We start from the raw sequence: 56,090 nt of genomic DNA on the forward strand, positions 1-56,090 counted from the left end.
CGGCCACACTGGGACTGAGACACGGCCCAGACTCCTACGGGAGGCAGCAGTGGGGAATATTGCACAATGGGCGCAAGCCTGATGCAGCGACGCCGCGTGAGGGATGACGGCCTTCGGGTTGTAAACCTCTTTCAGCAGGGAAGAAGCGCAAGTGACGGTACCTGCAGAAGAAGCGCCGGCTAACTACGTGCCAGCAGCCGCGGTAATACGTAGGGCGCAAGCGTTGTCCGGAATTATTGGGCGTAAAGAGCTCGTAGGCGGCTTGTCGCGTCGGATGTGAAAGCCCGGGGCTTAACTCCGGGTCTGCATTCGATACGGGCAGGCTAGAGTTCGGTAGGGGAGATCGGAATTCCTGGTGTAGCGGTGAAATGCGCAGATATCAGGAGGAACACCGGTGGCGAAGGCGGATCTCTGGGCCGATACTGACGCTGAGGAGCGAAAGCGTGGGGAGCGAACAGGATTAGATACCCTGGTAGTCCACGCCGTAAACGTTGGGAACTAGGTGTGGGCGACATTCCACGTCGTCCGTGCCGCAGCTAACGCATTAAGTTCCCCGCCTGGGGAGTACGGCCGCAAGGCTAAAACTCAAAGGAATTGACGGGGGCCCGCACAAGCAGCGGAGCATGTGGCTTAATTCGACGCAACGCGAAGAACCTTACCAAGGCTTGACATACACCGGAAAACCCTGGAGACAGGGTCCCCCTTGTGGTCGGTGTACAGGTGGTGCATGGCTGTCGTCAGCTCGTGTCGTGAGATGTTGGGTTAAGTCCCGCAACGAGCGCAACCCTTGTTCTGTGTTGCCAGCATGCCTTTCGGGGTGATGGGGACTCACAGGAGACTGCCGGGGTCAACTCGGAGGAAGGTGGGGACGACGTCAAGTCATCATGCCCCTTATGTCTTGGGCTGCACACGTGCTACAATGGCCGGTACAATGAGCTGCGATGCCGTGAGGTGGAGCGAATCTCAAAAAGCCGGTCTCAGTTCGGATTGGGGTCTGCAACTCGACCCCATGAAGTCGGAGTTGCTAGTAATCGCAGATCAGCATTGCTGCGGTGAATACGTTCCCGGGCCTTGTACACACCGCCCGTCACGTCACGAAAGTCGGTAACACCCGAAGCCGGTGGCCCAACCCCTTGTGGGAGGGAATCGTCGAAGGTGGGACTGGCGATTGGGACGAAGTCGTAACAAGGTAGCCGTACCGGAAGGTGCGGCTGGATCACCTCCTTTCTAAGGAGCATCTAGGCAGCCGGAAGGTTGTCCAGGGCCATAACGCAGGCGAGTGTTCTGCGGTGGTTGCTCATGGGTGGAACGTTGACTATTCGGCGCACTTGGTTGGTTGTCACTAGTACTGCTTCGGCGTGGAACGTGGGGATTGATGAGGTGGGTCGGGCACGCTGTTGGGTGTCTGAGGGTGCGGACTTGATGTCTGGCCTTCGGGATGCCGGCCCCAGTGAACTCGTCTTGTGTGGCGGGGTGGTGGGTGGCTGGTCGTTGCTTGAGAACTGCACAGTGGACGCGAGCATCTGTGGCCAAGTTTTTAAGGGCGCACGGTGGATGCCTTGGTACCAGGAACCGATGAAGGACGTGGGAGGCCGCGATAGGCCCCGGGGAGCTGTCAACCGAGCTGTGATCCGGGGGTGTCCGAATGGGGAAACCCGGCAGTCGTCATGGGCTGTCACCCGCTGCTGAACACATAGGCAGTGTGGAGGGAACGCGGGGAAGTGAAACATCTCAGTACCCGCAGGAAGAGAAAACAATTGTGATTCCGGGAGTAGTGGCGAGCGAAACCGGATGAGGCCAAACCATGTGCGTGTGATACCCGGCAGGGGTTGCGCATGTGGGGTTGTGGGAGTTTTCTTGATCGGTCTGCCGGCCGGTCGGCGAGTCAGAAACCGTATGGGTAGGCGAAGGACATGCGAAAGGTCCGGCGTAGAGGGTAAGACCCCCGTAGCTGAAATCTGTACGGCTCGTTTGAGAATCACCCAAGTAGCACGGGGCCCGTGAAATCCCGTGTGAATCTGGCGGGACCACCCGTTAAGCCTAAATATTCCCTGGTGACCGATAGCGGATAGTACCGTGAGGGAATGGTGAAAAGTACCGCGGGAGCGGAGTGAAATAGTACCTGAAACCGTGTGCCTACAAGCCGTGGGAGCGTCGCACAGGGACTTGTTCCTTGTGTCGTGACTGCGTGCCTTTTGAAGAATGAGCCTGCGAGTTTGCGGTATGTTGCGAGGTTAACCCGTGTGGGGGAGCCGTAGCGAAAGCGAGTCCTAAGAGGGCGTTGAGTAGCGTGCCCAAGACCCGAAGCGGAGTGATCTAGCCATGGGCAGGCTGAAGCGCGGGTAAGACCGTGTGGAGGGCCGAACCCACCAGGGTTGAAAACCTGGGGGATGACCTGTGGTTAGGGGTGAAAGGCCAATCAAACTCCGTGATAGCTGGTTCTCCCCGAAATGCATTTAGGTGCAGCGTCGTGTGTTTCTTGCCGGAGGTAGAGCACTGGATAGGCGATGGGCCCTACCGGGTTACTGACCTTAGCCAAACTCCGAATGCCGGTAAGTGAGAGCGCGGCAGTGAGACTGTGGGGGATAAGCTCCATGGTCGAGAGGGAAACAGCCCAGAGCATCGACTAAGGCCCCTAAGCGTGTGCTAAGTGGGAAAGGATGTGGAGTCGCAGAGACAACCAGGAGGTTGGCTTAGAAGCAGCCATCCTTGAAAGAGTGCGTAATAGCTCACTGGTCAAGTGATTCCGCGCCGACAATGTAGCGGGGCTCAAGTACACCGCCGAAGTCGTGTCATTCATACAGGAGCCCTAACGGGTGTGTGGATGGGTAGGGGAGCGTCGTGTGCCGGGTGAAGCAGCCGTGGAAGCGAGTTGTGGACGGTTCGCGAGTGAGAATGCAGGCATGAGTAGCGATACAAGAGTGGGAAACTCTTGCGCCGATTGACTAAGGGTTCCTGGGTCAAGCTGATCTGCCCAGGGTAAGTCGGGACCTAAGGCGAGGCCGACAGGCGTAGTCGATGGATAACCGGTTGATATTCCGGTACCCGCTATGAAGCGTCAGCGCTGAGGCTGGTGATGCTAAGCCCGTGAAGCCGCCGTGGATCCTTCGGGTGAAGCGGAGTGGTGGAGCCGGTGAACCGAGCCAGTAGTAGGTGAGTGATGGGGTGACGCAGGAAGGTAGTCCATCCCGGGCGGTGGTTGTCCCGGGGTAAGGGTGTAGGTCGTGTGGTAGGTAAATCCGCTGCACATTTATGGCTGAGACCTGATGCCGAGCCGATTGTGGTGAAGTGGATGATCCTATGCTGTCGAGAAAAGCCTCTAGCGAGTTTTGTGGCGGCCCGTACCCTAAACCGACTCAGGTGGTCAGGTAGAGAATACCGAGGCGTTCGGGTGAACTATGGTTAAGGAACTCGGCAAAATGCCCCCGTAACTTCGGGAGAAGGGGGGCCATTTCTGGTGATGAGTTTTGCGCTCTGAGCTGGGGGTGGCCGCAGAGACCAGCGAGAAGCGACTGTTTACTAAAAACACAGGTCCGTGCGAAGCCGTAAGGCGATGTATACGGACTGACGCCTGCCCGGTGCTGGAACGTTAAGGGGACCGGTTAGTCAATCTTCGGGTTGGCGAAGCTGAGAACTTAAGCGCCAGTAAACGGCGGTGGTAACTATAACCATCCTAAGGTAGCGAAATTCCTTGTCGGGTAAGTTCCGACCTGCACGAATGGCGTAACGACTTCTCGACTGTCTCAACCATAGGCCCGGTGAAATTGCATTACGAGTAAAGATGCTCGTTTCGCGCAGCAGGACGGAAAGACCCCGGGACCTTTACTATAGCTTGATATTGGTGTTCGGTTCGGCTTGTGTAGGATAGGTGGGAGACTGTGATCTCTGGACGCCAGTTCAGGGGGAGTCATTGTTGAAATACCACTCTGGTCGTGCTGGATGTCTAACCTGGGTCCGTGATCCGGATCAGGGACAGTGTCTGGTGGGTAGTTTAACTGGGGCGGTTGCCTCCTAAAGGGTAACGGAGGCGCCCAAAGGTTCCCTCAGCCTGGTTGGTAATCAGGTGTTGAGTGTAAGTGCACAAGGGAGCTTGACTGTGAGACTGACGGGTCGAGCAGGTACGAAAGTAGGGACTAGTGATCCGGCGGTGGCTTGTGGAAGCGCCGTCGCTCAACGGATAAAAGGTACCCCGGGGATAACAGGCTGATCTTCCCCAAGAGTCCATATCGACGGGATGGTTTGGCACCTCGATGTCGGCTCGTCGCATCCTGGGGCTGGAGTCGGTCCCAAGGGTTGGGCTGTTCGCCCATTAAAGCGGTACGCGAGCTGGGTTTAGAACGTCGTGAGACAGTTCGGTCCCTATCCGCTGTGCGCGTAGGAGTCTTGAGAAGGGCTGTCCCTAGTACGAGAGGACCGGGACGGACGAACCTCTGGTGTGCCAGTTGTTCTGCCAAGGGCATGGCTGGTTGGCTACGTTCGGGAGGGATAACCGCTGAAAGCATCTAAGCGGGAAGCCTGCTTCGAGATGAGGGCTCCCACCCACTTGATGGGTTAAGGCTCCCAGTAGATGACTGGGTTGATAGGCCAGATATGGAAGCATCGTAAGGTGTGGAGTTGACTGGTACTAATAGGCCGAGGGCTTGTCCTCAGTTGCTCGCGTCCACTGTGTTGGTTCTGAAGTAATGAACTCGCCGTTGCCGGCTGGAGTTGTTATTTTCATAGTGTTTCGGTGGTTATTGCGTTAGGGAAACGCCCGGTTACATTTCGAACCCGGAAGCTAAGCCTTTCAGCGCCGATGGTACTGCAGGGGGGACCCTGTGGGAGAGTAGGACGCCGCCGAACTATTTTTGGGCTCCGGTTCCTGAATCCTTTGTGGTTCAGGAACCGGAGCTTTTTTGCGTTCGCGGACAGAAGCGGCTCGGTACGCTCGGTGGCATGCGCTATGATCTGATCATTTTCGATAACGATGGTGTCCTGGTGGACAGCGAACCGATCTCCAATCGGATCCTCGCGGACTACCTCACTGAGTTGGGCCACCCGACCACGTACGAGGATTCGATCCGTGACTACATGGGCTCCGCGATGCACCGGATCCACGAAATCGTCATGGAGCGGTCGGGCCAGCGGTTGCCGGACGACTTTGACGACGGCTTCCATGCCCGGGTTTTCGAGGCGTTCCACCGGCAACTGGAGCCGGTGCCGGGTGTGGTCGGGGTGCTGGAGAAGCTGGCCGGGGACGCAGTGCCGTATTGCGTCGCTTCGTCGGGGACCCATGAGCGGATCCGGGTGGCGCTGAGTAAGACCGGGCTGTTGGAGAAGTTCGGGTTGGAGAAATTCGGGGCGGAAGGCGTCCATGGCGGAGGGGATAATCGCATCTTCTCGTCGCAGGATGTGGGGCGTGGGAAGCCGGCGCCGGATCTGTTTCTGCATGCGGCGGAACAGATGGGGGTGTCGCCCGAGCGGTGTGCTGTTGTTGAGGACAGCCCGCTTGGTGTGCAGGGTGCACTGGACGCGGGGATGGATGTCTATGGGTTCACGGCGATGACACCGGCGGCGAAGCTGGCCGGGGCCGTCGCGCACTTCTCCGACATGACGGAACTGCCGCAGCTGCTGGCGTGATTGGTGGGTGGGCGTCGTGGGTACCTCGCCGGTCCGGGCGGGTCCGGGCTGGCATCTGTCGTTGGCGGTCTCCGGCGGTACGCATGGTCCATCGCGGGGCAATGCTCGTCCCGATGGCCCTGGTGCTGGTGATGCTCCTGTATGCCCGTTCGTTCGGCCGCCGTAGGCCGGATACGGTGACGACCATGAGCGGCCGCGCACAACTGATGTGGGACGAGGCAGTAACGGGCTATGACTTCGGGCCCGGTCATCCGATGGATCCGGTCCGCCTCGCGCTGACCATGCGTCTGGTGGAGGCGTACGGGCTCGACCGCGGGCCCCTGGAAGTGGTCGCGGCCAAGCCGGCCGGCGATTCCACGCTGCGGTTGGTGCACCGCGAGGACTACATCGGGGCGGTCCGTGCCGCTTCGGCGGACCCGGACTCGGCGGACACCTCGTACGGTCTGGGCACAGCGGATGATCCGGCGTTTTCGGGTATGCATGAGGCATCGGCGCTGATCGCCGGGCAGTCGGTCGGGGCGGCCGAGGCTGTCTGGCGCGGGGACGCGCAGCATGCGGTGAACTTCACCGGCGGGCTGCATCACGCGATGCCGGGCGGCGCGTCCGGATTCTGCATCTACAACGACGCTTCGCTGGCGATCGCCCGGCTGCTGGAGCTGGGCGCCGAGCGGGTCGCGTATGTGGATGTGGATGTGCACCACGGCGATGGGGTGCAGGCGGCGTTCTGGGAGGACCCACGGGTCCTGACGATCTCGCTGCACGAGCATCCGCGTACGCTCTTCCCGCAGACCGGATGGCCGGAGGAGAGCGGCGGCGACGGCGCGGAGGGCAGCGTGGCGAATGTGGCGCTGCCGGCCGGGACCGCTGACGAGGGGTGGCTGCGGGCGTTCCACGCGGTGGTGCCGGAGCTGCTCGGGGCGTTCCGGCCGCAGGTGGTCGTGACGCAGCACGGTGCGGACACCCACTTCGAGGACCCGCTCGCGCATCTGGCGGTGAGCGTCGACGCGCAGCGGATGGTGGCCGAGTCCTGTCACGATCTGGCGCATGAGCACGCGGACGGGCGGTGGGTGGCGCTCGGTGGCGGCGGCTATGCGGTGGTGGATGTGGTGCCGCGCAGCTGGACGCATCTGACGGCGATCGCGGCGGGTCGGCCCATCGATCCGACGACGATGGTGCCGGAGGCGTGGCGGCACGAAGTGTTCCGCAGGACCCGGCAGTTGGGGCCGCAGCGGATGACCGATGGGCGTACCCCGACCTGGCGGGATTTCGCCGATGGCGGCTACGACCCGGCCGACCGGCTGGACCAGGCGGTACTGGCCACCCGCCGGGCGGTGTTTCCGGCGCATGGGCTGTTGCCGTAGGGGACGCGGTTGGGGCGAGGGGTATTTCCCGCCTGTCGCCACGTCAGCGAAAGGACGCTGCTCAGTGTGACGTGCTCAGTGTGGACACCCCCCCAGGATGGCGATGACCACCTACGGAGCTGCTCCTACGGCACCGCCCGCATGGCACAGGCAGCACGACACCGCCCCGCATGGCACAGCCAACACGGCGCGGGCTCAGCAGGCACCGCCCGGTACGACGTAGCTCATACGGCACCGCCTGCACGGGCCATGGACCACGCACCTTTGCGCCTTTCAGCACAGCATCCCTCAGCACACCACTCCCCAGCTCACCCCCACCCCAGATATCCCACCCCAGACGCCCCACCTCAGAAACGCACCGCCCGGGCATGCTCACCCCCACACCCCCTGCCCCAGATGTGTGACTACCCATCGGTTAGGGCATCCGGTACCCGGCCAACGGGTCAGCATGATCAGCGTGTTGAGCACCAGGGCGCTGCGGGCGCACCTGATCGAGGCGCGGCTCGCGGGGACTATCGCGACCATGCGGGAGAAGAGCCTGGGGCGGTACCGGCTCTTCGCGGCGCGGGATCCCCGGGTGTTGCTGGGGCTGGATCCCGAACGGGACTGGCCGGTCGGGGAAGTTCTGCGACTGATGGGACAGGAGTGTGGGGTTTCGGCCGATCCGGCGCACACCTTCGGCCCTGATGTGATCGATCCTGACCGTACAATCGCGGCGTTGGACCGGTTTGCCGACCGGGTCGGTGAGGCGGCGGGCCGGCGCGTGCCGGTGCTGCTGGGGACCGGTCATCCGCACCGGCTGCTGGACTTCTACGCCACGCTCGCAGACGTGCTCACGTCGGCGGGCTGCTCCGTGCTCACCCCCGCGTATGGCGACCGTATCGACATAGCGACCCGGTTCGGGGTACGTACGTACGGCCTTGACTACGTACGGGGAGTCGCGCTGATGCGCGAAACCGGCGTGCGGGGCGCGTCCGGCCTGGGGGGCGTGCACACCCATTCGCCGCTCCCGGTGCGGACGGCTCTGGCCGCCGCGGCGGACTCCGCGGGGCCGCTGCCGGAGCTGGTGATCGGGGACCACGGTTGGGTCTGCGGAGCAGGTCAGCTCGGCATCGAGGCGATCGGGCTGGCGGATACGGACGACCCCGCGCTGTTCGTCGGGCAGGCGGAGGGGCGGGTGTCCGTGGTGGTGCCGCTCGACGACGCCGTCCAGGCCGTTTACTACCGGCCGCTGACACGCTATGTACTCAATCGGGCGAGTCTGTCATGGTAGGCGGCCTTCGCTGCTCCTCTTCCCCACTCGCATCACCCGCCCCTAAATTGGGGAGTGAGCGCATAGCGACGAAGAGTCACCGGAGGGGAAGCCGGTGCCCGTCTTATGCGGAAGGTGCAGGTGTGTCCATGGCTGGAGAACAGCGGCCTCTGAACGAGGTTGTGTTTCTGACGGTGGCGGAAGTTGCCACGGTGATGCGAGTGTCGAAGATGACCGTGTACCGCCTGGTGCACAGTGGTCATCTGCCCGCGATCCGCGTGGGGAGGTCCTTCCGGGTTCCGGAGCAGGCGGTTCACGACTATCTCCGTGAGTCCTATGTGGGGGTGGAATCGGCCTGAAGGTCCCGTACGGACCCTCGGATTACGCCATACGCCCGGCGACGGGTAGGCTGGCCCGATGTAGGTAGTGTGGGCTCGGACGCCCCGCACCGAGTGAATCGAAGTGAGCGAGGGTAGTCGTGGGCTCTGTTATCAAGAAGCGGCGTAAGCGGATGGCCAAGAAGAAGCACCGCAAGCTGCTCAAGCGCACCCGTGTTCAGCGTCGTAACAAGAAGTAGTGAGAAGTAAGCGACGCTGATCGCGAATTCGCGGCCTCCCATCACCTTGGTGTGGTGGGGGGCCGCGGTGCGTTGTGGGCCGTATGGACGGTGCTGAGGCGGAAATGCGGCTCAGTGCATCGTGCGGTCATCACAGTGCAACACCGACCCGATAGCGTGAACCGCACAGCTCGGCTCAGGCGATGGCCGAAGGCGGGAAGGAAGGGCTGATCTTGGGCAAGGTCGTGCTCGTCACGGGAGCCGCGCGGCAACTGGGGGGCCGGTTCGTACGTCGGATCCAGCGCGATCCCGACGTCGACCGGGTGATCGGGGTCGACGCCGTGCCACCGGAGCACCATCTGGGCGGCGCCGAATTCCTCAAGGCCGATATCCGGCATCCGGCGATCGCCAGGGTCCTGGCCGAGACGGGCGTCGACACCGTCGTCCATATGGACATCAACGGCACGCCCCTGGGCAGCCGTGGCGGGCGGGCTGCGGTGAAGGAAACCAATGTCATCGGGACCATGCAGCTCCTCGGCGCCTGCCAGAAGGCCCCGCGGGTGCAGCGCCTGGTCGTCAAGTCCAGTGCCAGCGTCTACGGCTCCGCGCCGCGTGACCCGGCCGTCTTCACCGAGACCACCCCGCCGAAGTCGCTGCCCAGCGGCGGCTTCGCCAAGGACGTCGTCGAGGTCGAGGGGTATGTCCGGGGCTTCGCCCGCCGGCGGCCCGATGTGGCCGTGTGCGTACTGCGCTTCGCCAACATCCTCGGGCCGTGCGCGGATTCGCCGCTCGCCGAGTACTTCTCGCTGCCCGTGCTGCCGACGGTTTTCGGCTACGACCCGCGGCTGCAGTTCGTGCACGAGGACGACGCCATCGAGGTGCTGCGGATCGCCGCTTCCGCGCCGCGCCGGGGCACGCTCAACAGCGGCACGTTCAATATCGCCGGGGACGGCGTCCTGCTGCTGTCGCAGACCTCCCGGCGGCTGGGGCGGCCCACGCTGCCGCTGTTCCTGCCGACGGTCACCTGGGCCGGCTCGGCGCTGCGGTCCGTCGGCATCACGGACTTCTCGCCGGAACAGATCCGGATGCTCACGCACGGCCGGGTCGTCCAGACGACACAGATGCGCGAGACGCTGGGGTTCCATCCGCAGTACACGACGGCGGAGACCTTCGCGGAATTCGCCCGCAGCCGTGGACCGGGGCTGTTGCCGCCCGAGTCCCTCGCCCGCACCGTCGACCGGCTCGCCGGCGTGCTGTCCGCACGTTCCGGCCAGACCCAGTGAGGAGTTCACCCACGATGGCGGACGCCAAGGTCATTCCCTTCGGTGAGGAGCCGCGGGCCCGCAGAAAGGCCAGACGGGACGGGCGCGCGGGGCGTGGTCCGGCGCTGGCGCCCGTACCGGAGGCGCGGAGCGGGGCCATGGAGGCGTCGCCGGCCGGGCGGCCGGACGCCGGACGGTCCCTGGAGGAGCGGATCGCGGGCGGACTGAGCTTTCTGCGGCGGCGGATCACCGGCGAGTACGAGGTCGATGACTTCGGCTACGACGAGGAGCTCACCGACCAGGTCCTGATGTCGCTGCTGCGGCCGTTCTACGACAAATACTTCCGGGTCGAGGTCAAGGGCGTCGAGAACATCCCCGCCAAAGGCGGCGCGCTGATCGTCGCCAACCATTCGGGGACGCTGCCGCTCGACGGGTTGATGCTGCAGGTCGCGGTGCACGACAACCATCCGGCCGAGCGCCATCTGCGGCTGCTGGCGGCTGATTTGGTGTTCGTGCTGCCGGTGATAAACGAACTGGCGCGCAAGGCGGGGCACACCCTCGCCTGTGCTGAGGACGCCCAGCGGCTGCTGGAGCGCGGTGAGGTCGTCGGGGTGATGCCGGAGGGCTTCAAGGGCATCGGCAAGCCCTTCGCGGACCGCTACAAGCTGCAGCGGTTCGGGCGGGGCGGGTTCGTCTCGACGGCTCTGCGGGCCGGTGTGCCGATCGTGCCGTGTTCGATCGTGGGCGCGGAGGAGATCTACCCGATGATCGGGAACGCCAAGACCCTGGCGCGGGTGCTGGGGCTGCCGTACTTCCCGATCACGCCGACCTTTCCGTGGCTCGGTCCGCTGGGGGCGCTGCCGCTGCCGACGAAGTGGACGATCCAGTTCGGCGAGCCGATCTCCACGGACGGCTATCCGCCGGAGGCCGCCGACGATCCGATGCTGATGTTCAACTTGACGGACCAGGTGCGGGAAACGATTCAGCACACCCTCTACAAGCTGCTCGTACAGCGACGCTCGGTGTTCTTCTGAGGGAAGGACCGGAAGAACACCGAGCGCGCCGTCATGGGGACTGCTGGATATCGCGTACGTCTGCTTCGAATAGCACCTTCGATACGGATGGTTCGCTGTGGCTACTTCGGTCTGGCGATTTTCGTCTGACCGTTTCGTATGGCCACGTCGGAACGGCTGTTTCCCTATGGCGTTTCGGTAGGACTATCTCGCGGAATCCTGGCCGTCGTCGATGCCCAGGTCGGGCAGGAGCCCGGGGAGCAGCGGCGGGAGGGTGACCTCCGTGTCCCCGGGCGCGTCGTGGCCGCCCTGGCCGCCGTCGTGCGGCAGCGGGCTGCCGTCCCTGGGCGGATCCAGCAGGCCGCCTGTATTGCCGCCGAGGAGGCCGTCCTCCTGCGCCGGTGAGGGCGACGGGCGGGGGCCCTGCGAGCCACGGCGGTGTTTGCCGGAGGGCTTGTCCTCGCCGGACGGGGCCGGACGCTCGCGGTCACCGGACCCGGACGCGGCGGGTGGGCCCTGCTGCTGCTTCTTGCCGCCCGCGGCCGGCGGCAGCAGCGGGCGGAGCGGATCGACCTCGTCGTCTATGGCCTGGAAGACCGACGTCACGTCCTCCTGGACGTCTTTGAGCTGTACCGGGAGGCGTTCGCGCAGCTTCTTCCAGGTGCGGTGATGTGACGTGGTGAAGGAGTGCAGCGCTTGGATGTGGCCGAGCGAACCGTCGCGTGCGTAGGCGGCGGACAGCAGACGGTGTCCCTCCCCGGCGTCGTGCCGGACGCCGGAGAGCGCCTTGCGGACCTCGCCGAGAGACTCGTGGTCGAGGTCGGCGACCCGCCCGCGCTCCATCAGGCGCCGTGCCTCCGCCATGCGGGTGGCGGCCTGGTCGAGATAGAGCTGCCCGCGGTCGGAGTCGTCGCCGGCCAGGCCGAGCCAGAGGTCCTCCATGCTGCGTTTGAGGCCGTACAGGGAGTCGCCGGGGAGTGCGTCGGAGCTGGCCGCCGCGACGCCGCTGAACGCGCCGGCGGCGACGCCGACCGTCAGCCCGCCCGCGGCCAGTCCCTTGGAGAGGCGGGAGCGCGGACGCAGTCGGCCGAGCGACTTCGCCGCGCGGTGCGCGCCCTTCGATGTGCGTTGCTCGGGCACCCTGGCACCGTCCGACGGGGCGCCTTCGGCGAAGGCGGCCTCCATCGCGGCGATGAGCTGGGCACGCTGGACCGTCTTGACCTCGGTGGTCATCTCCGGCTTCGGGAGCTCCCCGAGACCGTCGGCGACCGCCAACAGCCGTGCCTCTTCCGGCGCTTGCGCCGGACTGTCGACCCTGTCCTCGGCCGCCGCGCCCTTGAGGACCTGCTCCTCCAGGGCCTGGGCGAAGGCGTTGGCCCGCCGGTGCACCGAGACATTCGCGATCACGGGCGGCACCTCCTCTCGTCATCCCGCTCGACTCCCCGGACTGGCTTTGACCATCCGGACGGAACCGGACGGCTGCACGCCGTTGTTCGTGACCACCCGATCGAGTGAGGGGCGACCGGCACGGCGTGACCGCATGGAGCCTGCATCCCGCACAACGAGCGGCGCGGCACTCGGGTTACGCACTCACGATGATCTGACCGACCGGGCATGGGTGATCACCAAGCGTAAGCGGAGCGGGCGGAAAAGAGGTGCATGGGCGGTGGGGGCGGGTGGGCGGGGTCAGCGGGCGTCGTCCGGCAAGAGCCGTGCGAGGGTGCGGACGGCCCGGTACTGGAGGGTCTTGATGGCGCCCTCGTTCTTGCCCATGACGCGAGCGGTCTCGGCGACCGAGAGGCCCTGCAGGAAGCGCAGGGTCACGCACTCCTGCTGCTGGGGGTTGAGCTTGCGTACCGCCTCCAACAGGGCGGCGTTGGAGAGCGATTCGAGGACCGAGTCCTCGGGGCTGCGCTCGACCTCGTTGGCGTCGAGCATTTCGCCGGTGGTGACTTCGAGGCGGAAGCGCGAGGACTTGAAGTGGTCGGCGACGAGGTTGCGGGCGATGGTTACCAGCCAGGCGCCGAAGTCACGGCCCTGCCAGGTGAAGGTGCCGATACGGCGCAGGGCGCGCAGGAAGGTCTCGCTGGTGAGGTCTTCGGCCGTGGCCCGGCCGCCCACGCGGTAGTAGATATAGCGGTAGACGGTGTCGGCGTACTGGTCGTAGAGACGGCCGAAGGCTTCGGCCTCGCCGGCCTGGGCCCGTTCGACCAGGTCCATCATGCGGCGGCTGTCGCTGTCGGCGGGGCGACGGGCGGTGGTCGTGCCGGCGCCGGAACGGCGGGTGCGGCCGGCGGCCTTGCTGACCGCGGTCCCCCCGTCGGCCAGGGCGTAGCAGGGGCCGGCGGGGACGGCAGAGGCGAATGCGGGGACGGCGTACGCGGTGGGGACGAAACTGCGCAGGTGGTCGACGAGTGTCGTACGCAGCGTAGCCAGGCCCGAGGCGTCAACCCCGACGTGTGGGTACACGGGACTCCCAGAGGCAGAGCTTCCATCACGTGCATTGCGGGACCATTCACTCGTCGTAGGGACGTGTGGGTTCCGGATTGCGTCTGAGGAGAATAACGCTTCGTATAGGCAGCGCTACACCCAGTTGCTCAAATCATCGATTACTTACGGTCTGTGCCGGGTTGATGGCAGATCAAGTATCGAACATTGAGCAACTTTTGATCGGAAGGAAGCGCAATCTGCCTGGTTGGAGGGCGTGTTGTGGTTGAGCGCAAGCAATGGGACTGACGGGAGAGCGGTGGGGGTAGATAGCGCAGTTGGCTTGCCGCGACGCCGGATGATCAGTCCTGGTCAGCGGCGGCGGCGCTGGAGCGCGACGGCGGCCGCCGCGCCGCCCGCGACGGCACCCACACCGGCGGCCGCCGGGATGCCGATCTTGACGGCCTTCCGGCCCGTTCGGTAATCGCGCAGCCGCCAGCCGTGCTCCCGGGCGTGCTTGCGCAGCCGGCTGTCGGGGTTGATCGCGTACGGATGCCCGACGAGCGAGAGCATCGGGATGTCGTTGGCGGAGTCGCTGTAGGCGGCGCAGCGCGACAGCACCAGGCCCTCGGCGGCGGCGAGGGCGCGCACCGCCTCGGCCTTGGCCGGGCCGTGCAGCGGTTCGCCCACCAACCTGCCGGTGTAGATGCCGCCCACGGATTCCGCGACGGTGCCCAGCGCGCCGGTCAGGCCGAGCCGGCGGGCGATGATCGTCGCGGTTTCGACGGGGGCGGCGGTCACCAGCCAGACCTTTTGGCCGGCGTCGAGATGGGCCTGGGCGAGGGCGCGGGTGCCGGGCCAGACGCGTTCGGCCATGTACTCGTCGTAGATCTCCTCGCCGATGGACATCAACTCGGAGACGCGGTGGCCCTGGACGATGGAGAGCGCGCTGTTGCGGACGTCGGCCATGTGCTCGGGGTTCTCCGAGCCGGCGAGCCGGAAGTAGATCTGCTGCCAGGCGAAGCGGGCCAGATCGCGCTTGTGGAAGAAGTGTCTTTTGTAGAGGCCGCGGCCGAAGTGGAAGAGGGCGGCGCCCTGCATGACGGTGTTGTCGAGGTCGAAGAAGGCGGCGGCCGACGCGTCCCCGACGACCGGGAACTCGGGCTCCTCCGCGGCCTCCTCGGCCTCCGGCGGCAGCTCCTGGGAGGTCTTGCGGGCGGCCTCGGCCGCGGCCTCGCCGGCCAGCACACTCCGTGCGGTGGCGGGGCGTCGGTGGCGGGTGAACCATCCCGTGGGGAAGTGCATCCCGGAGGGGCGCCTGCCGGGGCGCGGGTCGGGCGGCGCGGGGAGAGGTGCGTCGGACTGACCATCGCTCGGGTGGTGGTCGGGCGACGCGGGCGTCCCGGAGGTGGTCTTGCCGGGGCGGGAGTGGGGCGGCGCGAAGGGGTGCGTCCCGAAGGGACTCCTGCCGGGGCGGCGGTCGGGCGACGGGAGGGGCATATGGCCAGCGTAGCCAGTTTGTTCGGTGGTTCCGGTTACGGGCGCGTGTCAGGCAGGCCGAGGGTGCCCGACGGTTGCGTTACAGCCATCCCGGCGGCCCGTCCGTGGCGCTCAGGCGCCCAGTGCCGTACGCAGCCGCTTGGGGTCCACCCGCCAGAAGTCGTGCTGGGCGCCGTCCACGAGGACGACCGGAATCTGCTCCCAGTACTTGCGGTGCAGCTCGGGGTCCTCGGTGATGTCCTTCTTCTCCCAGGACGCGCCGGTCTCGGCACACACCTTCTCGATCACGGCCTGGGCGTCGTCGCACAGATGGCAGCCCGGCTTCCCGATGAGGGTGACCATGCGCTCGGCGGGGTTCTTGCGGGCGGTGCGGCGGAACAAGGGGGCCATGGGGGCCATTGTGCCTGGGCCGCGACGGTGCTGCGAAGACGCCGGTTCGATTACCATCGGTGGGCGATTTGCAGGTTTCCGGGGGTATAGCGGTGAGGAGTGAGACGCGTGCTCCCGTCGGCGCTACCGCGATACCGGCGTGGCGCGTGTGAACGGTGTGACGTGGGAGTTGGTTCCGCGAACGCCGCCGAAAGCCGCGTGACCCCGGTCACTTTGGCCCGACAAAACGGACACCATCTTTGTGCACGCGTTCACAAAGACATAGCCTGCAGAAGACAGGGCGGTCGGGTTACGTATGGTCGCCCGCAGCCCCGCTCTACCCGCAGGAGCACCGTGGCAACTGGCCGAACTCACCGACCGGCGACCCGAAGCCGAGGGATTCCCGAGGCCACCGTCGCCCGGCTTCCGTTGTATCTGCGTGCACTGACCGCGCTCTCCGAGCGCTCGGTCCCCACGGTCTCCTCCGAGGAGCTCGCGGCCGCGGCGGGGGTCAACTCCGCGAAACTGCGCAAGGACTTCTCCTACCTCGGCTCCTACGGGACCCGGGGCGTCGGCTACGACGTGGAGTACCTCGTCTACCAGATCTCGCGTGAGCTCGGCCTGACGCAGGACTGGCCCGTCGTCATCGTCGGTATCGGTAATCTCGGCGCCGCGCTCGCCAACTACGGCGGCTTCGCCTCCCGCGGCTTCCGGGTCGCCGCGCTGATCGACGCCGACCCGGCCATGGCGGGCAAGCCCGTCGCCGGTATCGCGGTGCAGCACACCGACCAGCTGGAGGCGATCATCCGGGACAACGGCGTCTCGATCGGTGTCATCGCGACGCCGGCGGGCGCGGCGCAGCAGGTCTGTGACCGGCTGGTCGCCGCCGGTGTCACCTCGATCCTCAACTTCGCGCCGACCGTACTGACCGTCCCGGACGGCGTGGACGTACGGAAGGTCGACCTGTCGATAGAGCTGCAGATCCTCGCCTTCCACGAACAGCGCAAGGCGGGCGAGGAGACGGGACCGGAAACCGGCCCGTCGGCCCCGGTGGCCCCCACCACCGCCGCTGCCGCTGCTGCCGCCGCCGCTGCCGACCGCAAGGGACCTGACGGGGATGTGCCCGCCGTGATGCCGGCATGACCCTTCTCGTCGTCGGACTGAGCCATCGCACCGCGCCGGTGAGCGTGCTGGAGCGGGCTGCCCTGGTCCCCGAAGCGCGCGGCAAGCTGCTGCAGGACGCGGTGTCGGCCGAACCGGTCACCGAGTCCGCGGTGCTCTCCACCTGCAACCGCATCGAGATCTACGCCGATGTGGACAAGTTCCACGCCGGTGTGGCCGAGCTGTCCACGCTCCTGGCCCGCCACAGCGGCGCCGGGCTGGAGGAGCTCACCCCCTATCTCTACGTCCACTACGAGGACCGCGCCGTCCACCACCTCTTCTCGGTGGCCTGCGGCCTGGACTCGATGGTCGTCGGCGAGGGCCAGATCCTCGGCCAGATCAAGGACGCGCTGGCCGTCGCCCAGGAGCAGCACACCGCCGGGAGGCTGCTGAACGACCTGTTCCAGCAGGCCCTGCGGGTCGGCAAGCGCGCCCACAGCGAGACCGGCATCGACAAGGCCGGCCAGTCGCTGGTCACCTTCGGCCTGGAGCAGCTCGCCGGCGGCGGGGCCGGCGGCACGGACATCGCCGCATGGGCCCGGGACAAGCGGGCGCTGGTCATCGGCGCCGGCTCGATGTCGTCGCTGGCCGCCACCACCCTCGTACGCAACGGCATCGGCGAGCTGGCGGTCGCCAACCGCACCGTCGAGCGCGCCGAGCGGCTGGTGCAGATCCTGACCGAGCCCGGCGGCCCCGGTGCCGCCAACGGGCTGCGCGCCCGCGCGGCGGCCATGACCTGTGTCGAGCACGAGCTGGCGGTCGCCGACATCGTCATCTCCTGTACCGGCGCGACCGGCCTGGTCCTCGGCGGCGACATGATCGCGGCCGCGGTCACCGGACGCGACGCGCCCCTGGCACTGCTCGACCTGGCGATGCCGCGCGACATCGACGCCGCGGCGCACCGTGTCGAGGGCACCCGCCTCGTCGACATCGAGACGCTGGCCGACGCCGCCGCCGACGCACCCATGGCGGCAGATCTGGACGCCGTGCGCACCCTCGTCTCCGAGGAGGTCGCCGCCTTCGGCGCCGCCCAGCGGGCCGCGCACATCACCCCCACAGTGGTCGCCCTGCGCACCATGGCCGCGGACGTCGTCACCAGCGAGATCGCCCGGCTCGACGGCCGCCTCCCCGACCTGGACGACAAGCAGCGCGCCGAGATCACCCAGACCGTGCGCCGGGTCGTCGACAAGCTCCTGCACGCGCCGACCGTGCGGGTCAAGCAGCTCGCGAGCGAGCCCGGCGGCGCCGGGTACGCGGAAGCATTGCGGGAACTCTTCGACCTCGACCCCCAGACGGTCGCCGCCGTCAGTCGGGCGGACGTACGGTCCACACAGCACGGGAGCGGGCAATGAACGACACCACTACAAAGGACCCGCGGGCCCTGAGACTGGGCACCCGGCGCAGCAAGCTCGCCGTGTCCCAGTCCGGACAGGTCGCCGAGGCGGTGCGCGGGCTGACCGGCCGCCCCGTCGAGCTGGTGGAGATCACCACCTACGGCGACACCTCCCGCGAGCACCTGGCGCAGATCGGCGGCAGCGGCGTCTTCGTGTCGGCGCTGCGCGACGCGCTGCTCGCCGGGGAGATCGACTTCGCCGTCCACTCGCTCAAGGACCTGCCGACCACGCAGCCCGGGAACCTGACGCTGGCCGCCGTGCCGAAGCGGGAGGACCCCCGGGACGCGCTGATCGCCCGGGACGGGCTGACATTCGAGCAGCTCCCCGACGGCGCCCGAGTGGGGACAGGGTCCCCCCGTCGGATGTGCCAGCTCAACGCCTGGGCCAGGTCGCTGGGCCGGCGCGTGGAGCCCGTACCGATCCGCGGCAACATCGGCACCCGGATCGGCTACGTCGAGAAGGGCGAGCTGGACGCGGTCGTGCTGGCCGCCGCCGGACTCATCCGTATCGGCCGGATCGACGAGGCGACGCAGCTGCTGTCGCCCGAAATGGTTTTGCCCGCCCCCGGCCAGGGGGCACTGGCGATCGAGTGCGCTGCCGCCAACGCAGACCTCGCCGCCACGCTCGCCGCGCTCGACGACCCGTTCACCCGGGCCGCCGTGACCGCCGAGCGTTCCCTGCTCGCCGCCCTGGAGGCCGGCTGCTCCGCACCCGTTGGGGCACTGGCCGACCTGCAGGTTGACGAGCAGGCTGTCACCGAACTGCATCTGCGGGGAGTCGTCGGCTCGACCGACGGCCGCACGCTGGTGCAGATGTCCACCACCGGGCACGTACCCGCCTCTCCCGACGATGTCTCGACCCCGCTGAACATGGGTCGGGAACTCGCCGCCGAGATGCTCGCCAAGGGTGCGGCCGGTCTTATGGGGGAGCGAGCACTTTGAACCCCACCGCCCCAAACCACCCCACCTCCGGCCAGGTCACCTTCCTCGGTGCCGGCCCGGGAGACCCGGGTCTGCTGACGCTGCGTGCCGTGGAGGCGCTGGCGCAGGCGGACGTGTTGATCGCCGACCCGCAGGTGCTGGACGTCGTCCGTGTGCACGCGCGGGCACAGGTGGACACACCACTGCAGGCGTCAGCTGACGAGGCGTCAATCCCCGCCGACATCCCAACCCTTCGGGACACCGCCAATCTTGTCATGGCGGCCGCCCGCACGGGCAAGCGGGTCGTCCGTGCGGTGACCGGCGACCCCGGCTTGGACGGGTATGTCGCCGAGGAGATGCTGGCGTGCGCCGCCGAGGGCATCGTCTTCGAGGTCGTGCCCGGCATCGCCGCCGCGGTCGGTGTGCCCGCCTACGCCGGTGTGCCGCTGCGCGACGCGCAGGGCACGGACGTCCGCTTCATCGACGCCCGCACCGCCGACAACCGCTGCTGGACCGAGGCCGGCGCCAGCGACGCGACCGCCGTCGTGTCGGCCACCCTCGACTCGGTGGCCGCGGCCGCCGGCGAGCTGGTCGCCGCGGGCCGCAAGCCGGACACCCCGATGACCGTCACGGTCGCCGGCACCACCACCCGGCAACGCACCTGGGCCGCCACCCTCGGCTCCGTGGCCCAGGTCCTCAAGGCCGCCAAGGTGCTGCCGTCGCCGGACGGCGGCCAGCCGGTCATAGCCGTGGTCGGTGAGCGGAGCGCCGCGGCGCAGCGCGACCAGCTGTCGTGGTTCGAGTCCAAGCCGCTGTTCGGCTGGCGGGTGCTCGTACCGCGTACGAAGGAGCAGGCCGCGTCGCTCTCCGACCAACTCGTCTCGTACGGCGCGGTGGCGCACGAGGTCCCGACGATCGCCGTCGAACCGCCGCGCACCCCGCAGCAGATGGAGCGCGCGGTCAAGGGCCTGGTCACCGGCCGCTACGAATGGATCGCCTTCACCTCGGTCAACGCCGTCAAGGCGGTCCGGGAGAAGTTCGAGGAGTACGGCCTGGACGCCCGCGCGTTCGCCGGGATCAAGGTCGCGGCCGTCGGCGAGCAGACCGCGAAGGCCCTGATCGCCTTCGGCGTGAAGCCCGACCTGGTGCCGAGCGGCGAGCAGTCCGCCGCCGGCCTGCTGGAGGACTGGCCGCCCTACGACCCGGTCTTCGACCCGATCGACCGGGTGTTCCTGCCGCGCGCCGACATCGCCACCGAGACCCTGGTGGCCGGGCTGATCGAGCTCGGCTGGGAGGTCGACGACGTCACGGCCTACCGGACCGTGCGCGCCTCGCCGCCGCCGGCCGAGACGCGTGAGGCGATCAAGGGCGGCGGCTTCGACGCGGTCCTGTTCACCTCCTCCTCGACCGTCCGGAACCTCGTCGGCATCGCCGGCAAGCCGCACAATGTGACCGTGATCGCCTGTATCGGCCCGGCCACCGCCAAGACCGCCGAGGAGCACGGGCTGCGCGTGGACGTCATGTCGCCCGAGCCCTCGGTGCACAAGCTGGCCGAAGCGCTCGCGGAGTTCGGGGCGAGGCGGCGCGACGCCGCGATGGAGGCCGGGGACCCGGTCACCCGCCCCAGCGAGCGGCGGCCGGGGGCGCGCCGGAGGCGGGCCAACTCGTAGGCCGGTGGGCGCCCCTTCGGGGGCGCCCAGAGCCGACGTGCCGTCGGCAAAGAGGGGCGTGAGGCGGGCGTAGCGTGGGTGGCATGACGAAGTACGGAAGCTTCCCGGGTGCGCGGCCGCGCCGGCTGCGCACCACCCCCGCCATGCGGCGGATGGTCGCCGAACACCGGCTGCACCCGGCCGACCTGATCCTCCCGGCGTTCGTCCGGGAAGGGATCACGTCGCCGGTGCCGATCTCCGCCATGCCGGGCGTCGTCCAGCACACCCACGACACGCTGCGCAAGGCGGCCGTCGAGGCGGTGGAGGCGGGCGTCGCCGGGATCATGCTGTTCGGTGTGCCGGAGGACGCGAAGAAGGACGCGGCCGGTACGGCGGGCACGGACCCCGACGGAATCCTGCAGCGCGCCATCAGGGGCGTGAAGGCCGAGGTCGGCGATGACCTCGTCGTCATGTCCGACCTGTGCCTGGACGAGTACACCGACCACGGGCACTGCGGTGTCCTGGACGCCGACGGCCGGGTCGACAACGAGGCCACGCTGGAGCGCTACGCCGAGATGGCGCAGGCCCAGGCCGACGCGGGCGTCCATGTGGTGGGCCCCAGCGGCATGATGGACGGTCAGGTCGGTGTCATCCGGGACGCGCTGGACCAGACGGGCCACGAGGACGTCTCGATCCTGGCGTACACGGCGAAGTACTCGTCGGCGTTCTACGGCCCGTTCAGGGAGGCCGTGGGGTCGTCCTTGAAAGGTGACCGCAAGACCTATCAGCAGGACCCTGCCAACCTCCGTGAGTCGCTGCGCGAGCTGGCGCTCGATCTGGAGGAGGGCGCCGACATGGTCATGGTCAAGCCGGCGCTGCCGTATCTGGACGTGCTGGCGAAGATCGCGGACGCGGTGGACGTGCCGGTGGCGGCGTACCAGATCTCCGGTGAGTACGCGATGATCGAGGCGGCCGCGGAGAAGGGCTGGATCGACCGCGACAAGGCGATCCTGGAGGCACTGACCGGCATCAAGCGGGCCGGGGCGCACATGATCCTGACGTACTGGGCGACGGAGGTCGCGCGGGGCCTGTGATCCGTCGGCTGTGATGCGGCGACTGATTCATCGACTGTGATCCATCTGGCTCGCCGGCGCTGTTTGGGGGAGCCGAGGGGTGCGCATTCATGAGCCTACGCAGCCATGATCGTGCACGGGCAGGCTCGTGAGCAGCCGTCTCGTACGCGGCGGAGCTGCGCCCCAACTCCCCTGAAGAGAAGAGCGTTTCGGACGTGTTACGTTCCCGCTTTCTGCGCTGCGCGGTGGCTTCGGCCGCCGCGCTTGCCATATCCCTGACCGTATCCCCGGCCACTCCCGCCGTCGCCCAGGCCCGCCCGTCGGCGCCGGCATCGTTCCCGGGCTTCGCCTCCTTCCACCACGTGAAGATCCCCGGCGCCAACGGCATCAAGCTGGACGCCGCCACCTGGATCCACCGGGACGGCACGCCCCGCCCCGCCATCGTCATGCCGGGCCCCTGGACGCAGTTCGGGTGGCGCACCTACACGGTGATGGCGTCCAAGTACGCGCTGGCCGGCTACAACGTCCTCGCGTACTCCGCCCGCGGCTTCGGCTCCTCGGAGGGCGGGGCCGAGGGGGGCGGCCCGCTGGACGTCCAGGACGGCTCCAAAGCGCTGGACCATCTCATCGCGCAGGCCCCGGGCCGTACCACCAAGGTCGGCTTCACCGGTCTGTCGTACGGCTCCGGCCTCAGCCAGCTGATCGCCGCCCAGGATCCACGGGTGGACGCGGTCGCCGCGCTGAGCACCTGGGGTGACCTGGGCGAGGCGTTCTACGAGAACCGCACCCGTCATCTCGCCTCCGTACGAGCCCTGCAGACGGTCAAGGGCAACGCGCGGCTCAGCGCGCGCACCCAGCGGATGTTCTCGGACCTCCTCGCCAACCGCAACATTCCGCAAGCGCTTGAATGGGCGAAGCAGCGCTCCCCGAAGACGTACCTCAAGCAGCTCAACAAGCGCCGGGTGCCGGTCTTTTACGGCCAGGCATGGCACGAGACGCTCTTCCCCTCCAACCAATCACTGAAGACGTTCAACCGCCTCACCGGCCCCAAACGCATCGACGTGTCCATCGGCGACCACGCCGGCCCGGAGATGACCGGCATGGCCGGCCTGCCCAACCATGTCGCCAAGGACGCCAAGCGCTGGTTCGACCGCTTCCTCAAGGGCGAGCGCAACGGCATCGACACCGAGGGCCAGGTCAACAGCCAGGTCATGTGGAAGTACTGGCCGTGGGTGCGGGAAACGCGTCCCAACTGGGGCGCGTTCACGGAGCGCACGGAGCGGCTGAATCTGACCGGTCCGGGTGGTGGCCGGGCCGACGGCGCCCTGAGCTCCGCCGCCCTGCGCCCGGCCGCCCCGTCGACGGGCTGGCGGATGCCCTTCACGTCCGGCACGGACACCACGGCGAGCGTCGGGGGCAACATCGTCTTCGTCGCCGGCTACAAGGAGATGGTGGGCCTCCCGAAGACGTACCGGACCGACACCATCTCCCGTAAGCACGCGGCCGTTTGGACCAGCGCCCCCATGGAGGCGACGACCCGGCTGCGCGGCACCCCGAAGCTGCGCCTGACCTACACGGCGACCACGGCGCAGTCGACGATCATCGCCCACCTCTTCGACGTCGACGCGCACGGCAAGGCGCACATCATCACGCACGCGCCGTTCACGTCGCCGGGGGGCAGGGCTGGTCGCCCCGTAACCGCTGACATCAGTTTGCAGGCCGCCGCGTACGACGTACCGACCGGTCACCGACTGATGCTGGTGGTGGACACGAAGGACGCGTTCTACGGGGACGCGAACGGGGCCGGTGGCCAGATCACGGTGACGTCGCCCAAGGGGCGGCCGTCCTACCTGGACGTGCCGACCGGCTGATCGGCGGTGTGCACGGCGCGTATGAAGGCGCCCAGGGGGCCGGGTGTGGTGGAGAGCACGGCCTCGGGGTGTTCGCTCTCCCGGAGGAGGATGGATTCTCCTCCGGGAGAGGGGGTTAGGGCGAGGCAGCTTCCGCCCTCGGCGCAGTAGGAGGACTGCTGCCAGTTGAGCGACGACATGGATCCGGTCCTTTCACAGGTCCCGGGCGATGGCGCGGATGACATCGCGCGACGCTTCGGGCTTGAGTGCGATTGCCTCCAGTCTGCCCAACAGATCCCTGTACTTCGCTAGCTGGGCCTCGGCGTCGAGGAACGTCACGCCGTGCGATTGGTCCAAGTGGACTGTGTCGAGCTGGCATACGGCACCATTCGCGTAGCTGACGATCTGGCCGGAGCCAGGGAACGCGCCCGCCGAGAACGGGATAACCGCGACTGTGATGCCGTCGCGCTCGCTCATGTCGAGGATGTGCTGGAGCTGTGCCAGTACGGCGAGCGCGAACTCGTCGAAACTGCCGAGCTGTTGGCGTCCGAGCTGGTCGCCAACGCGCGGAACTCGGCCGGGCCCGCCCACGTACGCGTCAAACGCTGCGGCACGCGGCTGCGCGTCAGCGTGTGGGACACCAATCCGGCGCTGCCGGTTCTCGAAGGCGCCCATGGGCGCGAGGGCGACGCCGGGGACGGGCTCGGGCTCATCCGGCTCTGTGCCGACAGTTACGGCGGCTTTTCGCTGGGGGAGTCGGGTGCGCTGGGCGCGGGCGGGAAGCTGATCTGGTTCGAGCTGACGGAGGGGCCGGGCTGGAGAGCGCGCACGCGGCGGTCGGCGCTGGGCTGACCGCCGCGTGCAGCTCGGTACTCGGCTGTCAGCGCCGGGCGCGCCTCACAGCCGCTCGGGCGTACGGATGCCCAGCAGCGCCATCCCCTGGTGCAGCGTGCGGGCCGTGAGGCTGACGAGGAACAGCCGGTTCTCGACCAGCTCCGGCGGGTTGTCGGCGCTCACGACCTGGCACTGGTCGTAGAACGTGGTCAGGTACGACGCCAGCTGGTACAGATACGCGGCCAGCTTGTGCGGCTCGTACGTCGCCGCGACCTCCGACACGACCTCCCCGAACTGGTCCAGGTGCAGGCCCAACGCCCGCTCCGCCGGGGCCAGTTCGAGCTCAGGGTGGGCCAGAGGGCGGGCGTCGCCCGCCTTGCGCAGGATCGACTGGATCCGGGCGTAGGCGTACTGGAGATAGACCGAGGTGTCGCCGTTCAGGGACACCATCTGGTCCAGGTCGAACTTGTAGTCGCGGGCCGCCGATGTCGACAGGTCCGCGTACTTGACCGCGCCGATCCCGACGTGGGCGCCGTTCTCGACGATCTCCTGCTCGGTCAGGCCGACCTTCCCGGCCTTCTCCCGGACGACGCCCGTGGCCCGCTCCACCGCCTCGTCCAGCAGGTCGACCAGCCGCACCGTTTCGCCCTCGCGGGTCTTGAACGGCTTGCCGTCCTTGCCGAGCACGGTGCCGAACGCGAGCTGGACGGCGTGCGTCTTCTCGTTCAGCCAGCCGGCCCGGCGGGCGGTCTCGAAGACCATCTTGAAGTGCAGGGACTGGCGGGCGTCCACCACGTAGAGCAGGGTGTTCGCGCCGAGGGTCTGCACCCGGTCGCGGATCGCGGAGAGGTCGGTGGCGGCATAGCCGTAGCCGCCGTTGGACTTCTTGACGATCAGCGGGACCGGCTTGCCGTCCGGGCCCTTGACGTCGTCGAAGAACACACAGAGGGCGCCTTCGGAGCGCACCGCGACGCCGGACTCCTCCAGCAGCCGGCAGGTCTCCTCCAGCATGGCGTTGTAGCCGGACTCGCCGACGACATCCGGGTCGCGGATCTCCATGTCGAGCTTGTCGAAGACCGAGTAGAAGTAGATCTTCGACTCGTCGACGAAGCGCTGCCACAGGGCGAGGGTCTCCTGCTCCCCGGCCTGGAGGGCGACCACCCGGTCACGGGCCCGCTCCTTGAACTCCGGGTCGGAGTCGAAGACGGCACGCGACGCCTTGTAGAGCCGGTTGAGGTTGGACATGGCCTCCTCGCCGGAGACCTCGCCGCCCTTGTGGTCCAGCTCGTGCGGGTGCTCGATCAGATACTGGATGAGCATGCCGAACTGGGTGCCCCAGTCGCCGATGTGGTGCCGGCGGATGACCTTCTCGCCCACGAATTCCAGGATCTGGACCATCGCGTCACCGATCACCGCGGAGCGGAGATGGCCCACATGCATTTCCTTGGCGACGTTCGGCTGCGCGTAGTCGATCACTGTCGTGCCGGCGTCCTCGGCGTACGGCACGCCCAGCCGGTCGTCGGCGGCGCGCCCGGCGAGGGTCTTGATGATCGCCTCGTCGGCGACGGTGATGTTGAGGAACCCGGGCCCGGAGACCTCGATCTCCTTGATCACCGCGCCGCTCTCGCCGGCCGGGAGGGCCGCGACGACCTGGGCGGCCAGCTCACGCGGATTGCCCTTCAGCTTCTTCGCCAGCGCGAGCATGCCGTTCGCCTGGAAATCGGCCCGGTCGCTGCGTCGCAGCAGCGGGTCGACGGCGCCGGCCTCCGGCAGGGCTGCCGAGAGGGCGTCCGCAACGCGCTGATTGACGGAAGCTGCGAGGGAGGGGACCGAGGCCATGGAGAGAAGCTCGCTTCCAGAAGAAGGTGCAGATGAAGGTGCAGATGAAGTGGTGTCGTCGGAGTGGAAAGGGTTTGCCAAGGAGTATCCCACGCCGCTACCACTGAATTTCCGACCGGGAGTCGTCTGGGAGAATGGGGCCGTCAGGCTTCTGTCAGGCCCGGGGTCCGGCCCGGGGGCTCGAAGCCAAGAGGAAGCATCAGGAAGAGGAAGGGCCGATCGTGGCTCAGCAGAGCACCGAGACCGACTGGGTCTCCAGGTTCGCGGACGAGGTCATTGCCGAGGCGGAGCGCCGCGCCCCCGGCAAACCGATCGTCTGCGCCTCGGGCCTGAGCCCCTCCGGCCCGATCCACCTCGGCAACCTCCGCGAGGTCATGACCCCGCACCTGGTCGCCGACGAGATCCGCCGCCGCGGACACGCCTGCGTACACATCCTGAGCTGGGACGACTACGACCGGTACCGCAAGGTCCCGGCCGGTGTCGACCCGTCCTGGGCGGAGCACATCGGCAAGCCGCTGACCTCCGTGCCGGCCCCGCCCGGCAGCACGTACCGCAACTGGGCCGAGCACTACAAGGCGGCCATGGAGGAGTCGCTGGCCGAGCTGGGCATCGAGTACCACGGCATCAGCCAGACGGAGATGTACACCTCCGGTGCCTACCGCGAGCAGGTGCTGCACGCGATGAAGCACCGCGCGGAGATCGACGCCGTCCTGGGCCGCTACCGGACCAAGGACAAGGCGACCGGCGCGCCCAAGAAGCAGGGCCAGAAGCAGCAGAAGCCGGTCGACGCCGCCGAGCTGGAGGCCGCCGAGGGCTCCGGCGCGGCCACCGAGGACGACGGCAGCGCGGGCGGCGCGGGCTACTACCCGTACAAGCCGTACTGCACGGTCTGCCAGAAGGACCTGACCACCGTCACCTCCTACGACGACGAGACGACGGAGCTCGCCTACAGCTGCGCGTGCGGCCACTTTGAGACCGTCGAGCTGCGGGAATTCGACCACGGCAAGCTGGTCTGGAAGGTCGACTGGCCGATGCGCTGGGCCTACGAAGGCGTGATCTTCGAGCCGTCCGGTGTCGACCACTCCTCGCCCGGCTCGTCGTACGTCGTCGGCGGCCAGATCGTGCGCGAGGTCTTCGGCGGCGAACAGCCCATCGGGCCCATGTACGCCTTCGTCGGCATCAGCGGCATGGCCAAGATGTCGTCCTCCAAGGGCGGCGTGCCCACGCCGGGCGACGCGCTGAAGATCATGGAGGCGCCACTGCTGCGCTGGCTGTACGCCCGCCGCAAGCCCAACCAGTCCTTCAAGATCGCCTTCGATCAGGAGATCCAGCGGCTCTACGACGAGTGGGACGCCCTGGAGCGCAAGGTCAAGGACGGCACGGCACAGCCCGCCGACGCCGCCGCGTACACCCGCGCCGTCGGCACCGCCGCCGGCTGGCTGCCCCGGACGCCGCGCCCGCTGCCGTACCGCACGCTGGCCTCCGTCACGGACGTCACCGCCGGCCACGACGAGCAGACGCTGCGCATCCTCGGCGAACTCGACCCCGACGACCCGGTCACCTCGCTCGACGAGACCCGGCCGCGGCTCGACAAGGCCGAGTACTGGATCACCACCCAGGTCCCCGACGAGCAGCGCACGATCGTGCGCGACGAGCCCGACAAGGAGCTGCTCGGCTCGCTGGACGAGCAGGCGCGCGAGTCGCTGCGACTGCTGCTGGACGGCCTGGACGAGCACTGGTCGCTGGACGGCCTGACCACGCTGGTCTACGGCGTACCGAAGATCCAGGCCGGACTCGAACCGGACGCCAAGCCGACCCCGGAGCTGAAGGTCGCGCAGCGCGCGTTCTTCGCGCTGCTGTACCGGCTGCTGGTGAGCCGGGAGACGGGGCCGCGGCTGCCTACGTTGCTGCTGGCGGTGGGGGCGGAGCGGGTGCGGCGGTTGCTGGGGGAGTAGTTGGTGCTGGGGGCGCTTCGCTGAGGTGCTGGGCGGTGCGGGGCTGAGTAAGCCCCACACCGTTCTGCGCCGGTAAGTCCCGCGCCGTTCTGCGCCGGTAAGCCTCCCGTGCCGGTAAGTCCCGCTTCGGCGAGTCCCGTGCCGTTCTGCCGCCGGTAAGACCCGCGCCGCTGGGTCGTGTTGCGGGCGGGGGCTGCCCTCCCGCCGGTGAACTCTGCCGCCGGGCCCTGCCGTTCAGTCGTAGGGCTCGGCGGTGGTCTCCCACCCAGGGGTGAGGAGGGGTTCGACCCGGGGTATGACGACCGCCGGTGCCGAATCCGTCACGCTGGAGCCATGAGAGGAATCATCGGCTTCATCATCATGATTCAGGGGGCCATGGGCTTCATCGGCCAGGTGTTCTTCGACGGCGCCTGGGGGATCCTGCCTCATTGGTTCGAGCTGCCGTCGATCGCCTACATCGGCATCTTCGCGCTCGGCGCCGCGCTCTGCTTCTGGGTCGACGCAGACAAGAAGCGGAAGCAGAAGGAGATAGGCGGGGAGGCGGCGTAGGGGGCTGCTTGGGGCTTGGCCGTGGGTGCGCCGCCTCCCTGGTGCGCTGTCACCGGCCGCGCCGTCGAAGTCGTCGACGTCGCATCGTCCTCATCCGGACGAAGGTGATGGCCAGGAGATGCAGCAGGAGGCTTGACAGCACAAGGCCACCTGCGACAGCCAACAGCATTCGCACAGTCACTCATCCCCGGGACGGCCGTCGTGTCGCCACGGGAAGCACGTAGGCGAGCGCGGCGGCAATGAAGAGTGCTCCGGTCACCGCCCATTGGGTTGGGGTGACCTCCGGATCCATAATGACGGCCCACCAGTAATAGCCCGCTTCACCGGTCCGGTACCCGAACAGCATGCTGCACAGGGTCAGCGCCCGGGAAGGAAGCCACACGACGTGCGGGTGCGCATAGTGCACCGCCAGCAGGCCGAGGGTGGTGTGCACCAACACGTTGCGGGTGATCGGCTGCCAGTCGGCTTCCGGTCCCGCTATTTGGCCGAGGTTGGCGGCAAGCGCGGCGAGCAGCACCCATGCCACGCCCCAGGCTCCCCGCGCCAGTGTGGAATGTCGAGGACTTGTCCACGGTGGATATGCGAGGGCGAGGCGGTCTTGCGCGACCTGACGGACACCGAGGTGTTGCTCAAGTTGGTGGATGGGGACGGACGGTAGCAACGGGTTGGCTTCCAACGCAGCCTGATGGTGTGCGGCTGTTGCGGGCCGGAAGCCTGTCACTGAGGCGCTGTCGTGCACCGAACGCCACGTTTCCGTACGGGACTCGGTGTGCGTGTTACGCGATGTGCTCGTCCATCAGTTCCGCGTTGAGGCGGTCGCTGAACCGGTCCATGTAGCGGTTCAGTTCCCGCGTCCGCAGGCGGATTCCGTACTGCGCTTCCAGGTTCGCGGCGAATGCGCCCGGTGTCGGCATGCCTTCGCCCTCTATCGAGCGCCGGAAGACCTGGTACAGGTCCTCGTCGGTCGGGGCCGCGGCGGGTGCCTGAGCGGGCTGCGGCTCGGCCTCCGGGTTGCCCTTGCCGAGTGGACGCGTCCCACCGGCACCGGTCGGTACCGGGAACTGTGGCTCGGGGTCCGGCATGCGCGGCGCCGGTACCGGGACCTGCTCGTGCGTCGGGGCCTGTTGGTGCTCGTCGTACTTGGGCTGATGCTGCTGCTCGTGGCTGGGCTGATGCGCCTGCTCCGGGACGTAGGTCGGGTCGTAGTCCCCCTGATACGTCACCTGCCGCGGCGCCGCGAACCACTGGCTCGGCACCTCCTCGGCCGGCTGCTGGGCCTTCGGCTCCAGAGCGGGCGTCACGGACTGCTGTGGCGCGGGCAGCAACTGTGGTTCGATGCCCGCCGCGGCGAGCCCCGCGGGAGCGGTCTCTGCCAGCGGCACCCCGTACCGGGCGAGCCGCAGGGGCATCAGGGACTCGACGGGAGCCTTACGACGCCAGCCCCGCCCGAAGCGCGAACGCAGGCGTGCCTGGTACACGAGCCGTTCCTGTTCCAGTTTGATCACCGCGTCGTACGAGCGCAGTTCCCACAGTTTCATCCGGCGCCACAGCAGGAACGTCGGGAGGGGCGACAGCAGCCAGCGCGTGATGCGTACACCCTCCATGTGTTTGTCCGCCGTGATGTCGGCGATCCGCCCGACGGCGTGCCGGGCGGCCTCGACGGTGACGACGAACAGGACCGGGATGACGGCGTGCATGCCCATGCCCAAGGGATCGGTCGCCACCGCGGCGTTGAACGCCACAGTCGCGACGGTCAGCAGCCACGCCGTCTGTCGCAACAGCGGGAAGGGCATGCGGATCCAGGTCAGCAGCAGATCGAGTGCGAGCAGTACGACGATGCCCGCGTCGATGCCGATGGGGAAGAAGGAGGCGAAGTCGCCGAAGCCCTTCTTGATGGCCAGTTCGCGCACGGCCGCGTAGGAGCCCGCGAAGCCGATGCCGGCGATGACTACCGCGCCGGTGATGACAACTCCGATGAGTATCCGGTGTGTGCGTGTCAGCTTCAGCGGCGCGGCCACCCGAGAACCCTCCTGGTCGGTCTGTTGCGAGCGACAGCCTGGCACACGCGTACGGGCGATCGTGTGCCGGTACGGAGGGAGCCGGGTCACGATTGGGCTCCGGTAAGAGGTGGGTTGGGCGTTCCTCGTCCGCACTGAAGGGCAACGCGGGGCACCGGGGAAGAGAGCGGGGCGCCAGGGGGAGAGCGGGGCGCCAGGGGACTGGCCGCCCTGGGAGCCCCGGACGGCCTTGGGCATCCAGGAGCCCCGGACGCCCCGGGCGCCGAGCGCGCCCCGGGCACCAAGCGCACCCCGGACATCCGTGCGGTCAGGGCACCCCGATCACCCCACGGCACCGCGCTCCCTCAAGGGCACCCCCACCCCCATGGAGAAACGATCAGCCGTTCGCCTTGACGGCGGCAGCGGTCGCCTCCTTGGCGGCCGCCTGGGCGTCCTTCAGCAGCTTGTCCGCCTTCGGAGTGTCCCCACCGGCCAGGCCCGCGCCGTTGTAGTTGATCGTCACGACGATATTGGCCGTACGGACCACCACCGTCGTGTTCTTGAAGTCGTTGTCGTCCTTCTTCACGTCATATGTGATCGTGGTCGCCGCGTCGCCGGCACCGGAGGTCTTGACCGTCCTGAGCTTCTTCGCACCCTTGGCGCCCTTCGCGACGGCGATCTGCTTGCCGTAGAACTCCGTGGCGCGCTCCTCGCCGGAGCCGATGCCCGGCTCGGAGTCGTACCGCTGGTAGCCGACGTCCAGCCAGCGGAATTGCGACCCGTCGACACCCTTGTCGTCCAGGCTGCTCCAGGAGCAGCTGCCGTGGGCGGCGTTGTCGTTGGACGTGCCCTGATCGCCGGAGGCGTCCTTCACCTTGGGCAGCAGCTTCTTGATGGTGTCCTTGGTGAACGCCTCACACGGGACCGGCAGCTTCTTGTACTTCGCGGCCGCTATGGTCGGCGACGCGCTGGCCGTCTTGCCGGGCGTCGCGGAGGGGGAGTCGGAGTCGCCGGAGCTGTCGGAGTCCGAGCCGGAGCAGCCGGCGACGAGCATCACCGGGACTGCGGCGCAGGCGAGAAGGCTGGCGAGTCGCTTGGCTGAACGGTGCATGGTTCCTTCGCTGTTCGTCGACGGGGTGACCGTGCCCCGCGCATGGGGGACGTACGAGGCAGGGCTAGAGGGCACGGTACGCGGCGGGGCAGGGGGTGGTGGCCGATTCGTACGCTTTGGCAACCGAATAGAACCGGCGAAAATCCACACAATCCGGCAATCCAGTCCATCTTCCCAATCCGGACTATTCGCTGAACCGCTCCGCCAGTTCGCTCGCCAGCGAACGGGCCTTGTCCTGCAGTTCCTGGCTGCCCGGCAACATCCTCTTGTCCGTCGACCACTGGTCGTAGGTGATCGTCACGATCACATTCGACGTGCGGAAGACCACAGTGATGTCACGGTGCACACCGGAGTCCGTGGTGATCAGACGGTCGTTCAGGAAGGCCGCGTCACCGAGATCGTCCAGGACGCGCGGAGCGGTGGAGGCGCCGGCACTCGCACCGGCACTCGCACCGTCGGACGTGCCCGACGGGTCCCCCGGCATCGCGCCGTCACTCTCCGGCGCGTCGTCGCCCTCGCCCTTCCCGTTGTCCCCGTCCTTGTCGTCCCCGTCCTTGCCGGTCTCCTTGCCCTTGGAGGCGGACGGAGACGACGAAGCGGACGAGGAAGCGGACGAGGAAGAGCCGTCGGACGGGATCTTCGCGGCCAGCTCCTTGTTCGCGTAGATCTCCTGCGCCTTGTCGTCGTCGCTGACAGCGGAGTCGTACGAGACCACACGCTGGATGTCGAGCGACAGATGGCGGGTGCCGGCCGTGGTCTCGCGCTTCCAGTGGCAGCCGACGCGACGGTCCGTGTCATACGTGACATCGGCCTGGCCCGCGTAGATCTTCTCCGCCTCGGCGCCCGACGGCTGTGCACCGTCACCGGGCAGCATGCCGCGCACGGTGCCGGGCGCGGGCAGCCCGCAGGCTTCCGGCAGTGTCTGGTACCGGCCCGGCTGGGCGGCCGCGCTCGACGAGGCGGCGTTGCCGCCCTTGGCGTCGGCGGCGTCACCGTCGGCGCCGGAGCCGGCGGTGCAGCCGGTGAGGCCGACGGCCAGCGCCACGGCGGCCACCAGCGCGGCACCGGATACGAACGACTTCCGCTGCATCGTTCGCGGCTCCTTCCCCAGGAAATGTGGTTGCCGCCGGGCAGCGGCCGATGGACACAATGTCTACCGCACGTCTCGCCGCAAACGCCGGTTCACCTTCCAAGATCGGGTGAGTTGTCCAGCTTTTGCGTTTTATGGTTTTTCGGGGGAATGAGGAAGCTATGTCGTACACCGAAGTGCCCGGTGCCCAGGTGCCGATCCGGATGTGGACGGACCCGTCCACGGTCGAGGGCGTCGCGATGCAGCAGCTGCGCAATGTCGCCACGCTGCCGTGGATCAAGGGCCTGGCCGTGATGCCGGATGTGCACTACGGCAAGGGGGCCACCGTCGGCTCGGTGATCGCGATGCACGGCGCGGTCTGCCCGGCGGCGGTCGGTGTCGACATCGGCTGCGGAATGAGCGCGGTGAAGACGTCACTGACCGCTAATGATCTCCCGGGCGATCTGTCCCGGCTGCGCTCGAAGATCGAGCAGGCGATCCCGGTCGGCCGTGGGATGCACGACGATCCGGTCGACCCGGGGCGGATGCACGGCTTCCCGACCGCCGGGTGGGACGACTTCTGGGCGCGGTTCGACGGGGTGGCCGATGCGGTCAAGTTCCGTCTGGAACGGGCTACGAAGCAGATGGGTTCGCTCGGATCCGGAAATCATTTTTGGGAATTTTGTATCGATTCTGATCAATCTGTATGGATTATGTTGCACTCCGGATCGCGCAACATCGGCAAGGAGCTGGCCGAGTACCACATGGGCGTGGCCCAGAAGCTGCCGCAGAACCAGGGGTTGGTCGACCGGGACCTCGCCGTCTTCATCGCGGACACCCCGCAGATGGCGGCGTACCGAAACGATCTGTTCTGGGCGCAGGAGTACGCGAAGCACAACCGCGCGATCATGATGGCGCTTTCACAGGACGTGATTCGCAAGGAGTTCAAGAAGGCGAGGGTGACCTTCGGAGAGGTCATCTCCTGCCACCACAACTATGTGGCGGAGGAGCGGTACGACGGCATGGACCTGCTGGTGACCCGTAAGGGCGCGATCCGGGTGGGCAGTGGCGAGTACGGCATCATTCCGGGCTCGATGGGCACCGGTTCGTACATCGTCCGTGGTCTGGGGAATGCCGCGAGTTTCCACTCGGCCTCGCACGGCGCGGGTCGGAAAATGAGCAGGAACGCCGCAAAGAAGCGTTTCTCCACGCGGGATCTGGAGGAGCAGACGCGGGGAGTGGAGTGCCGTAAGGACTCCGGAGTGATTGATGAGATCCCGGGCGCGTACAAGCCGATCGAGAAGGTCATCGATCAGCAGCGGGACCTGGTGGAGGTCGTCGCCCATCTCAAGCAGGTTGTCTGCGTGAAGGGTTGATGCGGCGCGGAGCCGCGCATCCCGTTCGGTTCGCCCTCGCACTGAAGACAGCGCTCGGGACGCGGGGCCCGGGTGCACCCGGCGGAGGGTGTTGCCTGGCCCCGTACCCGGGTGTCGTCGTCCGGAGGGTGTGGTGTCCCTCGTCGTCTCAAGTGGTGCGGTGGACCTTGGTGTTGGATGCCTGGGCGCGCGGGCGGACCACCAGGAGGTCGATGTTGACGTGTGAGGGGCGGCTGATGGCCCAGGTGATCGTGTCGGCGATGTCGTCTGCGGTGAGTGGTTCGGCGACGCCTTCGTAGACCTTGGCGGCCTTGGTCTTGTCGCCGCGGAAGCGGGTGGTGGCGAACTCGTCGGTCTTGACCATGCCGGGGGCGACCTCGATGATCCGTACGGGCTCGCCGCAGAGTTCCAGGCGGAGGGTTTCGGCGATCACGTGGGCGCCGTGCTTGGCGGCGACATATCCGCCGCCGCCCTCGTAGGTGCCGTGGCCGGCGGTGGAGGAGAGCACGACCACGGTGCCGTCGCCGGAGGCGGTGAGCGCGGGCAGCAGGGCCTGGGTGGCGTGCAGTACGCCGAGCACATTGACCTCGTACATCGCGCGCCAGTCGGAGGGGTCGCCGGTGGCGACCGGTTCGGCGCCCAAGGCGCCGCCGGCGTTGTTGATGAGGACGTCGCAGCGGTCGAGGGTGGCCGCGAAGGCGTCGACGGCGGCGCGGTCGGTCACGTCGAGTGCATGCGCCTCGGCGTGCGGCAGCTCGGCGGCGAGGGTTTCGATGCGGTCCTTGCGGCGGGCGGTGAGGACGACGCGGTAGCCGGCCGCGGCCAGTTGCCGTGCGGTCGCGGCGCCGATGCCGCTGCTCGCTCCGGTGACGACGGCGGTGGGGACGTCGGCGGTCATGGGGCCTCTCCTCGTGCCTGTGGCGTTCGGCATGTGGGGCGTCTGCGCGTGGGTGGCGCGCGGTGCAGGTGTGGCAGGTGTGGCGTCCGAGGTGCTTGGTGTGCGGTGCTGCGCTGTCTCTGGGGCGGGTGGTGCGTGTGGTGCGCTGTCTGTGGAGCTCGTGGTGCGTGGCCAGGATATGCAGCCGAGCGGTCAGCGGGCTCGCGGAACGTACATGATCACCGCGACTCCGGCCAGGCAGATAAGGGCCCCGATGATGTCCCACCGGTCGGGTCGGTAGCCGTCCGCGACCATGCCCCAGGCCAGTGAGCCGGCGACGAAGACCCCGCCGTAAGCGGCGAGGATACGGCCGAAGTCGGGGTCCGGCTGGAGGGTGGCGACAAAGCCGTAGATGCCCAGGGCGATCACTCCGGCGCCGATCCAGATCCATCCCCTGTGCTCGCGGGCTCCTTGCCAGACGAGCCAGGCGCCGCCGATCTCGAAGAGGGCGGCGACGACGAAGAGGGCGACGGAGCGGGCGATCAGCATGCTGACCAGGGTAGGAGGCCGTTCCGGAGCCGGCTGAGCGGAGGAGGCGGTCGTCCGGGGGTGGTTGTCGGGAGGTTGTTGTCCGGATGTTTGGACGGCGGGGAGGCGGATACCGGGCGTTGTGTCCGTGGAGGGGCCCTGTACGTCATGGGGAGGGCGGGTGCCGGTGGTGTGTGAGAGCTTCGGGACATGCTCATCGAACGCGCTTACGTGGGCCTCCCGGAGGGGGAGGGAACGGCCGGGGACGGCTGGCCCTGGACGGTGCCGTGTGTGCGCCAGCTGGTCGAGGAAGGGCTGACCTTCCGCGCGCCGGTCACCTTTCTCGTGGGGGAGAACGGCTCGGGGAAGTCGACGCTGGCCGAGGCGCTGGCGGAGGGCTTCGGCCTGGATCCGTACGGCGGCTCGGCGGGCTATAAGTACGCCGGCTCGCGGGAGGTGTCGGAGCTCGGCGGGGTGCTGCGGTTCGATCCGACGCGGGCCGGGCGCCGGATGGTCCGCGGGCCGCGTACCCGCCGGCGGGGCTTCTTTCTGCGGGCCGAGACGGCGCTGGAGGCGCTGGGCCGGGAATGGCTGTCACAGTCGCCGGACGACATGAGCCATGGGGAGAGCTTCCTGATGGCCTTCCGGGAGAAGTTCTCGCAGCCGGGTCTGTATGTGATGGACGAGCCGGAGGCGGCACTGTCCTTTTCCTCCTGCCTTGAACTGGTCGGCCTGATGGACGAGTTGGGGAGCCGCGGCGCGCAGATCGTCTGCGCCACACACTCGCCACTGCTGACGGCGCTGCCCGGCGCCGAGATCGTCGAGGTCGGTGAGCACGGCATGCGGTCCGTGGAGTGGGCGGAGCTGGCGCTCGTCGACCACTGGCGTCGTTATCTGAGCGACCCGCGGGCGTATCTGCGGCATGTGCTCACGGGGTGAGGGCGGCAGGCGGGGCGGTGCCCATGGCGTCCTCGGGCGCTGCCGCGGCCCCGGTCCAGTGGGTGAGGGCGGTGCGTAGCTCGACGGCGCGCTCGGCGGGGGCGGTGGTGTCGGTGGCCCAGGCGATATAGCCGTCGGGTCGTACGAGAAGTGCGGTGCGTCGTTTGCCCGTCCAGGAGGCGCGGACGACGCGGTCGGCGGCGGGGCGCGGTCCGGTGGTGTCGCCGGCGGGGGCGATGAGGACGAACATGCCCTGGCGCAGGAGTTCGTAGAGGCGGCTGCCGTCGGCGAGGCGGATGTCGGGGGCGCGGCGGCCGGTGAGGGGGTGGGCGCCGCGCTCGGCGGGGTAGCTGATGCCGATGCCGGAGATGGTGCGGATCCCGCGGCGGGACAGCGGGCGCAGCCGGTTGAGGAGCTGGGCGGCGACGGCGCGGGCGACGCGCCCCGGAGCGCTGTGCAGCAGGGCGACCCGGAGGATGGTGCCGCTGGTGCGCAGTACCTGCTTGCCTACGGGGTGGCGCTCGGCGTGGTAGCTGTCCAACAGGCTCTCGGGGGCGTGGCCCCGCAGCACCGAGGCGAGTTTCCAGCTGAGGTTGGCGGCGTCCTGCAGCCCGGTGTTCAAGCCGAGGGCGCCGGCGGGTGAGTGGACATGGGCGGCGTCGCCGGCGAGGAGGACGCGGCCGACGCGGTAGTCGGGGACCTGCCGTTCGTCGCTGTGGAAGCGGGAGATCCAGCGGGCGTCGTGCATGCCGTGGTCGGTGCCGAGGGCGAGGCGGGTCACCTCGCGGACCTCTTCGAGGTCGGCGGGTACGTCGTCGTCGGCCTGGCGGTGGCGGTTCCAGCCGATGACGCGGTACCAGTCGTCGCCGAACGAGCCGATCAACGCGAATGCGTCCGGGGTGGCGTTGACGGTGAAGGGGGTGTCGGGCTCCTGGGCCAGCCGGACGTCGGCGAGGACCAGGGAGCGGAGCACGGACTTGCCGGGGAAGGGCAGGCCGAGAGTCTCGCGGATGGTGCTGCGGACGCCGTCGGTGCCGACGGCGTAGGCGGCGCGGGCGCTGCGGAGGCCGTCGGCGTCCCGGATGTGCACCGTCACGCCGTCGTCGTCCTGCTCCAGGCCGAGGACCTCGGAACCGTGCCGGAAGGTGACGCCGGCCTGGCGGGCCCGCCGCTCCAGCAGTCGCTCGACCTCGAACTGGGGGGTGACCAGCACGAACGGGAAGCGGGACGGGAGCACGGTCGGGTCGAGGGTGGCGCTGTTGAAGAGGCGGAGGCGGGTGAGGGGGTGGCCGCGGGCGATGAGCTCGTCGGCGAGCCCGCGGGCGTCCAGCTGCTCCAGGGTGCGGGCGTGTACCACGAGGGCGCGGGTCAGATTGCTGGTCGTGTCGGGCCGGCGCTCCAGGAGCGTGACGCTGACGCCGGCCTCGGCGAGATCGCCGGCGAGCAGCAGGCCGGTCGGCCCTGCACCGACGACGATGGCATCGCTGCGGATCTCGGGGCCGGTCGCCGGGCCGGGCGCCGCGCTGAGCGTCGAGCCGCTGGTCAGGGCGGTGATCGGGGTGGTTTCCGGGTGGGTGCTCGCGGTGGATCCCGGGGTGGTGTTCGGTGCGGTGGTGCTGGGCTTGCGGTGCGCGGCCTCCATGGCAGCCTCCAATGCCAACACGCGTTGGTCAACACTTGTTGGCAAAAAGCCTAAGCGGTCGAGTCTGGCTTGTCAACAACTGTTGGCCTACAGTCGTTGACATGGTCGAACGCCCCGCCACGCACTCCGTCACCCCCGAGGTGTCCGTCGACGACACCCCGGTGGTCGCCGTCGCCCCCAACGCCGGGGACCACGGCCGCCCCCGCCGCTCCGACGCCACCCGCGCCGCGATCCTGGCCGCCGCCAGGGACCGCTTCGCCGCCGACGGCTATGAGCGCGCGACCATCCGCGCCATCGCCAGGGAGGCGGGCATCGACCCGTCGATGGTGATGCGCTACTACGGCAACAAGGAGGGCCTCTTCGCGGCCGCCTCCGAGATCGATCTGCAGGCCCCCGACCTCACCGAGGTGCCGCGCGACGAGATCGGCGCCCGGTTCGTCCGGCACTTCCTGGAGCGCTGGGAGTCCGACGAGACGCTGACCGGCATGATGCGCGTCGGCGTCACCAACGAGGCGGGTGCGGAGCGGATGCGCGGGGTGTTCGCCGAGCAGGTGAGGCCGGTCGTCGCCGCCATCTGCCCGATGCCCGAACAGGCGGCGACGCGCGCCGCGCTGATCGCCTCACAGATCCTCGGCATGGCGCTGTGCCGCTACGTCCTGCACCTCCCGCCGGCCGTCGGCCTCAGCCGCGACGAGGTCGTCGCCTGGCTCGCCCCCACCGTCCAGCGCTATCTGACGGCCGAACGGCCGTGAGCCGACGGGTGTGAGCCGTCGTCCGTGCTGCTCCGCGTCGCCGGGCGCACCCGCCCCGCGACCCGTTCCACATGCCCGGCGAACACCTGCCGCGCGTCCGGAGTCAGCGTCGCCAGGGCCACCATCGCCGTGAGGATGACATCGCACAGCTCGCTGTGGACGTCGTCCCAGGTGTGGCTGTGGCCCTTGCGCGGGTTCTGCCCGGTGGCCCCGATGACGGCCTGGGCCACCTCGCCCGCCTCCTCCGAGAGCTTCAGGATGCGCAGCAGCCGCTCCTGTTCGGGCGGCAGTGCGCTCTCCCGGTCGAGCCAGCGGACCAGCCCTTCGACCGTGTTCCAGAGAGCCGGCCCGTCGGACGGGATATCGGACGGGGTATCAGACATGGCTCGATTCTGCCCGCGTCGCGCGCCGCCGCCTGCCTAGTGTGTGGATCGAGACGGGAGGCCGCCCATGCACCGACCGCATGCCCACCAACCGATGGCCGCGTCCGGCGGGCCCGGCCGGCTCCCCGAGGCGCTGGTCGAGCTCTACGGGCTGGCGCCGCTGCCCCGTGAGGGCGGGCGGTTCCGGCGTACCTGGGCCGGACCCGAGCGTGCCGACGGGCGGCCCGAGGGCTCGGCGATCGTCATGCTGCTGACCGCCGAGCCGGGCGACTACTGCGCCCTGCACCGGTTGCCGGCCGACGAGATCTGGCACTTCTATCTCGGCGATCCGCTCACCCTGCTCCTCCTCCCCGAGGAGGGCGCCGCCCGTTCGGTCGTCCTCGGTCCTGACGTTCTCGGCGGGCAGCAGGTCCAGTTCACCGTGCCGGCCGGTACGTGGATGGGTGCCGCGGTCGCCGAGGGCGGCAGGTGGACGCTCTTCGGCTGCACCATGGCACCCGGCTTCACCTTCGACGACTACGAGCACGGGGACGCGGCCGAACTGGCTGCGCGCTTTCCCCAGGAGGCAGCGCGGATCACCGCGCTGAGCCGGCCATGACAGAGGTGCCAACCCCTTGCTTCCTGAACGTCGGTGAGGGGCGGACTGCTCCCGGTGACCGCGCTCCCGTAGAGGGCTCGGATTCCGGGGGGCGCACGGCTCCCGACAAGCGCACGGCTGCCGACCGGCACACACCGCCCGACGGGCACACGGCTCCCACCCCGCCCACCTCCCCAACCCTTCCCGACCTCACCGGCAACGTGGCCCTCATCACCGGGGCGGGGGGCACCATCGGTCGTGGTGTCGCGCTGCGGTTCGTTGCCGCGGGCGCTGCCGTAGTGGTGCATTTCCGGACGCATGCCGGGGCCGCGCGGGCGCTTGTCGCGGAGATCGAGGAGCGCGGCGGCAGCGCGCTGGCCCTCCGCGCCGATCTGGACGTCGAGGCGGAGTGCCACCGGCTGGTCGCGGAGGCAGCCGACTGGCGCGGCCGCTTGACCGCGCTGGTGAACAACGCCGGGGTGCAGCCCACCCAGGAGCTGCCGGCGATGTCGCTCGCCGACTGGCGGGCCGTTGCGGACACCAATGTGCACAGCGTCTTCGCCTGCACGCAGGCCGCGGCGGCCGTCATGCGGGAAACCGGCGGCGGGTCGGTGACGCATATCGCGTCCATCGAGGCGGACCGCCCGGCGCCGCGGCACGCCCACTACAGCGCGTCCAAGGCGGCGGTGGTCATGCACGCCCGCTCGGCGGCCCTGGAGTACGCCGCCTACGGGATCCGCGTCAACAGTGTCTCGCCGGGCCTCATCGGGCGCCCCGGCATCGAGGAGGACTGGCCGGAGGGGGTGCGCCGCTGGCGGGCGGCGGCGCCGGCCGGACGGTTGGGCCGGCCCGAGGACGTGGGCGACGCCTGTGTCTTTCTGGCCTCCCCGATGGCGTCCTGGATCACCGGCCACGATCTCGTCGTCGATGGCGGCGTCTCGGCCCGCCCTACATGGTGAGTCCTACCGGTGGGTCTCGGCCCGTCCCGCGCGGTGAGCCTCGGCCCGCCCTACGTGGCGACCGCCCGCCGACCGGACGCCCCCGGACGCAACGATTCAGCAGCCACGGAGCAGTGCCTCAGGGCCACACCAGGCAGTACGCCTGATGCCCCGCCTCATGCAGCCGGTGCGAGAAGTCCTGCCATTCGTGCAGCAGCTGGTAGACGCTGAAGGCATCGCGCGGACCGCCCCGGTCCGGGACGGTGGACCAGATGAACGCGGCCGCGCCGACCGACTCCTCGCCGACGCCGCGCAGCGGGTCGACCACGGTCATGGGGAGTTTGACGACGGCGTAATCGGGGTGCAGGACGACCAGCTCCAGGGGCGGGACCTTGTGGAGCGGTATTCCCTCAATACCGGTGAGGACCATCGCGGCCATCGTCTCCGGCTTGATCTTGGTGAACATGCCGCCCATACCGAGCTCGTCACCGCCGAGCTCCTCGGGGCGCATCGAGATCGGGACCCGGGCCGCCGTCGCGCCATTCGGCGCGCCGAAGTATTTGTACGTCACCCCCATGCGGCCGCCCCTGTTGTCCCCACCCGTGATGCCTTCGGTGCCCTCGCGCCGGTGACGGCCGCGCTGGGCGCGCCCAGGACCCCGGTCATCGGTCCCCTCACCCAGTTCGCCACCGCGATGCATATCTCCACCCGACCACTCGCAGCCTTAGCCGCGCAACCCGATCATCGTCTCAGAGACCTCCCCCGTCACCGGCGTGCGAAACGCCCGGCCACACGCCCCCGTGCACCTCTGAGACCATTGCTTGCGTGACTTACCCGTACGTCGCCCCAGTTTCGCAGACGCGAGGGGCCTGACGCCCGGTCGAGAGCGAGAGGAATAAAAAAGGGACCGAGATGGAACCGAGCGGTGCCTGAGAGGTGTCCGCGCGGGGAATCCCGCACCGTTGTCAGCCGGGCTGTGTCCGTGTGCCGCCGCCCTCCCTCCGTTTACGCAGGTCAGGATCGCCGTGTCATTTCCGTATGAAGCCCCCGTTTCGCAGTCGCTGTTCGATCGCGCCTCCCTGGTGACGCCCGGTGGCGTCAACTCTCCGGTGCGGGCGTTCCGTGCCGTGGGTGGTACACCCCGGTTCATGGTGTCCGGTAGGGGTCCGTACCTCACCGACGCCGACGGCCGTGAGTATGTCGACCTGGTGTGCTCGTGGGGGCCGATGATCCTCGGTCACTCGCATCCCGCGGTGATCGCCGCGGTCCAGGAGGCGGTCGCCCGCGGTACGTCCTTCGGGACGCCCGGGGCGGGCGAGGTCGAGCTGGCCGAGGAGATCGTGGCGCGGGTCGCGCCGGTCGAGCAGGTGCGGCTGGTGTCGTCCGGTACCGAGGCGACGATGTCCGCGATCCGTCTGGCGCGCGGGTTCACCGGCCGCGCGAAGGTGGTCAAGTTCGCCGGCTGCTACCACGGGCACGTGGACGCGCTGCTGGCCGCGGCCGGTTCGGGTGTGGCGACCTTCGGGCTGCCGGACACCCCGGGCGTGACCGGTGCGCAGGCCGGCGACACGATCGTGCTGCCGTACAACGACATCGAGGCGGTGCGGGCCGCGTTCGCCGCGCACCAGGGCGAGATCGCGTGTGTGATCACCGAGGCGTCGCCGGGCAACATGGGTGTGGTGCCGCCGCTGCCGGGCTTCAACCAGGGGCTGAAGGAGCTGTGCGCGGAGAACGGCGCGCTCTTCATCTCCGACGAGGTCATGACCGGCTTCCGGGTCAGCAAGGCCGGCTGGTACGGGATCGATGGGGTACGTCCTGATCTGATGACGTTCGGGAAGGTCATGGGCGGCGGTTTCCCCGCCGCGGCCTTCGGCGGCCGTGCCGATGTCATGGCCCACCTGGCGCCGGTCGGCCCGGTCTACCAGGCGGGCACCCTGTCCGGGAACCCGATCGCCACCGCCGCCGGTGTCGCGCAGCTGCGGCTGCTGGACGACGCCGCGTACGAGAAGGTCGACGCGGTCTCGGCCCAGCTGCGGGATCTGGTCACCGCGGCGCTGACGAAGGAGGGTGTCGCCCACCGGCTGCAGGTCGCGGGCAATATGTTCTCGGTCTTCTTCACGGACGCCGAGGTGACGGACTACGCGGCGGCGAAGGCGCAGGAGTCGTTCCGGTTCACCGCCTTCTTCCACTCGATGCTGTCGCACGGCGTCTATCTGCCGCCGTCCGCTTTCGAGTCGTGGTTCGTCTCGACCGCGCATGACGCCGCGGCCGTCGAGCGGATCGCCGCCGCGCTGCCGGCCGCCGCGCGGGCCGCGGCCGAGGCGACGGCCTGACGGGCGCGGATCCGGCCGACGGGCCGCCGACTGCTGGCAGACGACTGAATGATGGGTGACATGAGCAGCGAAGACATCACCGTGGTGCATCTGATGCGGCACGGCGAGGTGCACAACCCCGAGGGCGTTCTCTACGGGCGCCGGCCCGGCTATCACCTCTCCGATCTGGGGCGGAAGATGGCCGACCGGGTCGCGGAGCACCTCGCGGAGCGGGACATCACGCATGTCGTGGCCTCGCCGCTGGAGCGGGCGCAGGAGACGGCGGCGCCGATCGCCGAGGCGCACGGTCTGGATCTGGCCACCGATCAGCGGCTGATCGAGGCGGCCAATGTCTTCGAGGGGAAGACCTTCGGGGTGGGCGACGGAGCGCTGAAGAAGCCGGGCAACTGGAAGTACCTGACGAATCCGTTCCGGCCGTCCTGGGGCGAGCCGTATATCGAGCAGGTCGTACGGATGATGGCGGCGCTGGGAGCGGCCCGGGACGCGGCGCGTGGGCACGAGGCGGTGGCGGTCAGCCATCAGCTGCCCATCTGGGTCGTCCGCAGTTTCGCGGAGCGGCGGCGGCTGTGGCACGACCCGCGGCGGCGGCAGTGCACCCTCGCCTCGCTGACATCTTTCACCTTTCACGGCGACAAGATCATTTCGGTGGGGTACAGCGAACCGGCGCGCGACTTGGTTCCCTCCCATCTGCTGGTCGGCGCCAAACCCGTCAAGGGGAAGAGCAAAGCCTTCGGGGCTTGATGGGCGCATGGGGGCTTGATGAACCGTCAATGGGCGACCGCCGATTCCGGAGCGCAGCCCAACCAGCCGGCGAAGCCGGAAAGGCTGGAGCACGGACCGGGCGTCGGACAGCAGCCCGCCGGTGGCCGGACGTCGTGCCTGGCCGCCGCCTGAGGCCGTCCCGGAGTGTCCGACGCGCCGTGAAACCCGCTCTGACATGCCCTTTCGTGTGAGATGAGGCGGCCCGAGGGGGGTGCGGAAGATCCGGAATCGGCCCATGCGAAACTTTTCACATGAGTGCCAGCCGCGCCCCACGCCGCCTCACCAGCCGCAGCCGCATCGCCCTGTTCGCCGCAGGGGCCGCGGTTGCGTCGCTGACGCTGAGCGCCTGCGGGGAAGGCACCGCCTCCGGCGGCCCCTCACAGACCGGCTTCGTCCAGGGCAAGAACGGCTTCGACACCGTCAAGAAGAGCGAGCGGCAGCCGGCCCCCGACCTCTCCGGTGAGACCATCACCGGCAAGCACCTGGACGTCGCCGACTACAAGGGCAAGGTCGTGATCCTCAATGTCTGGGGATCGTGGTGCGGCCCGTGTATCGCCGAGGCGGCCAACTTCGTCAAGATCGCGAATGAGACCAAGGGCAAGGGCGTCCAGTTCGTCGGGATCAACACCCGCGACGCGAAGGCGCAGGCCGTCAGCTTCGAGGAAGAGCACAAGGTGCCCTACCCGAGCCTGTTCGACGCGTCGGGCAAGCTGCTGCTGCGCTTCCCCAAGGGCAGCCTCAACCCGCAGTCCATCCCCACCACGATCGCCATCGACTGGGACGGGAAGATCGCCGCGCGCGCCGTCGGCCCGCTGTCCGAGGACCGGCTGCGCAAGATGGTCGCCCCCCTGATCGCCGAGAAGTGATCACGTGATCGAGCTCGCCGCCGAGACCATGGAGAACCAGACCGTCCTGACCGGCGCACTGCTCGCCGCCGTGCCCATCGCACTCCTCGGCGGCCTGGTCTCCTTCTTCTCCCCGTGCGTCCTGCCGCTGGTCCCCGGCTATATGTCGTACGTCACCGGCGTCACCGGCACCGACCTCGGCGACGCCAAGCGCGGCCGGATGCTGGCCGGCGCCTCCCTGTTCGTCCTCGGCTTCACCGCCGTCTTCGTCTCCGGCGGTGCCCTCTTCGGGTTCTTCGGGCAGACGCTGCAGAGCTACAAGGACGTCATCTCACGGATCCTCGGCGGGCTGATGATCCTGCTCGGGCTGGCGTTCGCGGGCATCCTCCAGCGCTTCGGCCAGCGCGAGTTCCGCTTCCACAAGAAGCCCGCCGTGGGGCTGGTCGGCGCGCCGGTGCTCGGGGTGCTCTTCGGCGTCGGCTGGACCCCGTGCCTGGGGCCCACCCTCACCGCCGTCAACATCCTCTCCCTCCACGAGGCCAGCGCGGCCCGCGGCGCCCTGCTGACCGTCGTCTACTGCCTGGGCCTCGGCCTGCCGTTCATCGCCGTCGCCCTCGCCTTCCGCCGGATGCTCGGCGCGTTCGGCTGGGTCAAGCGGCACTACGTGTGGGTGATGCGGATCGGCGGCGGCATGATGGTCGCGCTCGGCATCCTCCTCGTCACCGGCGTCTGGGACAGCCTGATGTCCGAACTGCAGGGCTGGACGCAAAGCTTCACCGTTGGGATCTGATTGATGGCCACCAAGACCGACACCCCCCGCGACCCGGGCCCGGACCCCGGCGCCGCTGCCCCGGACGCGGGTACCGATCTCGACGCGGCCGGATCCCAGCTCTCCACCGCCCCCGTCGAGGAGATCAGCTTCCCCTCGCTCGGCCCCGTCGGCTGGGCCCGCTGGTTCTGGCGGCAGCTGACCTCGATGCGGGTGGCGCTGCTGCTGCTCTTCCTGCTGTCGATCGGCGCGATCCCCGGATCGCTGATCCCGCAGACCGCCATCAACCCGGTCAAGGTCGAGGAATTCAAGACCGACCACCCCACGCTCGGCGAGCTCTACGACAAGCTGGGGATGTTCCACGTCTACAGCTCGGTGTGGTTCTCGGCGATCTACCTGCTGCTGTTCATCTCCCTCATCGGCTGCATCGTGCCGCGCACCTGGCAGTTCGTCGGACAGCTGCGGGGCCGCCCGCCGGCCGCCCCGCGCCGGCTGACCCGGCTGCCCGTATACACGACCTGGCGGACCGACGCGGAGCCCGAGGAGGTCCTCGGGTCGGCGCAGCGGCTGCTGAAGAAGCGCCGGTTCCGGGCTCACCGGTCCGGCACCGCGGTCGCCGCCGAGAAGGGCTATCTGCGGGAGACCGGCAACCTGGTCTTCCACATCGCGCTGATCGTGATGCTGGTGGCGTTCGCCGTCGGCAGCCTGTGGAAGTCCGAGGGCGGCAAGCTCGTCGTCGAGGGCGGCGGTTTCGCCAACAACCTCACCCAGTACGACGACTTCAAGTCCGGCCCGTTCTTCGACACCGAGACCCTGGAACCGTTCGGCTTCACGCTGGACGGGTTCGACGCGACGTACGAGCGGACCGGACCGGAGAAGGGCACCCCGCGGACCTTCCGCGCCAACGTCAGCTACTTCACCGGCGCGGACGGCAAGGAGCACAAGACGGCGATCGAGGTGAACAAGCCGCTCGACATCGCCGGTTCGAAGGTCTATCTGCTCTCGCACGGCTACGCGCCCGTGGTCACCGTCAAGGACGGCCGCGGCAAGGTCGTCTACGACGGCGCGGTCCCGTTCCTCCCCCAGGATCCAAAAAACTTCACCTCGACCGGTGTGGTGAAGGTGCCGGGCGCGCAGACCAAGGACGGCAAGCGCAATCAGCTCGGCTTCCAGGGCTTCTTCGTGCCGACGTTCGGCGGCAAGGGCTCCGGCTCGATGTTCTCGGTGTTCCCCGCACTGGACTATCCGGTGCTGACGCTGACCGCCTACCACGGTGACCTGGGCATCGACTCCGGGCTGCCGCAGAACATCTACAAGCTGGAGCAGAAGAACCTCAAGCAGTACAAGGACGACAAGGGCAAGCCGGTCGCCAAGATGATGCTGCCCGGCGAAACGATGAAGCTGCCCAACGGCGACGGCAGCATCACGTTCGAGGGCATCAAGGACTGGGCCAGCTTCACGATCAGCCACCAGCCGGGCAACGGGCTCGCGCTGGGCGGCGCGGTCGCCGCCCTGCTGGGCCTGGCCGCTTCGCTGTTCATCCAGCGCCGGCGGGTGTGGGTGCGCGCGGAGAAGGGTGCGGACGGCGTCACCGTCGTCGAGATGGCCGGCCTCGGCCGCAGCGAGTCGCCCCGGCTGCCGGAGGAACTCGCCGATCTCGCGGGGGCGCTGGGGACCGATGCGCCGCTCGTGGCCGCCGCAAAATCCACCGGCCCCGCAGACGGCTCCGGGTCCGACGATTCCGGCCCCGCCGACGGCTCCCGGCCCGCTGACGGCTCCGGGCCTGACAACTCCGGCCCCGCCCGCCCCAAAGACTCCACCGCCGCAGACGACTCCGCGGAGCCGACCGAGTCGGTCGACTCCACCGATCCTGCCGATCCTGCTGACCCCTCCGAAGGAGCGCGCGCGTGAACATGGCTGCCGCAGCCAACGAGACACTGGCGCAAAACAGCAATCTGCTGGTCTATTCGGCGATGGCTGTCTACACCCTGGCGTTCATCGCGCACATGGCGGAGTGGGTGTTCGGCAGCCGCAGCAAGGTCGGCCGCACCGCCGCCGCGCTGACCGCCGAGGCCAAGGCGCCCGCCGCGGTCCCCGTCCAGGTCGCGAAGCAGGGGGGGACCGCCGTACTGGAGCGCCCCAAGGTCGTCACCAAGGCGGCCCCCGGCAGCCGCGATGTGCCGGACGGCCCGGGCGCCGCGGGCGGCACCGAGAAGGGCGACCTCTACGGCCGGATCGCCATCTCGCTGACCGTCCTGGCCTGGGCGCTGCACGTCGGCGGGGTCGTCACCCGGGCCCTGTCCGTGCAGCGCGCCCCCTGGGGCAACATGTACGAGTTCTCCACGACCTTCGCCGCGGTCGCGGTGGGCGTCTACCTGCTGCTGCTCGTCCTCAAGAAGGACATCCGCTGGATCGGCCTGCCCCTGGTCACCACGGTCCTGCTCGACCTGGGCCTGGCCGTCTCCGTCCTCTACACCGCCAGCGACCAGCTCGTTCCGGCGCTGCACTCCTACTGGCTGTGGATTCACGTCAGCTGCGCGATCCTGTCCGGCGCGGTGCTCTACCTCGGCGCCGTCTCCACGCTGCTGTTCCTCTTCCGCGACCGCTACGAGAACAAGCTCACCGACCCGGCCGGCCCGCAGCCCGGCGCCTTCGCCTCGTCCGTGCTGGAGCGGCTGCCCTCGGCCGCCTCGCTGGACAAGTTCGCCTACCGGGTCAACGCCACCGTCTTCCCGCTGTGGACGTTCACCATCATCGCGGGCGCCATCTGGGCCGAGGCCGCCTGGGGCCGCTACTGGGGCTGGGACCCCAAGGAGGTCTGGTCCTTCATCACCTGGGTCGCCTACGCCTGCTATCTGCACGCGCGCGCCACGGCGGGCTGGAAGGGGCGCAGGGCCGCCTGGCTGGGCCTGATCGCGTTCGCCTGCTACCTGTTCAACTACTACGGCGTGAACATCTTCGTCACCGGCCTGCACTCGTACGCCGGGGTCTGACCGGTCCGCTGTGCTTGACCTGGGCCGACGTGGCTTTCCGCTGCGCTTTGCCTTCGCCGACTTGGTTCCCGCCGTGCCCGACAGCCCCGCGCAGCGGCAACCGCCCGCCGCAGGCACGACGGTGGACAGTCAAAAACGGCGCGGGAAGCGCAGCGGCCCCGCAACGGCGAGCAACCACGCCGGCATGGCGCGGTCCCGCTCCCGATGCCCCCGTCTGCGGGCCCGGCAAGTGCCTACGGCTCAGCCCTTGGCCGGTGGCGGCGTGTCCTCCGGGCCGTCTGCCGCGTCGTCGCGCTCGCGGCGCAGTTCCTCCTCGCGGCGGCGCAGATCGGCCTCCCAGTCCTTCAGCAGCGTCTCGTCCTTCTCGTGCCGCTCCTTGTCCAGGGAGCTCAGGAACTCGGGGTTGTCGTCCGGTGCCACCCAGCCGCTGCCGGGCCGCGCGCTGCCGCCTGGAGGGCGCTGTTCGCCGTCCTCGGCGGCCTGCCCGGTGCGGTCCTTGCCCGCGAGCAGCCACGAGACGGAGCCGACGAGCGGAAAGAGGAGGACGAGGATCGCCCACAGCGGCTTGGGGATGTACCGCACATGCCGCTCGTCGGTGGAGATGCAGTCGATGAACGCGTAGATGCTCAGAGCCAGCGGCACCACGAACATCAGTACCCGCAGCATATGTCGGTCTCCCCGGAGTGGCTGGCCGGGCCGGTGAGCGCGGCCCCAGTGACGAGTACAGGGTAGTGCGTGCCCGATACTGGAACGTATGGCTTATGACGATCTTCGCTCGTTCCTGCGCGCGCTCGACAGGGAGGGCGACCTCAAGCGCATCAAGGCCGAGGTCGACCCGTATCTGGAAGTCGGCGAGATCGTGGACCGGGTGCAGAAGGCCGGCGGTCCGGCGCTGCTCTTCGAGAACGTCAAGGGTTCGGCGATGCCGCTGGCCATGAACGTCTACGGCACCGACCGCCGGCTCCTGAAGGCGCTCGGCCTGAAGGCGTACGACGAGATCAGCGGCAAGATCGGCGGGCTGCTCAAACCAGAGCTGCCACAGGGTTTCGTCGGTGTGCGGGAGGCGTTCGGCAAGCTCGCCGACATGACGCACGTACCGCCGAAGAAGGTGAAGGGCGAGAGCGCGTCCGTGCAGGAAGTCGTGCTCACCGGCGATGACGTCGACCTGGACGCGCTTCCCGCGCTGTTCACCTGGCCCAAGGACGGCGGTTCGTTCTTCAACCTGGGGCTGACGCACACCAAGCACCCGGAGACCGGTGTGCGCAACCTCGGCCTGTACCGCCTGCAGCGCCACGACAAGCGCACCATCGGGATGCACTGGCAGATCCACAAGGACAGCCGCAACCACTACCAGGTGGCCGCGAAGCGGGGGGAGAGACTGCCGGTGGCGATCGCCTTCGGGTGTCCGCCGGCCGTGACGTACGCCTCGACGGCTCCGCTGCCCGGCGATATCGACGAGTACCTCTTCGCGGGCTTCCTCCAGGGCAAGCGGATCGAGATGGTCGACTGCAAGACGGTGCCACTGCAGGTGCCGGCCAACGCCGAGGTCGTCATCGAGGGCTGGCTGGAGCCCGGGGAGATGCTGCCCGAGGGCCCGTTCGGCGATCACACCGGCTTCTACACGCCGCAGGAGCCGTTCCCCGCGCTGACCATCGACTGTGTGACGATGCGGCGACGGCCGCTGCTGCAGTCGATCGTCGTCGGGCGGCCGCCGACGGAGGACGGGCCGCTGGGCCGTGCGACGGAGCGCTTCTTCCTTCCGCTCCTCAAGATCATCGTGCCGGACATCGTGGACTACCACCTGCCGGAGTCCGGCGGCTTCCACAACTGCGCGATCGTCTCGATCGACAAGAAATACCCCAAGCATGCGCAGAAGGTGATGCACGCGATCTGGGGTGCGCACATGATGTCGCTGACCAAGCTGATCGTGGTCGTGGACGCGGACTGCGATGTGCACGATCTGCACGAGGTGTCCTGGCGGGCGCTGGGCAACACCGACTACGCCCGCGATCTGACCGTCGTCGAGGGCCCCGTCGACCATCTCGACCACGCCTCCTACCAACAGTTCTGGGGCGGCAAGGCGGGCATCGACGCGACGAAGAAGTGGCCCGAGGAGGGGTACACGCGGGACGGGGGCTGGCCGGACATGGTCGAGTCCGATCCGAGGACGGCCGCGCTGGTCGACCGCCGCTGGACGGAGTACGGGCTGTGACCGTCTCCGCCGCCGCGGCGGTTCCCCGGCCGGGCAGGACCAGGGCGTTCCTGCGCCTGGTGATGATCGAGCACTCCGTCTTCGCGCTGCCCTTCGCGTATATCGCCTCGCTCACCGCGATGTTCCAGTGGGACCGGCACATCCACTGGGGCCGGCTGCTGCTCGTCACCGTCGCCATGGTCGGGCTGCGGACGTTCGCGATGGCCTGCAACCGCATCATCGACCGGGAGATCGACGCCCGGAACCCGCGGACGGCGGGCCGCGAACTGGTCACCGGCGCGGTCACCGTGCGGTCCGCCTGGACCGGGGCGATCGTCGCCGTGGTGATCTTCCTGGGGGCCGCGGCGCTGCTCAACCCGCTGTGCCTGGCGCTGGCGCCGATCGCGGTGGTGCCGATGGTGGTCTATCCGTACGGGAAGCGCTTCACCAACTTCCCGCACGCGATCCTGGGTCTTGCCCAGGCGATGGGGCCGGTCGGCGCCTGGATCGCGATCAGCGGCAGCTGGTCCTGGGACGCGGTCGTTCTCGGCCTCGCCGTCGGCGTCTGGATCGGCGGCTTCGACCTGATCTTCGGCTGCCAGGACGTCCAGGCCGACCGGGCGCACGGCGTGAAGTCCGTACCGGCCCGCTTCGGCATCCCGGCGGCGCTGCACGGCGCCCGCGCCAGCCATGCCGTCACCACGGCCCTGCTGGTCTGGTACGCGCTGGCCACCGGCGCCGGGGTCTTCTTCTGGGCCGGTCTGGTGATCGTCGTCGCGGCGTTCCTCTACGAGCACACCATCGTCCGGCCGCACGATCTGTCCCGGCTCAACCGGGCCTTCTTCACGGTCAACGGCTTCATCGGCATCGCACTGTTCGTCTGCGCGCTGCTGGATCTGCTGGTGCGTGGGCTGACGGTCTGAGGGCGGCGGTCTGAGGGCCGGGCCCGGGACCGCCGGCTGCCCGATGGCTGATGCCCCGTCAGGCAGCTGTCCGGCCCACCCCGGCGCCTCTGAGGACTACGGGATGGGTCTGACGGCGGCACTGTCCGTGACGGCCCCCGGGCGCTCCCGGAAGGCGATGGCCGCCAGCACCCCGCCGATCAGCCCGAACAGATGGCCCTGCCAGCTGATGCCGCTGTCGCTCGGCAGCGCGCCCCAGAGGATCGAGCCGTACACCACGCCGACGACCAGGCCGATACCGATGTCGAGGGCCTTGCGCTCGATGAAGCCGCGCACCAGGAGATAGCCGAAGAGCCCGAAGACGACGCCGGAGGCGCCGGCGGTGTTGCTGTACGGCGGCGCGGTCAGCCAGACGCCCAGCCCGCTGGCGACGGTGATGAGCAGCACGACACCGAGGAAGCGGGGCACCCCGCTGCGCAGCACGGCGATGAAGCCGAGCAGCAGCAGGGGCAGGGAGTTGGCCGCCAGGTGGCCGAAGCCGAAGTGGATGAAGGCGGCGGGCACCACATCGGCCAGCTCGCCGACGTCACGCGGCTGGATGCCGAAGGAGTCCAGCGCGTGCCCGCTGATGAAGTCGATGCCCTCCAGCAGCCACAGCAGCCCGACCCAGCCTGCCATCAGGCTGATCGCGGTGATCACTCGTGTCATCTCCGGCCTCCCCGTATGCCCACCTGGGCGCCCGTGACGGTTCACCCCTTAGAACGGCCGTGACGGGGTCCGTGGTTCCGCCGGATAGGCTCGACGCTGTGGAGCCGCCGCACAACAACACCAGTAAGCAGGACCCCGGCCGACGCCGTCCGTGGGTCGTGGGAATCTCCGGTGCGTCCGGGACACCGTATGCCGCGTCCGTGCTCCGGGCATTGCTCGCGGCCGGTGAGCCGGTGGATCTGATCGTCAGCCGGGCGTCGCGGCTGACGCTGATGGACGAGACCGGCATCGCCTTCCGGGACGCGCATTGGCGCACCGACCTGCGCGAATGGCTGGCGCTCGGCGCCGACGGCAAGCCGGAGGCCTTTCCGGTGACCCAGGAGCGGCTGGCGGATGTGCGGTACTGGCCGGCCGGGGATCTGGCGGCCGGCCCGTCGTCCGGTTCGTATCCCGTCAAGGGGATGCTGATCGTCCCGGCGAGCACGGCATGTGTCGCCGGGGTGGCGCTCGGTCTCTCGAAGGATCTGCTGCAGCGGGTGGCGAGCGTGACGCTCAAGGAGCGCCGCCCGTTGGTGGTCACGGTGCGGGAGACTCCGCTGAACGGACCGACGCTGAAGCATCTGGTGGCGCTGGACGAGGCGGGCGCCGTGGTGCTGCCCGCCTCTCCGGCGTTCTACGCGGGAGCGACGCACATCCAGGATCTGGTGGACTTCGTCGCGGGCCGGGTGCTCGACGCGGCCGGTGTGCCGCACCGGCTGTACCGGCGGTGGGAAGGGGAGCTCGGGACGGGGCACCGTCCGGCGGTGGCCGGGGGCGGCGCCAAGGAGGAGGCCCCGGAGACGCCCTAGCTCGGCCAGCCCTTCTTGGCGGCGGCGCGGCGCAGGCGGCGCCGCCGCCGCGGGGCGGCGGCCTGGTGAGCACGTGAACGATTGGCCTGGTCCTGCAGCTCGCGCATGCGGGCGTAGGCCATCTCGATCGAGTACACGGTGACAGCTCCTGTGAAGATCGTCGTTGATCGTCGGTGATTGTTCGAATATTTACAGGGTTCGAGACCCTGTATGCCTTAGATTCTACATGCAGAACCCGAAAATGCGTAACGATTGGAAGGCTTGAGGGCATGGACGCGGTGGATAGGCAGCTCATCCAGGCACTTCGCGAGAACGGCAGGGCCTCGTACGCGGAGCTCGGCCGGCTCGTGGGCCTCTCCGGGCCCAGCGTCACGGACCGCATCAACCGTCTCGAAGCGGCCGGCGTGATCACCGGCTACCGCGCCACGGTCGACGCCGCCTCCCTCGGACTCGGCGTCACCGCGCTGGTCGGCATCTCGCTGTCGGACGCCGCCGACCACGAGGACGTCGCGCACCGGCTCAGGGACCTCGCCGAGATCGAGGACTGCTGGTTCATCGCCGGCGACGACTCGTACATGCTCAAGGTGCGGGTGAGCGACGTCGACGGCCTGGAGCGCACCATCCGGCGGCTCTCCGGCACCAAGGGCGTCTCCCGTACCCGCACCACGATCGTGCTCTCCACCAAGTGGGAGAACCGCGTCGGCGACCTGCCCGAAGAGGTCGCATAGGCCACCGGAGGCATACGGGACGAACGGAAGCGGGCGGAGCGCCAAGGGGGCTCCGTCCGCTCCGATATGGGGGGAGTAGTCTCGTCGGAGCCCGTTTTTGGCACCGAATGGCCAGAGATACGGCAGAGAGCACGGCTGTGACAGGGCCGCGAAACGGCCAAGACACTGGGAGGCGACCGGATGGCTGCGTCGATGGATGTGGGCCTCAAGCGCGAGCTGGAGGCGAAGGTCCGGTCCGGTGAGCGGCTGACCCGCGAGGACGGCCTCGCCCTCTACGAGTGCGACGACCTGGCCTGGCTGGGCGGCCTCGCCAACGAGGTGCGCACCCGCAAGAACGGCGACGTCGTCCACTTCAACGTCAACCGTCATCTCAACATGACCAACGTGTGCACCGCCTCGTGCGCCTACTGCTCCTTCCAGCGCAAGCCGGGCGAGAAGGACGCGTACACGATGCGCATCGAGGAGGCCGTCCGCCTCGCCAAGGCGATGGAGAACGAGAACCTCACCGAGCTGCACATCGTCAACGGCCTGCACCCGACCCTGCCGTGGCGCTACTACCCGCACTCCCTCAAGGCCCTCAAGGAAGCCCTCCCCGAGGTCTCGTTGAAGGCCTTCACCGCCACCGAGATCCACCACTTCGAGACCATCTCCGGGCGCAGCGCCTCCGAGATCCTCGACGAGCTGATCGACGCCGGTCTGGAGTCGCTGACCGGGGGCGGCGCCGAGATCTTCGACTGGGAGGTCCGGCAGCACATCGTCGACCACACCACCCACTGGGAGGACTGGTCGCGCATCCACCGCCTCGCGCACGAGAAGGGCCTGAAGACCCCGTGCACGATGCTCTACGGCCACATCGAGGAGCCCCGCCACCGCGTCGACCACGTCCTGCGGCTGCGGGAACTCCAGGACGAGACGGGCGGCTTCCAGGTCTTCATCCCGCTGCGCTACCAGCACGACTTCGTCGACATGCAGGACGGCAAGATCCGCAACCGCCTCCAGGCGCGGACGACCATGGCGACCGGCGCCGAGGCCCTGAAGACCTTCGCCGTCTCGCGGCTGCTCTTCGACAATGTCCCGCACGTCAAGGTCTTCTGGGTGATGCACGGTGTGCAGACCGCCCAACTGGCGCTGCAGCACGGCGCGGACGACATGGACGGCTCGGTCGTCGAATACAAGATCACGCATGACGCGGACAACTACGGCACGCCGAACAAGCTGACCCGCGAGGACCTGCTGGAGCTCATCCGCGACGCCGGCTTCCGACCGGTGGAGCGCAACACGCGGTACGAGGTCATCCGCGAGTACCCGGGCCCGGACCCCGAGCGCCGCGAGTCGCCCCAGCCGATGCGCGTCTGACGGCGTCGGAGGCGCTGAGTCCAAGAGTGTCGGAGGCTCTGAACGCGTCGGAGACGGTGCGGATGCGGCGCCAGGGGCCAGGAAGATCGCCCTCGGCGCTGTGCTTCACTGGAGCTGACCCTTTCGGTTGCCGTTGAGAAGAAGGTCCGTTCGTGAGTAGCCAGTCCGAGAGCAGCCACAAGTACGCCACGCTCCGCTACACCGCCCTCCGCATCGGCCTCTTCGTCGCCTCGTTCGCCCTGGTGTGGGTGCTGGCCTACTTCCGGATCATCCCGCTCGCCATCGGCAGCTCCAATATCGTCTGGCTGATGCTGCTGGCCATCGTCATCTCCGCGCCGCTCAGCTTCGTGCTGCTGCGCAAGCAGCGGGACGCGATGTCCGAGCAGATCGTGGCCAAGGTCGACCGGCAGCGCGAGCGGCTGGTCAAGCAGGAGGACGGGCTGCTGTAGCCGCCGCGTGGCTCCTGGGACGTCCCGCATGACGTCCTGTAAGACGCCTCACACCAGCGCCGTATACGACAAACGCCCGGCCGTGGAATCCCCCTCCACGGCCGGGCGTTTGCCTTTGTATGGACCGGCCGCCCCCGCCTGTCTCCCTGGGAACCCAAAGATTTTCTTTGGGTTCCTCAAAGTTCGAGTGTTACCGTACTTCTCATGAAGACAGCAGCCGCGCCCTCGTCCCCCATGAGCGTTCCGCTCGTGGTGCGCCTGCACGTCGATCTTTGCCGCTGTATGTCCGCGGCCTGTTGCCGCCGCTGACCCGCTTCCCAGCGGCCGGAGATCCTGCCCGTCCACGGACCTCCTGGCGCTTTTTCTTCGCCGTTTCCCGACGCCGTCCCGACTGTCCCCGGAGTGTGTCCGTTGTCCACGTCTGCCGAGACCGC

The 56,090-nt window shown here is 68.5% G+C and carries 53 protein-coding genes, 3 rRNA genes and 1 pseudogene (2 of these 57 running past the window's edge); 38 read left to right on the plus strand and 19 right to left on the minus strand.

Annotated features, from left to right (window positions below; translation table 11 throughout):
• From K9S39_RS24255 to K9S39_RS24305, 11 genes and pseudogenes are all read left to right on the plus strand, one after another.
• A 16S ribosomal RNA gene (locus tag K9S39_RS24255) occupies positions 1-1,227 on the plus strand (it extends 302 nt beyond the left edge of the window).
• Between the two features lie 300 nt (positions 1,228-1,527).
• Positions 1,528-4,648, plus strand: a 23S ribosomal RNA gene (locus tag K9S39_RS24260).
• 77 nt (positions 4,649-4,725) lie between these two features.
• Positions 4,726-4,842, plus strand: a 5S ribosomal RNA gene (gene rrf / locus K9S39_RS24265).
• The 16S, 23S and 5S rRNA genes sit together here, the layout of an rRNA operon.
• A gap of 93 nt (positions 4,843-4,935) precedes the next feature.
• A complete protein-coding gene (locus K9S39_RS24270; RefSeq protein ID WP_248865443.1) occupies positions 4,936-5,619 on the plus strand; it encodes an HAD family hydrolase in 684 nt (227 codons plus the stop codon).
• An 89-nt stretch (positions 5,620-5,708) separates the two neighbouring features.
• Positions 5,709-5,854, plus strand: a pseudogene (locus tag K9S39_RS24275) (MFS transporter); the annotation flags it as partial.
• The gene (locus K9S39_RS24280; protein WP_248865444.1) at positions 5,805-6,980 is read left to right on the plus strand and encodes an acetoin utilization protein AcuC; all 1,176 of its coding nucleotides are present in this window, start codon (positions 5,805-5,807) and stop codon (positions 6,978-6,980) included. The pseudogene K9S39_RS24275 and the gene K9S39_RS24280, both read left to right, overlap by 50 nt.
• Positions 6,981-7,437: 457 nt before the next feature.
• Positions 7,438-8,253, plus strand: coding sequence for a phosphatase (locus tag K9S39_RS24285; protein WP_248865445.1), 816 nt, complete (start codon positions 7,438-7,440; stop codon positions 8,251-8,253).
• Between the two features lie 128 nt (positions 8,254-8,381).
• Positions 8,382-8,591 (plus strand): helix-turn-helix domain-containing protein, encoded by a 210-nt coding sequence (locus K9S39_RS24290; protein ID WP_248865446.1) that lies wholly within the window; start codon positions 8,382-8,384, stop codon positions 8,589-8,591.
• A gap of 119 nt (positions 8,592-8,710) precedes the next feature.
• On the plus strand, positions 8,711-8,809 hold the full coding sequence (locus K9S39_RS24295; protein ID WP_003948845.1) for a 30S ribosomal protein bS22: 99 nt from the start codon (positions 8,711-8,713) through the stop codon (positions 8,807-8,809).
• Positions 8,810-9,021: 212 nt separating this feature from the next.
• A complete protein-coding gene (locus K9S39_RS24300; protein ID WP_248868937.1) occupies positions 9,022-10,071 on the plus strand; it encodes an NAD-dependent epimerase/dehydratase family protein in 1,050 nt (349 codons plus the stop codon).
• A gap of 14 nt (positions 10,072-10,085) precedes the next feature.
• Positions 10,086-11,084 (plus strand): lysophospholipid acyltransferase family protein, encoded by a 999-nt coding sequence (locus K9S39_RS24305; RefSeq protein ID WP_248865447.1) that lies wholly within the window; start codon positions 10,086-10,088, stop codon positions 11,082-11,084.
• A 183-nt stretch (positions 11,085-11,267) separates the two neighbouring features.
• On the opposite strand, the gene K9S39_RS24310 is transcribed toward K9S39_RS24305, so the two are convergent.
• From K9S39_RS24310 to K9S39_RS24325, 4 genes are all read right to left on the minus strand, one after another.
• Positions 11,268-12,470: a DUF5667 domain-containing protein gene (locus K9S39_RS24310; protein ID WP_248865448.1), complete on the minus strand. Its 1,203-nt coding sequence runs from the start codon at positions 12,468-12,470 to the stop codon at positions 11,268-11,270.
• 279 nt (positions 12,471-12,749) lie between these two features.
• Positions 12,750-13,532, minus strand: coding sequence for an ECF subfamily RNA polymerase sigma factor, BldN family (locus K9S39_RS24315; protein ID WP_248865449.1), 783 nt, complete (start codon positions 13,530-13,532; stop codon positions 12,750-12,752).
• A gap of 330 nt (positions 13,533-13,862) precedes the next feature.
• Positions 13,863-14,795 (minus strand): HAD family hydrolase, encoded by a 933-nt coding sequence (locus tag K9S39_RS24320; RefSeq protein ID WP_248868938.1) that lies wholly within the window; start codon positions 14,793-14,795, stop codon positions 13,863-13,865.
• Between the two features lie 306 nt (positions 14,796-15,101).
• Positions 15,102-15,380, minus strand: coding sequence for a glutaredoxin family protein (locus K9S39_RS24325; RefSeq protein ID WP_248865450.1), 279 nt, complete (start codon positions 15,378-15,380; stop codon positions 15,102-15,104).
• Positions 15,381-15,713: 333 nt separating this feature from the next.
• Between K9S39_RS24325 and K9S39_RS24330 the strand changes: the two genes are divergently transcribed.
• The 6 genes from K9S39_RS24330 (at position 15,714) to K9S39_RS24355 (ending at position 23,427) form a co-directional block, all read left to right on the plus strand.
• Complete coding sequence (locus K9S39_RS24330) at positions 15,714-16,502, plus strand: redox-sensing transcriptional repressor Rex (RefSeq protein ID WP_248865451.1); 789 nt, start codon at positions 15,714-15,716, stop codon at positions 16,500-16,502.
• Complete coding sequence (locus K9S39_RS24335; protein WP_248865452.1) at positions 16,499-17,872, plus strand: glutamyl-tRNA reductase; 1,374 nt, start codon at positions 16,499-16,501, stop codon at positions 17,870-17,872. Before K9S39_RS24330 ends, K9S39_RS24335 begins: the two co-directional genes overlap by 4 nt.
• The gene (gene hemC, locus K9S39_RS24340; RefSeq protein WP_248865453.1) at positions 17,869-18,855 is read left to right on the plus strand and encodes a hydroxymethylbilane synthase; all 987 of its coding nucleotides are present in this window, start codon (positions 17,869-17,871) and stop codon (positions 18,853-18,855) included. Before K9S39_RS24335 ends, hemC begins: the two co-directional genes overlap by 4 nt.
• A complete protein-coding gene (locus K9S39_RS24345; RefSeq protein WP_248865454.1) occupies positions 18,852-20,504 on the plus strand; it encodes a bifunctional uroporphyrinogen-III C-methyltransferase/uroporphyrinogen-III synthase in 1,653 nt (550 codons plus the stop codon). Before hemC ends, K9S39_RS24345 begins: the two co-directional genes overlap by 4 nt.
• An 83-nt stretch (positions 20,505-20,587) precedes the next feature.
• On the plus strand, positions 20,588-21,577 hold the full coding sequence (hemB, locus tag K9S39_RS24350) for a porphobilinogen synthase (RefSeq protein WP_248865455.1): 990 nt from the start codon (positions 20,588-20,590) through the stop codon (positions 21,575-21,577).
• A 194-nt stretch (positions 21,578-21,771) separates the two neighbouring features.
• Positions 21,772-23,427 (plus strand): CocE/NonD family hydrolase, encoded by a 1,656-nt coding sequence (locus tag K9S39_RS24355; RefSeq protein ID WP_248865456.1) that lies wholly within the window; start codon positions 21,772-21,774, stop codon positions 23,425-23,427.
• Here the strand turns inward: K9S39_RS24355 and K9S39_RS24360 are convergent.
• Complete coding sequence (locus K9S39_RS24360; protein WP_248865457.1) at positions 23,403-23,606, minus strand: DUF397 domain-containing protein; 204 nt, start codon at positions 23,604-23,606, stop codon at positions 23,403-23,405. The genes K9S39_RS24355 and K9S39_RS24360 overlap by 25 nt on opposite strands.
• Before the next feature lie 13 nt (positions 23,607-23,619).
• Positions 23,620-23,883 (minus strand): Scr1 family TA system antitoxin-like transcriptional regulator, encoded by a 264-nt coding sequence (locus K9S39_RS24365; RefSeq protein WP_319949581.1) that lies wholly within the window; start codon positions 23,881-23,883, stop codon positions 23,620-23,622.
• A gap of 9 nt (positions 23,884-23,892) precedes the next feature.
• On the opposite strand from K9S39_RS24365, the gene K9S39_RS24370 reads away from it, so the two are divergent.
• Positions 23,893-24,258, plus strand: a complete 366-nt coding sequence (locus tag K9S39_RS24370; protein WP_248865458.1) for an ATP-binding protein — start codon at positions 23,893-23,895, stop codon at positions 24,256-24,258.
• A 45-nt stretch (positions 24,259-24,303) separates the two neighbouring features.
• Here K9S39_RS24370 and argS read toward each other — a convergent pair whose 3' ends face one another.
• On the minus strand, positions 24,304-26,079 hold the full coding sequence (gene argS, locus K9S39_RS24375; RefSeq protein ID WP_248865459.1) for an arginine--tRNA ligase: 1,776 nt from the start codon (positions 26,077-26,079) through the stop codon (positions 24,304-24,306).
• A gap of 221 nt (positions 26,080-26,300) precedes the next feature.
• Between argS and lysS the strand changes: the two genes are divergently transcribed.
• Both lysS and K9S39_RS24385 read left to right on the plus strand, forming a co-directional pair.
• The gene (gene lysS, locus K9S39_RS24380) at positions 26,301-28,034 is read left to right on the plus strand and encodes a lysine--tRNA ligase (RefSeq protein ID WP_248865460.1); all 1,734 of its coding nucleotides are present in this window, start codon (positions 26,301-26,303) and stop codon (positions 28,032-28,034) included.
• 333 nt (positions 28,035-28,367) lie between these two features.
• Entirely contained in the window at positions 28,368-28,583 is a 216-nt protein-coding gene (locus tag K9S39_RS24385; protein WP_248865461.1) for a hypothetical protein, read from the plus strand.
• A gap of 181 nt (positions 28,584-28,764) precedes the next feature.
• Here the strand turns inward: K9S39_RS24385 and K9S39_RS24390 are convergent, their stop codons facing one another.
• From K9S39_RS24390 to K9S39_RS24405, 4 genes are all read right to left on the minus strand, one after another.
• Positions 28,765-29,109 carry a hypothetical protein gene (locus K9S39_RS24390; RefSeq protein WP_248865462.1) on the minus strand — a complete coding sequence of 115 codons (345 nt, stop codon included), beginning with the start codon at positions 29,107-29,109 and terminating at the stop codon, positions 28,765-28,767.
• Positions 29,110-29,359: 250 nt separating this feature from the next.
• Entirely contained in the window at positions 29,360-30,601 is a 1,242-nt protein-coding gene (locus K9S39_RS24395; RefSeq protein ID WP_248865463.1) for a DUF2637 domain-containing protein, read from the minus strand.
• Positions 30,602-30,977: 376 nt separating this feature from the next.
• Positions 30,978-31,691: a DUF3558 domain-containing protein gene (locus K9S39_RS24400; RefSeq protein WP_248865464.1), complete on the minus strand. Its 714-nt coding sequence runs from the start codon at positions 31,689-31,691 to the stop codon at positions 30,978-30,980.
• A gap of 184 nt (positions 31,692-31,875) precedes the next feature.
• Positions 31,876-32,781 carry a hypothetical protein gene (locus tag K9S39_RS24405; RefSeq protein ID WP_248865465.1) on the minus strand — a complete coding sequence of 302 codons (906 nt, stop codon included), beginning with the start codon at positions 32,779-32,781 and terminating at the stop codon, positions 31,876-31,878.
• A gap of 161 nt (positions 32,782-32,942) precedes the next feature.
• Between K9S39_RS24405 and K9S39_RS24410 the strand changes: the two genes are divergently transcribed.
• Entirely contained in the window at positions 32,943-34,136 is a 1,194-nt protein-coding gene (locus K9S39_RS24410; RefSeq protein WP_248865466.1) for an RtcB family protein, read from the plus strand.
• A 148-nt stretch (positions 34,137-34,284) separates the two neighbouring features.
• Here the strand turns inward: K9S39_RS24410 and K9S39_RS24415 are convergent, their stop codons facing one another.
• Together K9S39_RS24415 and K9S39_RS24420 are read right to left on the minus strand one after the other, a co-directional pair.
• Positions 34,285-35,034: an SDR family NAD(P)-dependent oxidoreductase gene (locus K9S39_RS24415; protein ID WP_248865467.1), complete on the minus strand. Its 750-nt coding sequence runs from the start codon at positions 35,032-35,034 to the stop codon at positions 34,285-34,287.
• A gap of 192 nt (positions 35,035-35,226) precedes the next feature.
• The gene (locus K9S39_RS24420) at positions 35,227-35,562 is read right to left on the minus strand and encodes a YnfA family protein (protein WP_248865468.1); all 336 of its coding nucleotides are present in this window, start codon (positions 35,560-35,562) and stop codon (positions 35,227-35,229) included.
• A gap of 189 nt (positions 35,563-35,751) precedes the next feature.
• On the opposite strand from K9S39_RS24420, the gene K9S39_RS24425 reads away from it, so the two are divergent.
• Entirely contained in the window at positions 35,752-36,480 is a 729-nt protein-coding gene (locus K9S39_RS24425; RefSeq protein WP_248865469.1) for an AAA family ATPase, read from the plus strand.
• On the opposite strand, the gene K9S39_RS24430 is transcribed toward K9S39_RS24425, so the two are convergent.
• Complete coding sequence (locus K9S39_RS24430) at positions 36,470-38,122, minus strand: FAD-dependent monooxygenase (protein WP_248865470.1); 1,653 nt, start codon at positions 38,120-38,122, stop codon at positions 36,470-36,472. The two genes, K9S39_RS24425 and K9S39_RS24430, sit on opposite strands and share 11 nt — an antisense overlap.
• 101 nt (positions 38,123-38,223) lie before the next feature.
• On the opposite strand from K9S39_RS24430, the gene K9S39_RS24435 reads away from it, so the two are divergent.
• Positions 38,224-38,874, plus strand: coding sequence for a TetR/AcrR family transcriptional regulator (locus tag K9S39_RS24435; RefSeq protein ID WP_248865471.1), 651 nt, complete (start codon positions 38,224-38,226; stop codon positions 38,872-38,874).
• On the opposite strand, the gene K9S39_RS24440 is transcribed toward K9S39_RS24435, so the two are convergent.
• On the minus strand, positions 38,850-39,257 hold the full coding sequence (locus K9S39_RS24440; RefSeq protein WP_248865472.1) for a MazG-like family protein: 408 nt from the start codon (positions 39,255-39,257) through the stop codon (positions 38,850-38,852). The two genes, K9S39_RS24435 and K9S39_RS24440, sit on opposite strands and share 25 nt — an antisense overlap.
• A 94-nt stretch (positions 39,258-39,351) precedes the next feature.
• Here K9S39_RS24440 and K9S39_RS24445 point away from each other — a divergent pair, with 94 nt between their 5' ends.
• Both K9S39_RS24445 and K9S39_RS24450 read left to right on the plus strand, forming a co-directional pair.
• Entirely contained in the window at positions 39,352-39,855 is a 504-nt protein-coding gene (locus tag K9S39_RS24445; protein ID WP_406708157.1) for a cupin domain-containing protein, read from the plus strand.
• Positions 39,852-40,793, plus strand: coding sequence for an SDR family NAD(P)-dependent oxidoreductase (locus K9S39_RS24450; protein WP_248865474.1), 942 nt, complete (start codon positions 39,852-39,854; stop codon positions 40,791-40,793). The genes K9S39_RS24445 and K9S39_RS24450 overlap by 4 nt, the downstream gene beginning before the upstream one ends.
• Positions 40,794-40,911: 118 nt before the next feature.
• Here K9S39_RS24450 and K9S39_RS24455 read toward each other — a convergent pair whose 3' ends face one another.
• A complete protein-coding gene (locus K9S39_RS24455; protein WP_248865475.1) occupies positions 40,912-41,472 on the minus strand; it encodes a hypothetical protein in 561 nt (186 codons plus the stop codon).
• A 325-nt stretch (positions 41,473-41,797) separates the two neighbouring features.
• On the opposite strand from K9S39_RS24455, the gene hemL reads away from it, so the two are divergent.
• The 6 genes from hemL to ccsB all read left to right on the plus strand — a co-directional run bounded on the left by hemL (position 41,798) and on the right by ccsB (position 48,474).
• Positions 41,798-43,105, plus strand: coding sequence for a glutamate-1-semialdehyde 2,1-aminomutase (hemL, locus tag K9S39_RS24460; RefSeq protein WP_248865476.1), 1,308 nt, complete (start codon positions 41,798-41,800; stop codon positions 43,103-43,105).
• Between the two features lie 60 nt (positions 43,106-43,165).
• Positions 43,166-43,846: a histidine phosphatase family protein gene (locus K9S39_RS24465; RefSeq protein ID WP_248865477.1), complete on the plus strand. Its 681-nt coding sequence runs from the start codon at positions 43,166-43,168 to the stop codon at positions 43,844-43,846.
• A 272-nt stretch (positions 43,847-44,118) separates the two neighbouring features.
• Positions 44,119-44,733 (plus strand): TlpA family protein disulfide reductase, encoded by a 615-nt coding sequence (locus tag K9S39_RS24470; protein WP_248865478.1) that lies wholly within the window; start codon positions 44,119-44,121, stop codon positions 44,731-44,733.
• A gap of 4 nt (positions 44,734-44,737) precedes the next feature.
• Positions 44,738-45,502, plus strand: coding sequence for a cytochrome c biogenesis CcdA family protein (locus K9S39_RS24475; protein ID WP_248865479.1), 765 nt, complete (start codon positions 44,738-44,740; stop codon positions 45,500-45,502).
• Between the two features lie 3 nt (positions 45,503-45,505).
• On the plus strand, positions 45,506-47,392 hold the full coding sequence (locus K9S39_RS24480; RefSeq protein ID WP_248865480.1) for a cytochrome c biogenesis protein ResB: 1,887 nt from the start codon (positions 45,506-45,508) through the stop codon (positions 47,390-47,392).
• Complete coding sequence (ccsB, locus tag K9S39_RS24485) at positions 47,389-48,474, plus strand: c-type cytochrome biogenesis protein CcsB (protein WP_248865481.1); 1,086 nt, start codon at positions 47,389-47,391, stop codon at positions 48,472-48,474. The genes K9S39_RS24480 and ccsB overlap by 4 nt, the downstream gene beginning before the upstream one ends.
• Before the next feature lie 240 nt (positions 48,475-48,714).
• On the opposite strand, the gene K9S39_RS24490 is transcribed toward ccsB, so the two are convergent.
• On the minus strand, positions 48,715-49,140 hold the full coding sequence (locus K9S39_RS24490) for a PLD nuclease N-terminal domain-containing protein (RefSeq protein ID WP_248865482.1): 426 nt from the start codon (positions 49,138-49,140) through the stop codon (positions 48,715-48,717).
• A gap of 88 nt (positions 49,141-49,228) precedes the next feature.
• Here K9S39_RS24490 and K9S39_RS24495 point away from each other — a divergent pair, with 88 nt between their 5' ends.
• Positions 49,229-50,686 carry a menaquinone biosynthesis decarboxylase gene (locus K9S39_RS24495; protein WP_248865483.1) on the plus strand — a complete coding sequence of 486 codons (1,458 nt, stop codon included), beginning with the start codon at positions 49,229-49,231 and terminating at the stop codon, positions 50,684-50,686.
• A complete protein-coding gene (gene mqnP / locus K9S39_RS24500) occupies positions 50,683-51,588 on the plus strand; it encodes a menaquinone biosynthesis prenyltransferase MqnP (protein WP_283112747.1) in 906 nt (301 codons plus the stop codon). Before K9S39_RS24495 ends, mqnP begins: the two co-directional genes overlap by 4 nt.
• 96 nt (positions 51,589-51,684) lie before the next feature.
• Here the strand turns inward: mqnP and K9S39_RS24505 are convergent, their stop codons facing one another.
• Positions 51,685-52,275 carry a rhomboid family intramembrane serine protease gene (locus tag K9S39_RS24505; protein WP_248865484.1) on the minus strand — a complete coding sequence of 197 codons (591 nt, stop codon included), beginning with the start codon at positions 52,273-52,275 and terminating at the stop codon, positions 51,685-51,687.
• A 98-nt stretch (positions 52,276-52,373) separates the two neighbouring features.
• Between K9S39_RS24505 and K9S39_RS24510 the strand changes: the two genes are divergently transcribed.
• Complete coding sequence (locus K9S39_RS24510; RefSeq protein ID WP_248865485.1) at positions 52,374-53,123, plus strand: UbiX family flavin prenyltransferase; 750 nt, start codon at positions 52,374-52,376, stop codon at positions 53,121-53,123.
• Here K9S39_RS24510 and K9S39_RS24515 read toward each other — a convergent pair.
• Positions 53,120-53,260 carry a hypothetical protein gene (locus K9S39_RS24515; RefSeq protein ID WP_248865486.1) on the minus strand — a complete coding sequence of 47 codons (141 nt, stop codon included), beginning with the start codon at positions 53,258-53,260 and terminating at the stop codon, positions 53,120-53,122. The genes K9S39_RS24510 and K9S39_RS24515 overlap by 4 nt on opposite strands.
• A 132-nt stretch (positions 53,261-53,392) precedes the next feature.
• Between K9S39_RS24515 and K9S39_RS24520 the strand changes: the two genes are divergently transcribed.
• The 4 genes from K9S39_RS24520 to K9S39_RS24535 form a co-directional block, all read left to right on the plus strand.
• On the plus strand, positions 53,393-53,851 hold the full coding sequence (locus tag K9S39_RS24520) for an Lrp/AsnC family transcriptional regulator (protein WP_248865487.1): 459 nt from the start codon (positions 53,393-53,395) through the stop codon (positions 53,849-53,851).
• Between the two features lie 192 nt (positions 53,852-54,043).
• Positions 54,044-55,207 carry an aminofutalosine synthase MqnE gene (gene mqnE, locus K9S39_RS24525; RefSeq protein WP_248868940.1) on the plus strand — a complete coding sequence of 388 codons (1,164 nt, stop codon included), beginning with the start codon at positions 54,044-54,046 and terminating at the stop codon, positions 55,205-55,207.
• Between the two features lie 152 nt (positions 55,208-55,359).
• Entirely contained in the window at positions 55,360-55,656 is a 297-nt protein-coding gene (locus tag K9S39_RS24530) for a DUF4229 domain-containing protein (RefSeq protein ID WP_248865488.1), read from the plus strand.
• A gap of 411 nt (positions 55,657-56,067) precedes the next feature.
• On the plus strand, positions 56,068-56,090 hold the 5' end (the start) of the coding sequence (locus tag K9S39_RS24535) for a dicarboxylate/amino acid:cation symporter (protein WP_248865489.1). The gene runs 1,333 nt beyond the window's last position; the window shows 23 of its 1,356 coding nt (coding positions 1-23); it begins with the start codon at positions 56,068-56,070; its stop codon lies off the right edge, out of view.

This window comes from Streptomyces halobius (assembly GCF_023277745.1).
GTDB classification, from domain to species: domain Bacteria; phylum Actinomycetota; class Actinomycetes; order Streptomycetales; family Streptomycetaceae; genus Streptomyces; species Streptomyces halobius.

Coding starts and splice junctions, on each gene's coding strand:
- K9S39_RS24495 (WP_248865483.1), top strand. CDS start 49,229: ATGGCTTATGACGATCTTCGCTCGTTCCTGCGCGCGCTCGACAGGGAG.
- K9S39_RS24365 (WP_319949581.1), bottom strand. CDS start 23,883: ATGAGCGAGCGCGACGGCATCACAGTCGCGGTTATCCCGTTCTCGGCG.
- K9S39_RS24305 (WP_248865447.1), top strand. CDS start 10,086: ATGGCGGACGCCAAGGTCATTCCCTTCGGTGAGGAGCCGCGGGCCCGC.
- K9S39_RS24425 (WP_248865469.1), top strand. CDS start 35,752: ATGCTCATCGAACGCGCTTACGTGGGCCTCCCGGAGGGGGAGGGAACG.
- K9S39_RS24320 (WP_248868938.1), bottom strand. CDS start 14,795: ATGCACTTCCCCACGGGATGGTTCACCCGCCACCGACGCCCCGCCACC.
- K9S39_RS24385 (WP_248865461.1), top strand. CDS start 28,368: ATGAGAGGAATCATCGGCTTCATCATCATGATTCAGGGGGCCATGGGC.
- K9S39_RS24280 (WP_248865444.1), top strand. CDS start 5,805: ATGAGCGGCCGCGCACAACTGATGTGGGACGAGGCAGTAACGGGCTAT.
- K9S39_RS24420 (WP_248865468.1), bottom strand. CDS start 35,562: ATGCTGATCGCCCGCTCCGTCGCCCTCTTCGTCGTCGCCGCCCTCTTC.
- K9S39_RS24465 (WP_248865477.1), top strand. CDS start 43,166: ATGAGCAGCGAAGACATCACCGTGGTGCATCTGATGCGGCACGGCGAG.
- K9S39_RS24490 (WP_248865482.1), bottom strand. CDS start 49,140: ATGCTGCGGGTACTGATGTTCGTGGTGCCGCTGGCTCTGAGCATCTAC.
- K9S39_RS24410 (WP_248865466.1), top strand. CDS start 32,943: ATGTCGTACACCGAAGTGCCCGGTGCCCAGGTGCCGATCCGGATGTGG.
- K9S39_RS24520 (WP_248865487.1), top strand. CDS start 53,393: ATGGACGCGGTGGATAGGCAGCTCATCCAGGCACTTCGCGAGAACGGC.
- mqnE (WP_248868940.1), top strand. CDS start 54,044: ATGGATGTGGGCCTCAAGCGCGAGCTGGAGGCGAAGGTCCGGTCCGGT.
- hemC (WP_248865453.1), top strand. CDS start 17,869: ATGAACGACACCACTACAAAGGACCCGCGGGCCCTGAGACTGGGCACC.
- K9S39_RS24335 (WP_248865452.1), top strand. CDS start 16,499: ATGACCCTTCTCGTCGTCGGACTGAGCCATCGCACCGCGCCGGTGAGC.
- K9S39_RS24325 (WP_248865450.1), bottom strand. CDS start 15,380: ATGGCCCCCTTGTTCCGCCGCACCGCCCGCAAGAACCCCGCCGAGCGC.
- K9S39_RS24440 (WP_248865472.1), bottom strand. CDS start 39,257: ATGTCTGATACCCCGTCCGATATCCCGTCCGACGGGCCGGCTCTCTGG.
- K9S39_RS24400 (WP_248865464.1), bottom strand. CDS start 31,691: ATGCACCGTTCAGCCAAGCGACTCGCCAGCCTTCTCGCCTGCGCCGCA.
- argS (WP_248865459.1), bottom strand. CDS start 26,079: ATGGCCTCGGTCCCCTCCCTCGCAGCTTCCGTCAATCAGCGCGTTGCG.
- K9S39_RS24445 (WP_406708157.1), top strand. CDS start 39,352: ATGGCCGCGTCCGGCGGGCCCGGCCGGCTCCCCGAGGCGCTGGTCGAG.
- K9S39_RS24455 (WP_248865475.1), bottom strand. CDS start 41,472: ATGCATCGCGGTGGCGAACTGGGTGAGGGGACCGATGACCGGGGTCCT.
- K9S39_RS24470 (WP_248865478.1), top strand. CDS start 44,119: ATGAGTGCCAGCCGCGCCCCACGCCGCCTCACCAGCCGCAGCCGCATC.
- K9S39_RS24435 (WP_248865471.1), top strand. CDS start 38,224: ATGGTCGAACGCCCCGCCACGCACTCCGTCACCCCCGAGGTGTCCGTC.
- K9S39_RS24360 (WP_248865457.1), bottom strand. CDS start 23,606: ATGTCGTCGCTCAACTGGCAGCAGTCCTCCTACTGCGCCGAGGGCGGA.
- K9S39_RS24505 (WP_248865484.1), bottom strand. CDS start 52,275: ATGACACGAGTGATCACCGCGATCAGCCTGATGGCAGGCTGGGTCGGG.
- K9S39_RS24430 (WP_248865470.1), bottom strand. CDS start 38,122: ATGGAGGCCGCGCACCGCAAGCCCAGCACCACCGCACCGAACACCACC.
- K9S39_RS24290 (WP_248865446.1), top strand. CDS start 8,382: ATGGCTGGAGAACAGCGGCCTCTGAACGAGGTTGTGTTTCTGACGGTG.
- hemB (WP_248865455.1), top strand. CDS start 20,588: ATGACGAAGTACGGAAGCTTCCCGGGTGCGCGGCCGCGCCGGCTGCGC.
- K9S39_RS24270 (WP_248865443.1), top strand. CDS start 4,936: ATGCGCTATGATCTGATCATTTTCGATAACGATGGTGTCCTGGTGGAC.
- K9S39_RS24450 (WP_248865474.1), top strand. CDS start 39,852: ATGACAGAGGTGCCAACCCCTTGCTTCCTGAACGTCGGTGAGGGGCGG.
- K9S39_RS24480 (WP_248865480.1), top strand. CDS start 45,506: ATGGCCACCAAGACCGACACCCCCCGCGACCCGGGCCCGGACCCCGGC.
- K9S39_RS24415 (WP_248865467.1), bottom strand. CDS start 35,034: ATGACCGCCGACGTCCCCACCGCCGTCGTCACCGGAGCGAGCAGCGGC.
- K9S39_RS24405 (WP_248865465.1), bottom strand. CDS start 32,781: ATGCAGCGGAAGTCGTTCGTATCCGGTGCCGCGCTGGTGGCCGCCGTG.